Origin of the sequence: Hathewaya limosa (assembly GCF_030815255.1) — a bacterium.
Classification (GTDB): Bacteria; Bacillota; Clostridia; order Clostridiales; family Clostridiaceae; genus Hathewaya; species Hathewaya limosa.
Genome location: NZ_JAUSWN010000024.1, coordinates 1 through 48028, shown reverse-complemented (window position 1 = coordinate 48028; position 48028 = coordinate 1). Strand labels below are relative to the sequence as shown.

Annotated in this window: 42 protein-coding genes, 1 tRNA gene and 1 riboswitch; of the genes, 5 read left to right on the top strand and 38 right to left on the bottom strand. The window is 28.2% G+C overall.

Going from position 1 to position 48028, the window contains the following annotated elements; translation table 11 throughout:
• Positions 1-18: 18 nt before the first annotated feature.
• The 3 genes from QOZ93_RS12005 to QOZ93_RS11995 form a co-directional block, all read right to left on the bottom strand.
• Positions 19-94: transfer RNA gene (locus QOZ93_RS12005), tRNA-Pro, on the bottom strand.
• Positions 95-442: 348 nt separating this feature from the next.
• A complete protein-coding gene (locus QOZ93_RS12000; protein ID WP_307356736.1) occupies positions 443-916 on the bottom strand; it encodes a YfcE family phosphodiesterase in 474 nt (157 codons plus the stop codon).
• 53 nt (positions 917-969) lie between these two features.
• Positions 970-1563 (bottom strand): XTP/dITP diphosphatase, encoded by a 594-nt coding sequence (locus QOZ93_RS11995; protein WP_111941028.1) that lies wholly within the window; start codon positions 1561-1563, stop codon positions 970-972.
• 212 nt (positions 1564-1775) lie between these two features.
• Here QOZ93_RS11995 and QOZ93_RS11990 point away from each other — a divergent pair, with 212 nt between their 5' ends.
• Positions 1776-3185 carry a hypothetical protein gene (locus QOZ93_RS11990; protein WP_111941026.1) on the top strand — a complete coding sequence of 470 codons (1410 nt, stop codon included), beginning with the start codon at positions 1776-1778 and terminating at the stop codon, positions 3183-3185.
• A gap of 87 nt (positions 3186-3272) precedes the next feature.
• Here QOZ93_RS11990 and QOZ93_RS11985 read toward each other — a convergent pair whose 3' ends face one another.
• The 29 genes from QOZ93_RS11985 to splB all read right to left on the bottom strand — a co-directional run bounded on the left by QOZ93_RS11985 (position 3273) and on the right by splB (position 37018).
• A complete protein-coding gene (locus tag QOZ93_RS11985) occupies positions 3273-5090 on the bottom strand; it encodes an ABC transporter substrate-binding protein (protein WP_307356735.1) in 1818 nt (605 codons plus the stop codon).
• 99 nt (positions 5091-5189) lie between these two features.
• Entirely contained in the window at positions 5190-6617 is a 1428-nt protein-coding gene (gene gatB / locus QOZ93_RS11980; RefSeq protein WP_307356734.1) for an Asp-tRNA(Asn)/Glu-tRNA(Gln) amidotransferase subunit GatB, read from the bottom strand.
• A gap of 64 nt (positions 6618-6681) precedes the next feature.
• The gene (gene gatA, locus QOZ93_RS11975) at positions 6682-8112 is read right to left on the bottom strand and encodes an Asp-tRNA(Asn)/Glu-tRNA(Gln) amidotransferase subunit GatA (protein WP_307356733.1); all 1431 of its coding nucleotides are present in this window, start codon (positions 8110-8112) and stop codon (positions 6682-6684) included.
• A gap of 110 nt (positions 8113-8222) precedes the next feature.
• Positions 8223-9452, bottom strand: a complete 1230-nt coding sequence (locus QOZ93_RS11970; RefSeq protein ID WP_307356731.1) for an amidase domain-containing protein — start codon at positions 9450-9452, stop codon at positions 8223-8225.
• 22 nt (positions 9453-9474) lie between these two features.
• Positions 9475-9762 carry an Asp-tRNA(Asn)/Glu-tRNA(Gln) amidotransferase subunit GatC gene (gatC, locus tag QOZ93_RS11965; protein WP_162630335.1) on the bottom strand — a complete coding sequence of 96 codons (288 nt, stop codon included), beginning with the start codon at positions 9760-9762 and terminating at the stop codon, positions 9475-9477.
• A gap of 162 nt (positions 9763-9924) precedes the next feature.
• Positions 9925-11925 carry an NAD-dependent DNA ligase LigA gene (gene ligA, locus QOZ93_RS11960; protein WP_307356729.1) on the bottom strand — a complete coding sequence of 667 codons (2001 nt, stop codon included), beginning with the start codon at positions 11923-11925 and terminating at the stop codon, positions 9925-9927.
• 26 nt (positions 11926-11951) lie between these two features.
• Positions 11952-14183 carry a DNA helicase PcrA gene (gene pcrA, locus QOZ93_RS11955; protein WP_307356728.1) on the bottom strand — a complete coding sequence of 744 codons (2232 nt, stop codon included), beginning with the start codon at positions 14181-14183 and terminating at the stop codon, positions 11952-11954.
• Positions 14184-14337: 154 nt separating this feature from the next.
• Positions 14338-14634 carry a YerC/YecD family TrpR-related protein gene (locus tag QOZ93_RS11950; RefSeq protein WP_307356727.1) on the bottom strand — a complete coding sequence of 99 codons (297 nt, stop codon included), beginning with the start codon at positions 14632-14634 and terminating at the stop codon, positions 14338-14340.
• Positions 14635-14835: 201 nt separating this feature from the next.
• Positions 14836-15066: a preprotein translocase subunit SecG gene (secG, locus tag QOZ93_RS11945; RefSeq protein WP_111941008.1), complete on the bottom strand. Its 231-nt coding sequence runs from the start codon at positions 15064-15066 to the stop codon at positions 14836-14838.
• Positions 15067-15288: 222 nt separating this feature from the next.
• Entirely contained in the window at positions 15289-16368 is a 1080-nt protein-coding gene (locus QOZ93_RS11940; RefSeq protein ID WP_307356725.1) for a hypothetical protein, read from the bottom strand.
• Positions 16369-16376: 8 nt separating this feature from the next.
• Positions 16377-16910 (bottom strand): hypothetical protein, encoded by a 534-nt coding sequence (locus tag QOZ93_RS11935; protein WP_307356724.1) that lies wholly within the window; start codon positions 16908-16910, stop codon positions 16377-16379.
• 436 nt (positions 16911-17346) lie between these two features.
• Entirely contained in the window at positions 17347-18645 is a 1299-nt protein-coding gene (gene eno / locus QOZ93_RS11930; protein ID WP_307356722.1) for a phosphopyruvate hydratase, read from the bottom strand.
• Positions 18646-18732: 87 nt separating this feature from the next.
• Complete coding sequence (gene gpmI / locus QOZ93_RS11925) at positions 18733-20268, bottom strand: 2,3-bisphosphoglycerate-independent phosphoglycerate mutase (protein WP_307356721.1); 1536 nt, start codon at positions 20266-20268, stop codon at positions 18733-18735.
• 24 nt (positions 20269-20292) lie between these two features.
• Positions 20293-21045: a triose-phosphate isomerase gene (tpiA, locus tag QOZ93_RS11920; RefSeq protein ID WP_307356720.1), complete on the bottom strand. Its 753-nt coding sequence runs from the start codon at positions 21043-21045 to the stop codon at positions 20293-20295.
• A 149-nt stretch (positions 21046-21194) separates the two neighbouring features.
• On the bottom strand, positions 21195-22391 hold the full coding sequence (locus QOZ93_RS11915; protein ID WP_307356718.1) for a phosphoglycerate kinase: 1197 nt from the start codon (positions 22389-22391) through the stop codon (positions 21195-21197).
• 204 nt (positions 22392-22595) lie between these two features.
• On the bottom strand, positions 22596-23603 hold the full coding sequence (gene gap / locus QOZ93_RS11910) for a type I glyceraldehyde-3-phosphate dehydrogenase (RefSeq protein ID WP_307356716.1): 1008 nt from the start codon (positions 23601-23603) through the stop codon (positions 22596-22598).
• A 29-nt stretch (positions 23604-23632) separates the two neighbouring features.
• The gene (locus QOZ93_RS11905) at positions 23633-24682 is read right to left on the bottom strand and encodes a sugar-binding transcriptional regulator (protein WP_111944341.1); all 1050 of its coding nucleotides are present in this window, start codon (positions 24680-24682) and stop codon (positions 23633-23635) included.
• Between the two features lie 270 nt (positions 24683-24952).
• Positions 24953-25783 carry a hypothetical protein gene (locus QOZ93_RS11900; RefSeq protein WP_307356714.1) on the bottom strand — a complete coding sequence of 277 codons (831 nt, stop codon included), beginning with the start codon at positions 25781-25783 and terminating at the stop codon, positions 24953-24955.
• 177 nt (positions 25784-25960) lie between these two features.
• Positions 25961-27118, bottom strand: coding sequence for a glycine/sarcosine/betaine reductase complex component C subunit alpha (gene grdD, locus QOZ93_RS11895; protein WP_307356712.1), 1158 nt, complete (start codon positions 27116-27118; stop codon positions 25961-25963).
• Positions 27119-27148: 30 nt separating this feature from the next.
• Positions 27149-28690 carry a glycine/sarcosine/betaine reductase complex component C subunit beta gene (gene grdC / locus QOZ93_RS11890; RefSeq protein ID WP_307356711.1) on the bottom strand — a complete coding sequence of 514 codons (1542 nt, stop codon included), beginning with the start codon at positions 28688-28690 and terminating at the stop codon, positions 27149-27151.
• 187 nt (positions 28691-28877) lie between these two features.
• Positions 28878-30182, bottom strand: a complete 1305-nt coding sequence (grdB, locus tag QOZ93_RS11885; RefSeq protein WP_479691386.1) for a glycine reductase complex selenoprotein B — start codon at positions 30180-30182, stop codon at positions 28878-28880.
• Between the two features lie 91 nt (positions 30183-30273).
• Positions 30274-30744, bottom strand: a complete 471-nt coding sequence (gene grdA / locus QOZ93_RS11880; protein ID WP_111940982.1) for a glycine/sarcosine/betaine reductase complex selenoprotein A — start codon at positions 30742-30744, stop codon at positions 30274-30276.
• Between the two features lie 109 nt (positions 30745-30853).
• Complete coding sequence (locus tag QOZ93_RS11875) at positions 30854-32140, bottom strand: glycine/sarcosine/betaine reductase component B subunit (protein ID WP_307356709.1); 1287 nt, start codon at positions 32138-32140, stop codon at positions 30854-30856.
• 124 nt (positions 32141-32264) lie between these two features.
• Positions 32265-32594: a thioredoxin TrxA gene (trxA, locus tag QOZ93_RS11870; RefSeq protein WP_111940978.1), complete on the bottom strand. Its 330-nt coding sequence runs from the start codon at positions 32592-32594 to the stop codon at positions 32265-32267.
• Between the two features lie 120 nt (positions 32595-32714).
• On the bottom strand, positions 32715-33638 hold the full coding sequence (trxB, locus tag QOZ93_RS11865) for a thioredoxin-disulfide reductase (RefSeq protein WP_111940976.1): 924 nt from the start codon (positions 33636-33638) through the stop codon (positions 32715-32717).
• A gap of 13 nt (positions 33639-33651) precedes the next feature.
• Positions 33652-34029, bottom strand: coding sequence for a GrdX family protein (locus tag QOZ93_RS11860; protein ID WP_307356707.1), 378 nt, complete (start codon positions 34027-34029; stop codon positions 33652-33654).
• Between the two features lie 128 nt (positions 34030-34157).
• A riboswitch (glycine riboswitch) is annotated at positions 34158-34324 on the bottom strand.
• A gap of 244 nt (positions 34325-34568) precedes the next feature.
• Positions 34569-35408 (bottom strand): DegV family protein, encoded by an 840-nt coding sequence (locus tag QOZ93_RS11855; protein ID WP_111940972.1) that lies wholly within the window; start codon positions 35406-35408, stop codon positions 34569-34571.
• A gap of 11 nt (positions 35409-35419) precedes the next feature.
• Entirely contained in the window at positions 35420-35887 is a 468-nt protein-coding gene (gene trmL, locus QOZ93_RS11850) for a tRNA (uridine(34)/cytosine(34)/5-carboxymethylaminomethyluridine(34)-2'-O)-methyltransferase TrmL (RefSeq protein WP_307356704.1), read from the bottom strand.
• Between the two features lie 123 nt (positions 35888-36010).
• Positions 36011-37018 carry a spore photoproduct lyase gene (gene splB, locus QOZ93_RS11845; protein ID WP_307356702.1) on the bottom strand — a complete coding sequence of 336 codons (1008 nt, stop codon included), beginning with the start codon at positions 37016-37018 and terminating at the stop codon, positions 36011-36013.
• Between the two features lie 303 nt (positions 37019-37321).
• On the opposite strand from splB, the gene gap (QOZ93_RS11840) reads away from it, so the two are divergent.
• Positions 37322-38329 carry a type I glyceraldehyde-3-phosphate dehydrogenase gene (gap, locus tag QOZ93_RS11840; protein WP_111940966.1) on the top strand — a complete coding sequence of 336 codons (1008 nt, stop codon included), beginning with the start codon at positions 37322-37324 and terminating at the stop codon, positions 38327-38329.
• Positions 38330-38395: 66 nt separating this feature from the next.
• Here the strand turns inward: gap (QOZ93_RS11840) and QOZ93_RS11835 are convergent, their stop codons facing one another.
• On the bottom strand, positions 38396-39958 hold the full coding sequence (locus QOZ93_RS11835; RefSeq protein ID WP_307356700.1) for a VanW family protein: 1563 nt from the start codon (positions 39956-39958) through the stop codon (positions 38396-38398).
• A 162-nt stretch (positions 39959-40120) separates the two neighbouring features.
• Between QOZ93_RS11835 and QOZ93_RS11830 the strand changes: the two genes are divergently transcribed.
• A complete protein-coding gene (locus QOZ93_RS11830) occupies positions 40121-41158 on the top strand; it encodes a M42 family metallopeptidase (protein ID WP_111940962.1) in 1038 nt (345 codons plus the stop codon).
• Positions 41159-41206: 48 nt separating this feature from the next.
• On the opposite strand, the gene sleB is transcribed toward QOZ93_RS11830, so the two are convergent.
• Together sleB and QOZ93_RS11820 are read right to left on the bottom strand one after the other, a co-directional pair.
• Complete coding sequence (gene sleB / locus QOZ93_RS11825; RefSeq protein ID WP_307356738.1) at positions 41207-41860, bottom strand: spore cortex-lytic enzyme; 654 nt, start codon at positions 41858-41860, stop codon at positions 41207-41209.
• A 215-nt stretch (positions 41861-42075) separates the two neighbouring features.
• On the bottom strand, positions 42076-42561 hold the full coding sequence (locus QOZ93_RS11820; protein WP_111940960.1) for a PRC-barrel domain-containing protein: 486 nt from the start codon (positions 42559-42561) through the stop codon (positions 42076-42078).
• 404 nt (positions 42562-42965) lie between these two features.
• Between QOZ93_RS11820 and QOZ93_RS11815 the strand changes: the two genes are divergently transcribed.
• Positions 42966-44957: a YgiQ family radical SAM protein gene (locus tag QOZ93_RS11815; RefSeq protein ID WP_307356698.1), complete on the top strand. Its 1992-nt coding sequence runs from the start codon at positions 42966-42968 to the stop codon at positions 44955-44957.
• Positions 44958-45001: 44 nt separating this feature from the next.
• Here QOZ93_RS11815 and QOZ93_RS11810 read toward each other — a convergent pair whose 3' ends face one another.
• The 3 genes from QOZ93_RS11810 to QOZ93_RS11800 form a co-directional block, all read right to left on the bottom strand.
• The gene (locus QOZ93_RS11810) at positions 45002-45643 is read right to left on the bottom strand and encodes a hypothetical protein (protein WP_111940956.1); all 642 of its coding nucleotides are present in this window, start codon (positions 45641-45643) and stop codon (positions 45002-45004) included.
• 78 nt (positions 45644-45721) lie between these two features.
• Positions 45722-46606 carry a YegS/Rv2252/BmrU family lipid kinase gene (locus QOZ93_RS11805; RefSeq protein WP_307356695.1) on the bottom strand — a complete coding sequence of 295 codons (885 nt, stop codon included), beginning with the start codon at positions 46604-46606 and terminating at the stop codon, positions 45722-45724.
• Between the two features lie 156 nt (positions 46607-46762).
• Positions 46763-47191, bottom strand: a complete 429-nt coding sequence (locus QOZ93_RS11800) for a CBS domain-containing protein (protein WP_307356693.1) — start codon at positions 47189-47191, stop codon at positions 46763-46765.
• Positions 47192-47415: 224 nt separating this feature from the next.
• On the opposite strand from QOZ93_RS11800, the gene pssA reads away from it, so the two are divergent.
• Complete coding sequence (pssA, locus tag QOZ93_RS11795) at positions 47416-47928, top strand: CDP-diacylglycerol--serine O-phosphatidyltransferase (RefSeq protein WP_111944338.1); 513 nt, start codon at positions 47416-47418, stop codon at positions 47926-47928.
• The last annotated feature ends 100 nt before the right edge of the window (positions 47929-48028 follow it).

Sequence of the window (48028 nt, the reverse complement as noted above, 5' to 3'; positions counted from 1 at the left end):
TATTTTTATTTTTTTATATGGTCGGGGTGACAGGGATTGAACCTGCGACCTCATGGTCCCAAACCACGCGCGCTCCCATCTGCGCTACACCCCGAAGCTATTATACATTTTAAATGATTTCCAGAAAATTTGCAAGTATTTTCTTCATTTATTTTAAACACTTTTAAAGAAATTTTCAAGTATTTTTTTCTTGATTTATTTCTTAATTTGTTTTGTCGCTCTTGTTTGTTTTCCCGACGACAAGGATTATTCTACACTATATAGTTAAATTCGTCAATACTTTTTTTTATTTTTTTTCCTGTTTTTTTAAAGTTAGTTTTTTCATTAAATATGATTGATTTTAAATTTTTTGAATAAACGCCCTTGACCCCTATTTTAGTTTAGTCGTTTTTAGGGCATTTATATCAGTTATTAGGAACTTTGGGGATATCTTATATAAAATTTAGTATAAATCAACTATAGATGGAACTATTTTTGACTCGTTAATCTCTATTAATCCTAAAGTATTGTTCATTGTCCTTGATAAAGATATACTCCCGGGATTTATAAACCATATTTCATCTTCATAATCTATGCACGGTACGTGTGTATGTCCATATAATACTACATTTGCGCCTATTTCTTGTGCTTTATATTTTAAATTGATTAAGTTATTTTTTACCCCATACTTATGACCATGAGTTATAAAAAAGTTGATTCCCTGTATCTCAATTATATCCTCACTTAATTCTTCACATCCAAAATCACAATTCCCCTTAATATTCACTATTTCTCCAGCAAAATTTTCTTTATAAAAATCTACATCATCTATGTTATCACCTAAATGAAATAAAAAATCCGCTTTTTTTATTTTTTTTATAGACGCCGTCATAGCTTCTTTATCTCTATGACTATCGCTTATAACTGCAATCAACATATTCTCTTTTCCTCCATTTTATTAAAGCCTATTTTATGTAATTATCTTAAATTTTAGAGTCTACTTTTAAGTTCTCTCTCTAATTTCTTTAAAGCGATTCCCCTATGGCTAATAGAATTTTTTTCTTCACTGGTAACTTCTGCAAAACTCTTTTTAAATCTTTCCACATAAAATAATGGATCATATCCGAACCCACTATTTCCATGTTCTTCTTTTAATATATAACCTTCAACCTCACCTTGAACCTTTATAACCTCTTCATCATTTAATATTAGTGTCATAGCACAAACAAATTTAGCAATTCTTTGTTCCTTTGGTACACCTTCCAATTTCTTTAAAAGTTTATCTTTATTTTTTTTATCATCATGTTCTCCTGCATATCTTGCAGAATAAACCCCGGGCTCTCCATTTAAATAATCTACCATTAATCCTGAATCATCCGCAAGTACATATGCATCTTTAACCATATCATGAATAGCCTTTGCTTTTATATATGCATTTTCCATAAATGTATTTCCTGTCTCTTCAACATCAACATCTATTCCTTCTTCTTTTAATGATCTTACTTCAAATTTAAAATCTCTTAGAATTGTTTTAATTTCTTTAACTTTGTTTTGATTGTTAGTAGCTAAGATTAACTTTTTCATATCATTTCTCCCTTATCATATATACAAATTTAAATATATTTTTGTTTTTATACAGCTTTTTATATTATTGTAGCATTAATTATCTTATATTTTAATAAATTAAGGCATAATTATTTTTTATATAAATTTCACATTAAAACTTATAAAATAAGCAACTTTTTTGTATATGAATCATATTATCTTTATAAGGATTATTTTAGGTGGTGATATATTTGAAATTTATAGGACCCTTTTTAAGAATTAATTCATTAAAAGAACAAGATATAAGTAATCAGCTGTTTCATTTAAGCAAAGAATCCTTAAGGCATATTGTTCTTGAATCTAGATGTGGAATTCCAGTTTCTCCACATGCATTAAGTAAACATATATCAAAAATTGATATAAACCAAATAAAAAGCTTCTCTCCCTTATTATGCATATATAAAAAAGGTAGTGCAAAATTGACCTTAGAGAACAATACCTTAACTTGGAATACAAATAAATTTAAAAAAGAAATATGTATATCTGCAAATGCCTTAATGACATTAAGCTTACTTGAACTTTCTAATTATTATAAGGACTTTAAAGATATAGATAAGAAAAAATTTAATTTAAGTGATATTTATCTTGCTTTAAGTAAATGTCAATTAGAATTTTATGCTTCTTATCTTAGAAACTTAGAGGGAGTCTTTATTAACAAAATTCATTCTTCAGACTTACTTAGTGATGAACTAAAATTTGAGGAAAAGAATTGCAAATTTAAATTTTCTGATCAGGCTTTATTAATGTGTGCTTATTATCAATATTCTACATTTTTTATGGAAGAAAATGATGATATAAAAGACAATTATGCTAAAGAATATAAAAAATTTGCTTTAGATATACTAAATATGTTTTTAAATTTTAGAGAAAATATCTATGAAGTTTCTTTCACAGAAAAACTCAAAATTTGTGCTGCCTTAAACTTGTTTTATTTTTACTCTAAAAATGAAGATAGTAAATTTTTATTATTGGATACCTACGACTTAATTTTAGATGAATATAATCAGAATATAGTTGACTTAAAGAAAAACAAGGTATTGTGTGATAGTCTTTTACTTATAAATTCTCAATTTATCTATAAGAACTTAAATTTCTTAAAGGCTAAAGAAATTAGTGACACTTTATATACTAAATTAATTTCTATGTATGATGAAAATTTAGGTCTTTATCAAAAAGACTTAGATTCAAAATCTGTAGAATACGATTGTTCTGAACTGGTATGTTATCTATATTCACTTCTAATGTATTCTTCACTTTTTGATAATAACGAGGATATAGATATATTAGAAAACTTATTTAAAAATAGTATAATAAATTCTGGTTTAGTTTTAAGTTGGCCTGAGGTTCCACCTTTAAATGATGCAGAAAGATATAAAAATTTCTCTAAAAAATCTGATGATTTATTAGATGATCAAAATTTTAGAATGCCAACTATACCAACGCCAGAAAGTAATGAATTAGCTTCTATATTTGTAAAAAAGATTTCTTACAATAGAAAGAAATCAGAATTTAAACAAAGCAAATCCAGCTTTGATAGTACTAAGAATATGCTTATATTCTTTATGTGTATTTTCTATAATAACAACTTATTAAAAATGTAGCTTAAAATAATAAGGCTTTAGTATACTGCTTAGTCTAACACCCTTATCTTGCAATACACTAAAGCCTTAAAATCTTTTAAATAATTTCTATATCTTATCTTTATATGCTTTATTAAATCTTATATTGCCACTTTTAGTAACATAAATACCATGAACATATTCTCTTTTACATAGGACAGTATTAAAATTAAAAATAGGTATTACAGGCACATCAGAAGATAGTGTTTTTTCTGCCTTTTCTATATTTGAATATTTAAGATTTAAATCGTTTTCTGTTTTAGCACTATTAACCTCCTGGTCAAAACTTGGATTTTTATATCCACTAACCTCACTAGCAAAATTTCCTATTTGCCATTGATTTAAAAAACAAATGGGATTATCTATGCTTCCTTGAAAATTAACTAAGGCTACACTATAATTTCCATCTTTGATTGCATTTAAAAATTCATTTTCATTATATTCTTTAGTTTCCACATTTAATCCTAACGATTTTTCTAATTCTTCTTTTATGTTTTTTCCTAATAATCTATCAAAGGTTTTTCCTTCATAAATTAAAGTAATATTATTTTTATCTATATTTCCTATAACCGAACCATTTTTATTTGATTTTATATCTTTTTTCTCTTCTTTTAAAGTTATATTATTAAAATTAACTTTTTTTAGATATTGTTTAGCCTCAATTAAGTTTGGATTAAAAGAAAAATAATTTCTGTCACCTAATTCTCCGCCTTTTCCGTTAGAAGTTGAACTAGGTATTATACTATTAGAAGTTTCCGTAGTTTTATTATCCAATAAATCTCTTACTATCTTATTAGATAATGTACTTTTTATAGCTTTTCTGAAGTTTAAATCTCTCCCTATATTATTAGGTGCTACATTAAAAATTAAATCTAATGTTCTAAAAGATCCGTATGTCTTTATAAAGTTTTGTTGTGAAAGCCTACCCACTTCATTCCTTGGAGGATTTACCATAAGATCTATATTAGATAAAATCTTTTTATAATCTTGTTTTTTTACACTAGTATTTCCTCTAATATTTTTTTCTTCTTTTCCTTTAACTTTCTTTATAAAATTAAAAATCTTATGTTTATTGTCTTTTTCATTTAGTTCTTCATAATTAAGCTTACTTAAATAACTCTCAAATTGTACCAGTGCATCCTCAGATTCATTAATAGTTACAAAAGCTATTTTTTTACTTTTCACAGAATTTTTATCCCAATAATGCGAGTTACCTTTTATTGTTATTTGCTTATTATCCTTTACATCATAAATTTCAAATGGACCTGAGTAATTTACCTTATTAAAATTCGTTTTATAATTATCAGTATAAAAATTTTTTTCTCTTAAAGTTAGTAGTGGTTGAGATAAAATATTTAAAAAATAGGAACAAGGATAATTTAATCTTATTTCGAGAATATTATTCTCTTTTGCTTTTATTGCAACATTATCAAAGTTACTTTTGCCTTTCATATATTCCTCAACACCATAAATACATTTTAGCTCTTTTATAAAATAGTTATCTTTTCCTTCTTTTAATATCCATTTGAAGAATTCCTGAAAATCCATAGCTGTTATATTTTCACCATTACTCCATTTAGCATCTTTTCTTATTTTAAAGTCATATTGTATCCTATCATTACTAATAAGCCAGTCTTCTGCTATAGCTGGCTCTATACTTCCTTCTTCTTCTTTAACTAATCCTTCAAAAACCGCAAACAATAGGTCTTTTTCTCTTATTTTATTATTATGTACCATAGTTAAATCTTTGGGCATTTGTTCTAAATTATATATAAGATTATCTCTATCACCATGATTTATTCCATCTTTTTTCTCTATACATGCTGTTAAATTACTAAGAAAAAAACATACCATGATTAGCATTACAATAGATTTCTTTTTATTCACAGTATTCCCCTCTCTTTTAAAAAAGCTAATATATCTCTTTAATTTCTTTAATAATTATTGCCAAAGCAATATATATTTAATCAAAAGCGAGGGTTAATTTTATTTGCGATTTAACTCTTTTTCCATTAATTCTTTTACTAACTTAGGATTTGCTTTTCCTCTAGACCTTTTCATAACTTGACCCACAAACCATGGAAATAAATTAATCTTTCCATTTTTATACGATTGTATATTATCATTATTTTGTTCTAATACTTCCCTTATTAATTCTAAAATTTCATCTTTATTGTTATTCTGAGTTAATCCCTTTTCTTCTATTATATCCAGTGGATTCTTATTTTCTTTTAAAATAATATTAAATACTTTTTTGCCTATATTATTAGAAATTTTTCCATCAAAAATTAGATTAATTAATTCTGCCAAATACTCTTCTTTCATATTCAATTCTCTTATACTTAGATTATTTTCTTTTAAATATGCAAAAACATCCCCTATAAAGAAGTTATAAAGACCTTTATAATATTTACAATTTCTAGCTGCTTTTTCAAAATAACTAGAGTTATTAGAATCACTAATTAAAATTTCTATTTCTTCTTTTGATAACCCATATTCTTTTTTATACCTTTTTAACTTATCTTCTGGAAGTTCTGGCATATTACTTTTTATATTTTCAATCCACTGATCTGAAATTTTAATTGTAGCTAAATCACCTTCTGGAAAATATCTATAATCTTTTCCTTCTTCTTTTTCTCTCATTGTAAAAGTCTTCTCTTTAGAATCATCCCATCCCCTAGTTTCTCTTAAAACTTCTCTATTAGATTCTAAAAGATTACCTTGTCTCTCATATTCATATATAATAGCTTTTTCTACAGATTTGAAAGAGTTTATATTTTTAATCTCAGCTCTGACACCTAAATTTTTATCTTCCGGTTTTTTTAATGAGATATTTAAATCACATCTAAAAGAACCTTCTTCCATTTTACAGTCCGATACACCTAAAGAACTTACTATATCTTTTAAAGATTTTAAGAATAAAATGACTTCTTCTGATGAATTCATATGAGGTTTTGATACTATTTCTAAAAGTGGAACTCCTGCTCTATTAAAATCAATAAAAGTACCGTCTTGTTTATGAATTAATTTTCCTGCATCATCTTCCATATGAATTCTTTCAATTCCAATTCTTTTTTTCTTATTATTAATTTCTATATCAATGTAACCATTCCTACAAATCGGATACACATCCTGTGTTATTTGATAACTCTTAGGTGAATCAACATAAAAATAATTTTTTCTATCCATTCTACAAGTTTTATTTATCTTACAATTTAGAGCTAATCCAGTTTTAATACCTAAGCTAACTACTTCTTTATTTAAAACTGGAAGAGCGCCTGGCATACCAAGACATGTAGGACAAACATGTGTATTAGGTTCTGCTCCAAAAGCAGTACTACAAGAACAAAATATTTTACTTTTTGTGTTTAATTCAACATGTACCTCTACACCCATTACCTTTTCAAAGTTCATTTTTTCCTCCTTAATATTCACTACTTTCCACATTTTAATATTATTTTTTAACCTACTTTCTAGTTCACTTACTCATACTTTCAAAAGAATAAGCAATTTTAAATAATATCTCTTCATTAAAACACATTGTCATTACTTGGAGTCCTAAAGGCATATTTTCTTTTATTCCACAAGGTATGGATATAGCTGGAGCTCCAACTAAGTTAGCTATCACTGTTAATTTATCTTGATTATACATATCAACTGAATTTCTATATTGACCAAGTTTAAACGCTATATCTAAAGTAGTTGGAGTTATAAAAGCATTATATCTTTTAAATATATCTTCAAATTCTTTTCTAATTTTGGATCTAATTTTTAAGGCTCTTCTATAATATTCCTCATGTTGTTCTTTAGCCAATATAAATGTACCTAATAAAATTCTTTTTTTAACCTCTGAATTAAAATTTTCACTTCTAACTTTTCTATATAATTCTTCTGTACTATTATAAGTTCCCTCCATTTTTCCATATCTAATCCCATCAAATCTTCCTAAATTAGAAGACACCTCTGCAGAACTTAGTACATAGTATGTCTCTAAAACATACTCTAAAGCGCTCACATCTATGTAATCTATTTCAGCTCCACATTCTTTTAAAACACTTAAACTTTCTTTAAAATTTCTCTCTACTTCCTCATGTAAACCCCAATTAAAAATCTTTTTAGGCACTGCTATCTTTATTTCCTTTAAATCTTTATTAAATAACTTTTTATTATAATCCTTTTTATTCTCCACTGTAGTTGCATCCTTTATGTCTTTTCCTTTTAAAACATCATACATAATCATACTGTCTTTTACATCACTACTTAAAATACCTACTGTATCCAAAGTTGATGCAAAACTTATCACTCCATATCTAGAAATAGTGCCATAAGTTGGTTTAAAACCTACAAGTCCACAAAAGGCAGCTGGTTCACGTACGGATCCACCTGTATCTGTACCTATTGCAATAGGCACTTCTTTACTAGAAACGGCTGCTGCTGAACCACTTGAGGATCCACCTGGTACTCTTAATAAATCTTTTGGATTTCTTGTATTTTTAAAATAACTATTTTCTCCAGAAGATCCTATTGCAAACTCATCCATATTAGTTTTACCAAATATTATTCCATTTTCATCTTTTATTTTATTAACTAACGTAGCTTCATATGGTGATATGAAATCTTCTAACATCCTTGATGCACAGGTTGTTTTCATATCTAAAACATTTATATTATCCTTTATACCAATAGGTATACCTTTTAACTTTCCTATATTTTTTCCGTTTTCTAGTTCTTTATCTAGATATTCAGCCTTATTTAAAATTTCATCTTCATTTACAGTTAAAAATGCCTGAACTTTAGGCTCTATTTTTCTATAATTGTCTAAAAAAGCTTCGTTAACTTCTCTTACTTTAACTTGCTTTTTTTCTACAAGTTCTATAAGTTCATGAACTTTATAGTCTATTATGTTCATCAATAATACCTCCCCTATTTATTTTATTCATAAATATACATTTTTCTTTATATATATTGTTTATAAATTTTTCATTTAATTTTCACTACTCTATCTTTAATTAATATATTTTATATATAACACCCTTTAATTTTAATAACAGTTTTTTCAAAGTCCTCATTAGGCCATTCTTCTATTAGACTTTCATTAAATCTATCATCAGTATGTGATGATATCAAAATGTCTATCAACTGATCCTGTTTATAAATATTATTAACAACTATGGTGCTATGCTCATCTTCTATTTGGACAATATCTCCACGTTCTACTACTTTTAAATCATGACCAACCTCTGCTCTTAATCCTTTTCCAATTGTATTTAACTGCGCATATTTTCTAAACTCCATAACAGAAGTCCAAGAAGATGATCTGCCAATCCTTTCACTTGTACTATTATGTTCACTACTAAAATATTTCCATATATATGGTTTTTCCAAATCCATACTTATTCCCCCTGCATGAACACACTGAGAAGTAAAATTAGTACAATCTCCTCCTAAACCATGAAAATTTAAATACTTAGGATTAGTTTTATTCCACCATTTCCGTGCATATTCATAGGCTGCATTTCTATCATATTCTTTCCATTGATATTCTTGCCTAAGTTTAGACCCAATTTCACTTTTTTTAGTATGATCTTCTTTTAGTAAAACATTGTTATCACTTAAAAAATTTTTTCTATATAATTGGGCTTTTTCAAGTATTTCTTTTTTAACCTTATTTAAACTTAAAGTTAATTTTTCTAGATTTTCTTTAAATTTCTCATTATTAACTTCCATATGATTTTTACTTTCATTTAAGCATCTATTTTCGTTATAAAATAGACCACTCGCTTTTTCATAATTTTTATTTCTATGATCTTTAACTTCCTCTTGAAATAACTTTTTTATATGACTAATAAATCTATCTTTGTCATCATGTTCTATAATTTTATATTCCCTGCCTACCTTAGCTAATACAAAATTATGCTCTATACTTCCCATAGTATATAGAGGATATCCTCTATATTTATATTTAAAATTTTCTTTTACCATTAAGTTATAGGTATCTTCTATTTTTAAAAGATTGGTTATATGCAATTTAAACTTATAATTAGTTAAGCTATTATTTGCTCCTATCTGTTTTCTATAATCTACTAAAGTGTTAATTATGAATTCATTAATTTTACATGATTCCATTGCCTCATTTGTATCTATAAAAAAATCTTCATAAGTTTTACAATTTAATTTAGCTAGTGATTCATATCTTCTATGAAAATAACCTTCTAAGTTACTTAAAAGCATAGAAATATTCTCATTCATTTTATCACCTCAGTAATATTTTTTATTTTATTACTTTTGGAACCACAAAAAATTCTCCACTTTTATTTTTAGTATTTTTTAGTACACATTCTTTGTCCATTTCACTGCAAACTATATCTTCCCTAAGATTATTCTCCATATAATACGGATTAACTATTTCCTCCTCATTTTCTATATCAACTTTTTTTATTTTATCTATAAAGTCTACAAATTCATTTAATTCACCTATTACCCCTTGAATCTCATCATTATCAATATAAAGTTTGCACAATCCACACAAATAGTCCACAGTATTTTTAGAAATTTTCAAAATATTCATCCTTTCTGTTGATTATTATATTATTATGTTTATAACATTTAATTTGTTCTATCAATATATTTATACTTTAAATTTTAAATCCATTTTCTCAAACAAAGCCTTTTAAAAAATATAACTTGCAAAAATACAACAGCATCTTTGCAAGTTATTATACTACTTATTTATAGAATTTTTAAACTCCTCTTCGGAAATTATTTTTATTCCCAAAGATAGTGCCTTATCATATTTAGAACCCGGCTCTTTACCTACTAATACATAATCGGTTTTTTTACTTACACTTCCTGAAACTTTTGCACCTAATGATTCTAATTTTTCTTTTATCTCACTTCTTGAAAAAGATTCTAAACTTCCGGTTACAACTACAGTTTTACCTGTATAAGAACTTTCCTCATTTTCTTCTTCTTCATATGTTGGATTTACTCCAAGATTTAAAAGTTCTTTTATACTATTTTGAATTTTTTCGTCTTCAAAAAAATCTACAACACATTTAGCAACTATATCTCCTACATCTGGAATACAAACTAATTCTTCAAAACTTGCTTTTTGAATTGATTCTAATGTTTTAAATGTCTTAACTATATCTTTTGCTGTTTTCTTTCCCACATTTGGAATTCCTAATGCATATAGGAACGATGCTAAATTACATTGCTTACTACCTTCTATTGCATTTAATAAATTAGTAGCTTTCTTCTCTCCAAATCGTTCTAAGTTTAATAGTTCTTCTTTCTTTAATTTATATAATTCTGGTATAGATTTTATATTTAACTGTTCAAATAATTGCTCTGCAGTTTTTTCACTAAATCCTTCTATATTCATTCCTTCTCGACTTGCAAAATGTACTATACTCTTAACCATCTGTGGCTTACATGATAATGTATTTTCACAATAATAATGTGCCCCATCTAATCTTATTTCACTTCCACAACTTGGACATTTAGATGGTATTTTTATTTCTTCCAAGTTTTCATTATCTTCTACTACACCTAGTATTTCTGGGATAACATCATTAGAACGTCTAATTAAGACTGTTGATCCTATTTTAACACCTTTTCTTGATATATCCTCCATATTATTCAATGTAGCTCTTTTAACTGTAACTCCTCCAATTTCCACAGGCTCAAGTAATGCCGTTGGAGTTACTCTTCCGCTTCTTCCAACATTCCATTCTACATCTAGCAATTTAGTTTCAGCCTCTTCTGCCTTAAACTTATATGCAATAGCCCATTTAGGAAATTTTATAGTATATCCTAAAACTTCTCTTGTTTTTATATCATCAATAGCTATAACTATACCATCTATATCATAATTTAAATCTTCTCTAATATTTTTAATGTATTCAATTTCTTTTTCTATGTCTTCAATTGTCCTACATTCTCTTATATAATTATCTACTGGGAATCCTTGTTTTTTTGCAAAATCCAACATTTCCATATAAGTTTTAAAATTATGTCCATCTGCATATCCTATATCATAAAAGAAAGCTGATAAATTTCTTTTTCTAGTTTCAGCTACATTTAGATTTCTTAAAGCCCCTGCCGCACCATTTCGTAGATTTTTTAAAGGTACATCTGCTATTTTATTATATTTTTCAAATGCTTCCTTTGTCATAACAGCCTCACCATGAATTTCAAAAACAAATTCACTGTTTATTTTAAGAGGTACCGTATCTATAGTTTTTGCCTGTTCAGTTACATTTTCACCTATAATTCCTGTTCCTCTTGTAACTGCAGATACCATAATTCCTTCCGTATTATAAGTACAATTTATAGTAAGTCCATCAAATTTCTTAGTAACTATATATAATGGTTCTGGAAGTTTATCCTCATGTTCTGCATTATATTCTCTAATAGCTTTTAAATTTCTATTATGCCATTCTTTTAATCCTTCAATAGTTTGTGATTTATCTAAACTCCAAAGTGGTGCTAAATGTGTATGTTTTTCAAATTTAGATAGAACTTTATCTCCTATCCTTTGAGTTGGAGAATAAGGCAAAGTCTCCTTTGTCTCCTTCTCAAGTTCCACAAGTTTATCATATAATTTATCATATTCAGCATCAGATACTGATGGATTATCTAAAACATAGTATTCTTTTGCATACTGATTTAATTTATCTACTAAGTTTTTCATTTCTTCTATTTTATTATTTAAATCCATAGGTAAATTATCCCTCCATATTTATATTATAAAAGTTTTAACGGAGCTATATCTAAACTTAACTTCTTTATACCCATATTATCAAAAGCAATTGTAAGTAATGTTCCTGTACTTCCTTTTGATACCGCTACAATTGTTCCTTCACCAAAGGTTGGATGTTCAACTTTTCTACCTGCTATAGCCTCATTAGTATTAATAGTGGAATTACCTACCTTACTTGTATCCTTATTAATAAATGTTGAGTTATTAAATGGACTATGTGGATTAGTTGAAGTATATCCTCTAGAAGTACCTCTATTTTTTAATACATTTATACTTCTATTTTTTTCTCCACCAACCTTTTCTCTTAAATCCATTGGAACCTCATCTATAAAATCAGAAGGACTATAACATACTGTTCTACCAAACACCATACGATTTTCTGCTGAGGTCATATAAAGCTTTTCTTGTGCTCTCGTAATAGCAACATAACATAATCTTCTAGCCTCTTCCATTTCAGTAAAACTATTTAAACACATATCACTTGGGAAAATTCCATTTTCCATACCAACCATAAATACAACTGGGAATTCTAGTCCTTTTGAACTATGTATAGTCATCATTACTACAGTATCAGCTTCATCATCATAATTATCTACATCAGATACTAAAGTTACTTTTTCAAGAAAAGCAGATAAACTCTTATCCTCTGAATTTCTTTCAAAATCTACAGCCTCTGATACTAATTCTTTTAAATTCTCTATTCTGCTTTTATCTTCTATATCTTTAGAAGTTTGAAGTTCTTTTAAATATCCTGTTTTATCTAAAATTTCTTTTATAAGTTCAGATACTGTAAGATTTTCTTTGCTTAAAATAAATTCATTTATTAAACTAGTAAATTTGCTAATACAAGTTATATTTCTAGCTGTAAGTCCTGGTATAAATCCTGCATCTAAAAGACAACTAAATAAACATTCTCCTGTCATATTAGAAAAATCTATAACTTTACCTACAGTAGTTTCTCCTATACTTCTCTTTGGCACGTTTATTATTCTTTGTAAACTTACATCATCTAATGGATTATTTATAAGTTTTAAATATGCCATAATATCTTTTATTTCTTTTCTGTCATAGAATTTTAATCCACCTAATATTCTATATGGAATGGCATTCTTTCTTAAGGCTTCTTCAAATGTACGAGATTGAGAATTCATTCTGTATAAAATAGCAAAATCTTTATATTGCATATTTTCACTATTTCTTAATTCTTTAACTTGTTTAGCTACAAAATCAGCTTCATCTCTATCTGTGTAAGCTCTATAAACTTTTATTTTTTCTCCTTCTTCTTTTGTACTTTTGAGTACCTTAATCTTTCTTTGAGCATTATTTTTTATAACTTGATTTGCCGCATTTAAAATAGTGCTCTTTGAACGATAATTTTTTTCAAGTTTTACAACCTTAGCACCTGGAAAATCTTTTTCAAAGCCTAATATATTTTTTATATTAGCCCCTCTCCATTCATAAATACATTGGTCATCATCACCAACTACACATATATTATTATGTGCCTTAGCAAGTAACTTAATTAATTCATATTGTGACTCATTTGTATCTTGATACTCATCAACCATAATATATTTAAACTTTCTTTGGTAAAACTCTAATGTCTCAGGAACATTTTTAAAAAGTTTTACAGTATTAAAAATTAAATCATCAAAATCTAAAGCATTGTTACCTTTTAACTTATTTTGATATAAAACATAAACATCAGCAATTTTATTTTTTCTAAAATCACTCTCATTTTGAATTTTATAATCTTTTGCTGATATTAAATCATTTTTACATTGAGAAATTTTGCCTATGATTTCTCTGTCTGTAATATCCTTATCATTTATATTTAATTCTTTCATACATTGTTTTATTAACGTTTTTTGATCATAGGAATCATATATAGTAAAATTTTTGTTATATCCGATTTTATCTATCTCTCTTCTTAAAATTCTAACACATGTAGAGTGAAACGTAGAAATCCACATACTATTAGCAGCCTCTCCTACTAACTTTTCAACTCTTTCTCTCATTTCCCCAGCTGCCTTATTTGTAAAAGTAATAGCCAAAATTTCATATGGCTTAATATCTAAATCTTCTATCATATGTGCCATTCTATATGTTAAAACCCTTGTTTTTCCAGAACCTGCTCCCGCTAGAATTAATAGTGGTCCTTCTATAGTAGTAGCTGATTCATACTGTTCTTCATTTAAAAGGTTTTTTAAATCCATCTAATCACTCCTCATTTCACCTAGATTCGTTTAAATGCATATTAGTATTATACCATAATTAATTATTTTATAATCTTTTCGCCTAAGAATTATGAACTAAAGTTCGCATTTTTTTAGTATAAAAAAACAGTAGTTCAGGTTAGAACTGCTGCTTTTATTTATGTTCAATTCTCTCAAAAATAAGTTTATACCCATCACTACCGTAGCTTAAAGCTCTATTTACTCTACTTATAGTAGCGGTGCTTGCCCCTGTTTCTTCTGCTATATCCACATAAGTTTTCTTTTCAATTAACATCTTGGCTACTTGTAACCTTTGTTTTAATGCATTTATTTCATTTATAGTACATATATCTTCAAAGAATTTATAACATTCCTCTATATTTTCTAAACTTAAAATTGCCTTAAAAAGATAATCCATTTCATCACTTTTTAGTTTCGAACTAATTTTCATCTATAATCACTCCCAAGTTTAGTACTTATATTACTTTATGAACTACTTTAAATTATACTATACTCATTTACAGTGTAAAAGTAAATAATAAAAAATTAAGAGAAAGACATTCAAATTCCATAGTCCCTCTCTTATGACATTATATATTACTGTTAAACATATATATTTATTAAAAACATATGTTTATTTAATTCTATCGTATTATTTGATAACATTTAATCCAATAATAATTAATGCAAAAAGTAAAGCACTAACCTGAGTTATCCTTACTAATGTAGTTTCGTAAGTTCTAACTTTGTTTTTAGCAAAGTAGTTTTCATTTCCCCCTGAAATAATACTAGATATACCTTCACTTTTACTTGGTTGAAGCATTACTGCAACAGTTAATACAATAGATACTATTATTAAGGCTATAGTTAAAAACATTTTCATAACAACACCTCCTCACAACGTTAATTTACTTACATTAACTACTGATTATTTTATCACATTAATATTACTCTTACAATTTTATTATATCCATACAAAAATAAAACTAAAATATTATAATGCAATTTTTCTTTTCAATAATTTAATATTTTTATTAATTCCTATTTATATTTTTTACTATTAAAAAATAGCCATAGTATATTATTAAACTATGACTATTTTTAATTACATTTCTCTACAACAGTACATTATTCCTACACCAGTTATTAGGTTTAAAATAGCAATATATATATATGCTTTTGTAGATAACTCCACATTTAAATAATTAAAATCTGCAAATTCTTTTCTTTGAAAATTTCTTTTAATCATTGGATTAATATCTTCTATCACTTTTGTAAAATCACTTTTTAAATTAGCTTTAAGCATATAATTTCTTACATCAATTTTAAGTTTTTCAGATTTTTCGCTATCGGCCCAAGAAAAAGGATATGCCCATGTAACTTTTTCCCCTCTACTTCCAAAGCAAATTATAAAATCATTTTTATTACCACATTTCCAATAATCTTGTAATGCAAATCCGTAATCACTACTCTTATCTCCTAAATTAACAAATATTAAATTTATCTGTTTTTTATTAGAATTATTATTTAATTCAGAGTTAACCTTATTTAATGTTTCCATCACTTTATCTTTATTAGGTATTGATCCAATAAATCTATCTATTTCAATTAAGTTTTTCATTTCATTTGGATACTTAGGTAAATCTCTATATTTATCTAAATCAATATCTTTATGATTATATATAGAATATGAAGCTTGTACCTTATTTTCATAAGTATGTATGGACACAGTTTCTTTACCTATAGGATAAAATTTTAATAATTCTTCTTTAGTATTAGGAAATTTATCACTAAAACTAACTTTCCCATCTAAATCTTCATATACAGTAATCCATCCATTATCTGTTGTCTGTATTTTATTAATTGCCTTATGATGTTCTGTATATGCTGGTATAATTTTAATTTTTGTAATTGTATTTCCTTTACTATCAGTTGTTGTGTACGTTTCTTCTCTTTGTGGATGAAATTCATCCCATTCTTCCTTATGTTCTACATCTTCTATATTTCCCGACCAAACTTCCGTATCTATTATTTGATCATCTAAATCTATTAAATATACTATTCCTGTAATAAAAAATCCTATTATAAAAAATATTAATGTTAACTTAAACATATTTTTTTTATTAAAATAAAAACAAAATAAAAAAACAATGGTTCCTATTATAATAGTAGGTAAAAACATCATATAATCACCTACTTTAACTTAATTTCATCATCTTTTTTAGTATCAAAGGCTTTTTGTGTTCTATCACTTGTAATTATAAATTGATTGGTATCTTTAACTCTGTAATTTAGCAAAGTGGCAGTAATAAATTTTTTTCTTACATAAGTATTATATTCCCTAATAATATCACTCATTTGTTTTTGATTATTATTAAATGCATTTCTGCCAGATATTATCTCATTTTGTAAGTTAACAAAAACTGACTGATCTAATTGTGGGTTTTGCTCTTGAACCATTTTGAATAATAACTTCGAATCATTGTATCTTCCTGTAATTAAATCCTTATATACTTCTTTCATTTTTTCAGCCTGTAAATCAGTAACCTGTGTAGCTTCTTTAAACTTTTTCCACATGTTATCATATGAACTTTTATTACTTGAATATTGAGCATTTATTCTTTCCTCTAATGCAACCATTTTATTTCTATGCGATAATATGTTACCACCTACAAATAAAATCATTATAATACTTATAGTTATGAATATCATTAATGCTTTTTTCATGTATACTTACCTCCTAATATTGTTTAATTTTATTATTGAATAGTTGATTAAAAATTTTCTTATTTAACTTTAATAATTGCTTGAAAGATTACTATCTTGATTTTTAAATAGTATGTTTACTAGATTTAAATCTTATTTCACATTAATTTAAAATTGCAAATATTTTTCGATCTATTCATAACATTAGTAAAATAAAAACTTTCCCTTAATATGTTCTTAATACTTTAAATTTTGTTCAATCAAATCACTTACTTATATTCGTTATTTTCTATATATTCTTTAATAAAATACATTCTAAATATTTATAATCTTTGTACCATGTTCTTCTTTTATAAAATTGTAATAAAAAAACTTCCCTAAATTAAAACTATAAGTTTTTTAGGGAAGTTTCTTTTTTCATTGCATTAAAATATATTATTTTAGCATATTTAAATGACTACTTTATATTATAGAAGGCATTCATTCCTCTATATTCAGCCATATCGCCTAGTTCTTCTTCTATTCTTAATAATTGATTATATTTTGCTACTCTTTCAGATCTTGCTGGAGCTCCTGTTTTAATTTGTCCTGCATTAACAGCAACAACTAAATCAGCTATAGTTGTATCTTCTGTTTCACCTGATCTATGAGAAATAACTGCTGTATATCCAGCTCTTTCTGCCATTTCTATTGCATTTAAAGTTTCAGTTAACGTACCAATCTGATTTAATTTTATTAAAATAGAATTAGCAGTTTTTGTTTCTATTCCTTTAGATAATCTCTTAGTATTTGTTACAAATAAATCATCACCAACTAATTGGATTTTTGATCCTAACTTATCAGTCATGATCTTCCATCCTTCCCAATCTTCCTCTGCCATACCATCTTCAATTGAGATAATTGGATATTTTTCAACTAAATCAACATAGAAATCTACCATTTGTGCTGGATTTAAAGTTTTTCCTTCACCTGTCAATTCATACATTTTTGTTTCTTCGTTGAAGAATTCAGATGATGCTGGATCTAAAGCTATAAATATTTCTTTTCCTGGTTTGTATCCTGCTTTTTCTATAGCTTCTATAATAACAGATATTGCTTCTTCATTTGATTGTAAGTTTGGAGCAAATCCACCTTCGTCACCTACACCAGTAGACATTCCTTTTGATTTTAATAAGGCTTTTAATGCATGATAAACCTCAGCACACATTCTTAATGCATCACTAAAGTTTTCAGCTCCAACTGGCATAATCATAAATTCTTGTAAATCTACATTATTATCAGCATGCTTACCACCATTCATTATGTTCATCATTGGAACTGGTAGTACTTTTCCGTTAACTCCACCAACATATTGGTATAGACTTAATCCTAATGCTTCAACTGCAGCTCTTGCACAAGCCAAAGAAACTCCTAAAGTAGCATTTGCTCCTAGTTTTCCTTTGTTTTCAGTACCATCTAATTCTATCATAGTTTTATCTATTGAAACTTGATCTAAAACATTCATACCAACTAGTTCTTCTGCAATAATATTATTTACATTATTAACAGCATTTAAAACACTCTTACCATTATAATAAGATTTATCTCCATCTCTTAATTCAACAGCTTCAAACATTCCTGTTGATGCACCTGATGGAACTGCAGCTCTTCCTACTGTACCATCTTCTAAATAAACTTCTACCTCAATTGTTGGAAATGCTCTTGAATCTAAAACTTGTCTTGCATGAATATCAATAATTTCAATGTATTTTTTCATAACTTTTCCCTCCAAAATATATGTTTATATATTATAAAAATTTTTCTTTTATGATTTAAACTAAAAATAATATTCTACTTAACAAAATTATTTAATTAAACACTCACCATTCATTTCTTTAGGTTGCTCAATATTCATAACCTTTAAAATAGTAGGTGCTATATCCGCTAACTTCCCATTTTTAGCTAATTTGCCATTTTTACCTTCTTTAGATACCCAAATAAATGGTACCTTATTAGTTGTATGAGATGTCATAGGTTTTCCTGTAGAAAAATCTATCATCTGTTCACTGTTACCGTGATCTGCTGTAATAAATACAGTTCCTTCTTTATCCAATACACTTTTAATAACTTTTCCTAGGCAATTATCTACAGTTTCTATGGCTTTTATTGCAGCATTAACAACTCCTGTATGTCCTACCATATCTGGATTAGCATAATTTAAAATAATAAGATCATACTTATCCTCTTTAAGTGCATCTAAAAGCTTATTTGTAACTTCATTAGCACTCATCTCAGGCTGTAAATCATAAGTTGCTACTTTAGGGGAATTAATAAGGATTCTATCTTCATCCTTATTAGGTTCTTCAACTCCACCATTAAAGAAAAATGTAACATGAGCATATTTTTCTGTTTCGGCGATTCTAAGTTGTTTTTTTCCCATTTTACTTACATATTCACCAAGGGTATTTTCATATTTCTCTGGTGGATAAACTACTGTCACATTTTCAATAGTTTTATCATATTGAGTCATACATACAAAATTTAAATTTAATGTTTCTCTACTAAATCCATTAAATTCTTTATCATTTAATGCTCTAGTTAATTGTCTTGCTCTGTCTGGTCTAAAGTTATAAAAGATAACTGTATCTCCATTTTTTATTTTAGTAATAGGAGTTTCATCCTTTACAATAACTGTTGGAAGAACAAATTCATCACCTTTATTTAGATGATACGAATTTTCTACTGCTTCTATTGCAGATGTAGCTTTTTCTCCTTCACCTAAAACCATTGCTCTATATGCAAGTTCTTCTCTTTCCCATCTTTTATCTCTATCCATGGCATAATATCTACCTTCTACGGTAGCAATCTCTCCTACACCTAATTGATCCATGTAAGATTCTATTTCTTTAATATACTTTTCTGCAGATCTTGGTGGCACATCTCTACCATCCAAAATTGCATGCACATAAACTTTTTTAGCATTCATATCTTTTGTAAGTTTCAAAAGTGCCTTTAAATGCTCTATATGAGAATGTACTCCACCATCTGATAAAAGACCTAAAAGATGAATTGATGAATTTTTTTCTATGGATTTTTGTATTGCTTCTATTAAAACTTTTTTGTTGAAAAATTCACCATTTTCTATATCCTTGCTTATACCTGTTAAAGCTTGGTACATTATTCTTCCTGCACCTATATTTAAATGTCCAACTTCTGAATTACCCATTTGTCCTTTTGGTAATCCTACACTTAAACCACTAGCTTCTAAGGCTGTATGGGCATAATTATTATAATAGTAATCAAAATTTGGCTTTTTTGAAAGTCTTACTGCATTCCCATCTTCATAATCTGAAAGACCAAAACCATCTAAAATCATTAACATAACAGGTTTTTTTGCCATCTTATTTCCTCCTGCTTATATGGATTAGGCATTGTATTTTACTATCTTAGAAAAATCTTCTGCTTTAAGACTAGCTCCACCAACTAATCCTCCATCTATATCTGATTTATTCATTTGTTCATTTATAGTAGAAGGTTTTACAGAACCTCCATATAATATTCTAACTTTTTCTGAAACTTCAACACCATATAAATTTTTAACAACATCTCTTATAAATTTAATTGTATTATTAGCTTCATCTGCTGTAGCAGTTTTACCAGTTCCTATAGCCCAAATAGGCTCATATGCTATAACCATATTTTCTACATCTTCAGCTTTTAATCCATGTAAATCTAACTTTATTTGTTTCCCTATAACTTCCATTGTAATGTTTGATTCCTTTTCTTCCAAGGTTTCTCCAACACAAAGTATAGGAATAATTTTATGCTCAAATGCAGCTTTCAACTTCTTATTTACTGTAAAATCTGTCTCATTAAAATATTGTCTTCTTTCACTGTGTCCTATAATTACATATTGAACCCCAATCTCATTTAACATACTTGGTGAAATTTCACCTGTAAAAGCACCCTTTTCTTCAAAATGCATGTTTTGGGCTCCAACTTTAATATTAGTACCTTTTACTTCCTCTATTACTCTTCCTAGGCTTAAAAAACTTGGACAAACTATAACTTCTGCATCGGCACCCTCTACAAGTTGTTTTAATCCTTTAACAAGTGATACCGCTTCCTCTATAGTATTATGCATTTTCCAATTTCCAGCTATAATAGGCTTTCTCATAATTAATACACCTCTTTAATCTAGTAAGTTATTTTATTTATGTCTACTCTCTTCAATAATGCGTAAATTAACATTATTATATCATTTAAAGCAGCAAAAGATAAGCTACATAGAAATTAAATAATATAGCTTATCTTTTCAACTATTAATTATTTTTCACTTAAAACTGTAATTCCTGGAAGTTCTTTACCCTCTAAAAATTGTAATGAAGCTCCTCCTCCAGTTGAAATATGAGTCATCTTATCTCCAAAACCTAGATTATTAACTGCAGCTGCACTATCGCCTCCACCTATGATAGTTGTTGCATTAGTTTCGCTTAAAGCTTTAGCCATAGCAATTGTACCTTTAGCGAATTTTTCAAATTCAAAAACACCTAGTGGTCCGTTCCATATAATCGTTTTAGCACTTTTTACTGCGTCTCCAAAAAGTTCCCTAGTTTTTGGTCCTATATCTAGTCCCATACAATCATCAGCTATATTTCTATCCTGTGTAATTATAGGTTCTGCATCTGCTGAAAACTCTTTAGCTGTAACAAAATCTATTGGTAATAATAGTTTAACCCCTTTTTCTTCAGCTTTTTTAATCATATCTAAAGCATATGACATCTTATCTTCTTCCAATAATGAAGTTCCTATACTATATCCTTGAGCTTTTAAGAATGTATATGCCATACCTCCACCTATAATTAGAGTATCAACTTTATCTAAAAGGTTGTTTATAACATTTATCTTATCTGAGACTTTAGCACCACCTAAAATAGCCACAAAAGGTCTTTCTGGATTTTCTATAGCATCTCCTAAGAATTTTAATTCTTTTTCAATTAAATATCCACAAGCTGCTTCATCTATATATTTTGCAACACCTACTGTAGAACAATGTGCTCTATGTGCTGTTCCGAATGCATCATTAACAAATACTTCTGCCAAAGAAGCTAATTCTTTTGAAAAGTTCTCTTCATTTTTAGTTTCTTCTTTTCTATAACGAGTATTTTGTAATAAAACTATATCCCTATCTTGCATATTTTCTATAATTTTTTTTGCATTTTCTCCTACAACCTTATCATCATCTGCAAAAATAACTGTCTTATTTAATAATTCTGAAAGTCTTTTAGCCACAGGTGCTAATGTAAGTTCTGGTTTAGCTTCTCCCTTTGGTTTACCCAAATGAGAACATAAAATAACTTTTGCATTATTTTCAATCAAATACTTAATTGTTGGTAATGCCCCTAATAATCTATTTTCATCGGTAATCTTGCCATCTTTTAAAGGTACATTAAAATCACATCTAACTAAAACCTTTTTTCCTTTAACATTTATATCTTCCACAGTTTTTTTATTTAATTTCATAAGGTTTCCTCCTAAAATATTAATACATTATTAAACTTATTTTATGCCAAATATGTAAAATCTATTTGAAAAATTATGTTCTAATATTTACAAAAGTCTAGTTTTATAGAGAACTACAAAACTAGACTTTTTAATTCTATAATACACCTTTTTAATTAAATAACATACTCTAATAGTGTTCTCTTTGGATATATTATATCATAATTATAATCTATCTGCTATATATTTTGCTAAATCAGCTAATCTATTTGAGTAACCCCATTCATTGTCATACCAAGCAACAACCTTAACAAGATTCTTGCCAGATACCATAGTTGATAATCCGTCAACTATTGAAGATCTTTCATCTCCTCTATAATCTATTGAAACTAGTGGTTCATCTGAATATCCTAATATTCCTTTTAATTCACCTTCTGCTGCTTTCTTAAATGCCGCATTTATTTCCTCAGCTGTAGCTTCTTTAGAAATTTCACACACTAAATCTGTAATAGATACAGTTGGAGTTGGAACTCTAACTGCCATACCATTTAATTTTCCTTTAAGTTGTGGTAAAACTAATGCAACAGCCTTTGCAGCACCTGTAGTTGTTGGAATCATAGATTCAGCAGCAGCTCTAGCTCTTCTTAAATCCTTATGAGGAGCATCTAATATTTTTTGATCATTTGTATATGAGTGAATAGTTGTCATTAATCCACTTACTATTCCAAACTCTCTATCTAAAATTTTAGCAAATGGTGCTAAACAGTTTGTTGTACAAGATGCATTTGAAATAATATTGTGTTTTGCTGAATCATATTCTTCCTCATTAACACCTAAAACAACTGTAATATCTTCATTTTTAGCAGGTGCAGAAATTATAACTTTTTTAGCTCCACCTTCTATATGTGCTTTAGCTTTTTCAGCATCAGTAAATAATCCTGTACATTCTAATACTATATCTGCTCCTATTTTTCCCCATGGAAGGTTTTTAGGGTCTCTTTCTGCATAAATTCTAATTTCATTTCCATTAACAACTATTGAATCTTCTTTAGCTTCAACTGTTCCATCAAACTTTCCATATAAAGAATCATATTTTAAAAGATGAGCTAATGTAGCTGGGCTTGTTAAATCGTTAATTCCTACTACTTCTATATCATTGCTATAATTATTTAAAAGTGCTTTAAATACATTTCTACCTATTCTTCCAAATCCATTTATACCTATTTTGACCATGCTAAATTCCTCCTCAATAATTTAAATATCTATCTTAATTTATTATCTTCTTTTTTTTCAATTATATTTAATATTTTTTCAGCAGTTCCTTCATCAGTAACTAAAACTGCCTTTGTTTTATCTTTTAAACTACCTATAATAGCCTCTGCCTTATCTTTATTAGATGCAACTGCTATTAACGACTTCATTTTTTTTGTATCTTCATCAGTAATTCCTACTGTAGAATGTTTATAAATTATATTTCCATGAATATCATAATAATTTCCTAATGCCTCACCAACGGCACCCTTAGTTAAGATTTCTTCTATTGTATCTTGTGAAAGTTCTCTTTTTTTGCCCATTACATCTGCTCTGCCAATTCCATATATTAGAACATCTGAATTTTTAATTGAGTCAACGACTTCCTGAATACTTTTTTCCTCTAACATAGTTTTTAATGCATTGTCACTAAGATTATCTGGTACATGAAGTAATTTATAATTAGCAGAAATTTTTTCTGCCAATTTTGCAGCTAATGTATTTGCCTGAATTTCAACATCTCTTCCCATACCACCTCTTGCTGGTATTACTAATAAATCATTACACTTATTAGTCTTTGGCATACTATCTACCACTTCTTTAACTGTGTTTCCACCGGTTAAGGCAATAGTAAGTTTATCTGATAAAATATCTCTTAAATATAGTGCTGCAACTCTTCCTACTTCTTTTAAAATACTAGAATCTTTTTCATAATCTCCAGGAACAATATAAACATCCTTAATATTAAGATAAGATTTTATGTTTTTTTCTTTATCATTCAATCCTTTTACTTCATGAATAAAATCTTGAAGAGAATTTATAATCTCTTCTCCTTCTTTTGTTATATACATTCCTTCATTATATATATTAATAAGTTCTTGAGACTTTAAAAAGTTAACTTCATTTCTTATAGTTCTTTCCCCTAGTGCTAAGTTATTTGCAAGAACTCTTCTACCTACGGGTTGATTATATTTAATTGATCTTAAAATAGAATACCTTTTTTGTAAAAGCTCTAAAAGCTCTGGTACTATTTTTTTTTGTAATTTCAATATATCCATAATAAACACCTCTTTGGAACTTTTTAGTCCCATGCTATTATTTCTGTTCCCACTTATATTATACTTTATATTATAAATTTGTCCAACATTTTTTATTAATTTTAAGAATTTTTTTTATTAATTTTTTATTCTAAGTCAATATTTATAAAAATAGCTGTTTTTTACTAATAAATTGTATTTATTCATAATATATCTTATACCTTTAATAAAAAAAGATTATCTCATATTTAATATTATTAATAAGATAATCTTTTACTTTTATTATTTACTTATTTATTTTTTAAATACATGATTAAATTGCTTTTTACCAATTTCTAATTTATCTGATAACTCTTTTTTCATTCTCTTATTCTCTAATTGGTATACTAAATCATCTCCCATTTTAATAGTTTTCTGGATCATTTCTTTATTATCATAAAATTTATGATCAACAGTAAATTGCTCTAAACATTTTATGATATAAATTGCACCTACTTCATTTGAAGATAAGGTATTTAAAAATTCAATCAATTGATTTTCTAGTTCTTGCGCATATACCTTAACACACTCATTAGCTTCAACTTTTAAAAGATTACTTACCTTTTGTTTAGCATTTTCTATATTAGCGTAATCTCTATATTGTTTTGCCAATTCTATAGATTCATTAGCTTTCTTCATATTTGTTTGTTGAAAAACATCTAATACCGAAGACCACGTACTTATGTACGGAGTATTACCACCATAAGTTTTAAACTCATTTATATACTGTCTTGCTTTATTAATATTTTCTTGTGATATACTCTTAAACAATTCTCCTCTATAACAAATCAAACTATAAAATTGTTCGAATAAATATTGTTGTGCTGTATCTACTTGTTTAGAAAATTCTTCCCTATATGCTTTCATCCATCCTGGAGTCAACTTTGCTATATTTTCTCTAGCTTCATTAATTGAAACTTGATTTTTATATTTTTTAACATTGATTACTGAATCATAAGCATTTCTATAAACAACATTCCAATCTATTTCATCCGCTTTTACTGTTTCTATAGTTGATAAAGCACTTATAGTTGCCAAACTTCCTGCTAAAAATAGACTCAAAATTTTATTACTTTTTTTAAACATAAAAAACTTCCCCCTATTTTGATTGTTTTATGTATAAATTATATCATTAATTATTATATAGGATATATATAGAAAAAAGTAATTTATTTTTGTGTATAATTTAATATACATATTTTTATTTTTGAATAAATAAAAAAAAGACTGCCATACTTTATGGCAATCTTTTTATATAAGATATTACATGAATTCTGCTTTCTTTAATACTTCTGCAGCTTTTTCACCTTCATCATCTGCAACTAGGATTACAGGTCCTGTACATCCCATTCCACTTTCAGAATAAATTCCTTCTTTCCATAATGCTTTACAAGCATTTTCAAGCTCAAGAATATCTATTCCTGGAATAGCATAAGTTACAACTTTTTTAGGTGGCATTTTTATTTCTTCTTCAGCAGCTGGAGCTTTTTTCTTAGTTACTTTATCAATTGAAGCTTGTAATCCAGCTTTTTTAGCTTTTTTGAACTCATCTTTTGCAATACCTAAAACATTGTTTTTAGCACAGCTTGCACAATATCTTAAAGCCTCTGCAATTAGAGGAGCACCTGATGCTCTTGAAACTATGTTAACTAATTTATCATAGCTTGAACCAATTCCTGGACCATATCCAGCACCTACTGTTTCGTATCCCCCACCTGTTGTGAATGATGCAAACATTTTGACAAGTAAGTTTCCTGTTAATGAGTCACAAACCATAACATCTGGAGTACCTGCAAGTAGGTCATTACCTCTCATTACAGCCCCACCATCTGCTCTTAATGAATCTGCAAACTCAAATTCATATCCATTTTCTTTTACTTCTTTAAGAATTCTTTCAGTTTGTCTAACACCTTCAACATTTAAAAGACCTACTTTAGGATTCTTGATTCCAAGTGCTTTAGCTACTGCTATACCAGATATAGCATTCATAGTCATTCCTTCAACTCTATTAGTTGAAGTTGTACCAGTAGTTGTAGCTAAAATCATTTCTCTACCTTTACCTGGAGTTGTTACTTTACCTACTGTAGAAACACCGATTGGAAAGTCAAAGTGTTGAGTTACACAACCATCTATTGCTCCACTTTCAAGTAATTCTACCATTTTTTCATGTCCTTCTTCTGGAGTTGCAACTTCTACAACCTCGAAGTCAGCATCTACTTTGCTACCAATTAAAACTATATCAAAATCATTATATTTAGATTTAGCAAGTTCAGCAGCTTTAACCATCTCTTCTACACCATGTTCAGAACCTAAAATAGTTAAACCTATTCTTACTCTCTTGCCAAAACTTCCGCTTTTTATTCCTTCAGCTATGTCATTAAAAACACCAGCTATCATTTTCTTTGCAGCTTCTTGGCTCATGAATTCCACCTCTTCTCTATTTAAGGATTATTAATTTTCTTCTTTCATTAAGAATTGAGCAAAATCTTTCATTGCATCTGCAACCATTGATTTAACTTCTTCTTTATCTAATCCGTTGTTTTCTTCAACTACTCCACTATTTTTTTCTATAACCATAGAAATACCATCAAATAGGTTAGTCATTCTTCCTAGGAATAAACTTCCTTTACCAATTATCATGAAGTTATTTAATTCACCATTTTTGATTTTTTCTATTCCATGTCCTACGATAGGTACTCCTGATGGAATATGTCCTTGTGTTGGAGCAAATCCTGGATATCCATGAGATGTAATGAATCCTGGTAATTCTTTTCTATCTAATTGACCAGTCTTAACAGCTAATGCTCCTATCATTTTGTAGTTTTGAGTTGGAACATCTCCAGCTCCTGCTGGTTCAGTCATTTCTGGAATTTGTAATTCTGGAGCAAATTTATCTATATCAGTAATTTTTAAATCATTGTTTGTTAATGGATCTAAAACAAGTGCTTGTAGTACAGCTTGTGGAGCAGCACCGTGTCCAATTGTATGTCTTCCGATTATATCAGTTCTAATAACTGGACTTACACCATCATTTTCAGAAATTAATATAGCAAATCCACCTAAACAATCCTCTAATACTGGCATTTCTTTACCAACATGAGATTTACCATTCATACCTAATTTAGCAGTACATCCACCTGCAACAACAACTACATGTTTGTAAGTACCAGCTTTAACTAATGAAGCAGCATTTACTAATGAATGAGATGGTCCTGCACAGAATCCTCTCATATCTATTCCTGTTGCACCAGTTAAACCAACAACTTCACCAATAGCTTTAGCAAGGTTACCGCCACCTCTTTGGTTCATATCACCAATAGCTTCTTCTGAACATTCAACAATGTATCCAATTTCTTCAACTGGTACATCTAATCCATCAACTAAGTAAGCTAAAGATAAAACTGAAGTAGCTTTACCAGCTAAGTTTTCTAACATATATTCAGCAGATAAGTTTTCATCAACTTCATGTGCTCTTTTAACACAACCAACAAGCTTCTCACCTTGGTATAATCCTTCAGCACCTTTATTATTTACTAGCTCTTCTATAACTGATACTTCGTCACCATCTTCGATAGCAGCTGCTTTTTCAGCTAATAATTTGTGGCTAGCTAATTTTTCTTTAACTACTTTTGTGAATTCTTTTTCTAAGATTACTAATTCAAAAACGTCTACTATTTTCATTAATCCATAGAATTCATCTTCTGGCATAATTTCACCGAATTTACCAAATCTATTAGAATTTTCAGCATTTTTATCATACCATGGTTTTGGCATTGCTTGTAATTCTTCTGGAGTCATGTTACCAATGTAAACTTGGTTTGGAGCATATCCTACTGTTGATTCGTAACTTCTTAGATGTGAATTTAATCCTTTTAGATAATCAGAATTTGGATTTGTCTTTCTTTCAACTGTTTGTGTAGTACCGTTATGTATTACCATATTTGGAGTGTGTGCTAATACATAAGCAGCTTTTTTAATAACTGGAAAACTCATATTGTTAACCTCCTCATAGATAAAAAACTCATTTATTTTCAATTATATAAATTTTTTTATATATACAATCTACTTTACATAATATTACCTTCTATAGGCTTTTATGAAAATTATTATTAAATTGTATAAAGTACATTGTATAAATAATTAGGGAACACAAAGTTCCCTAATTATTCAATTATATAAATTAATCTTCAAATATAGTTTGTCCATCAACTTCAGTTTCTAAAGCCTTTAATGCTTTTTCAACTAAGTGAGCTCTTAACTTATATTCTTCTTCTTTTCCTAATGCTGGGTTTCCTAGTGGGTGAGGAATAGCTATTGTAGGAACTATTCTGTTAGCACCAACTGTCATAGAAACTGGAGTAATTGTACACATATGAACTACAGGTAAACCTGCTTTTTCAATTGCTTTAACTAATGTTGCACCGCAACGTGTACAAGTTCCTCATGTAGAAGTTAATATAACTGCATCTACACCATCAGCAATAAGTTCTTGAGCTGCAAATTCACCATATTTTTTAGATGAAGCAACTGCTGTACCATTACCAACTGTTGAATAGAAATATCTGTGTAATGAACCGATTTTTCCTTCTTTTTCAAAGTTTCTTAAAACATCAACTGGAATAACTCTGTCTGGATCTTCATTAGCATATACAGGGTCATGTCCACCGTGAGCTGTTTCAAAGTTTTCTGATGTTAAATCATTTATACCTTCAATGTCGTACTTACCAATTTTAGAAGCACTTGAAGATTCTATATGATCTGGGTTTCCCTTTGGAACGATACCACCAGATGTAACTATAGCTATTTTAGCTTTTGTTATATCCTTAATTGCAGGTTGTGGATCAACTCTATCAAAGTTTGGCATTGGGAATTCTGTTACAAATTCTTCACCTTTTAACTTTTTAACAAGCATATCAACTGCTCTCTTAGATCCTCTTTCTGTTGCAAAGAAGTTTTGTCTAATTCCTCTTGCATGATATCCTTCTTCAGCTGGAGTTCCTATAGTTTCGCCTTTGCTTAATTTTAATGCTAATTTAGCCATTGGGCCAACTGCTGATCTCATACCAGCTGCACTATTTTTAGTAGCTATGATATATACATCTTTTTTGTACATATCAGCCCCTGGGTTTTCTTCATACATACCAGTTAATACTGGAATGTGTAATTCTTCAGCAACAGCTTTACATATAGCACCACAAGCAACCCCGTATCTACCTGCGTTAAATGCTGGACCTGCTATAAATAGCTCTGCTCCTGATTCTTTAACCATTTTTAAAATTTCTGGAACTGCTTCTTCCATGTTTTCATTGAAATAAGAGTCACCACAAATAATAGTTTTAACTATTTCAGCTTCACCCTTAAATGCCTTATTTATTGCCATACCTGGCCCTACAAATCCGTCTCTTACTTCTGGCTTAATATCAGCCTTTTCTTCCCCACCTATGTTAGCGAAGAATTGATTTATATAGTGTACTACTTTAATCAAAGTAATTTCCCCCCTTCAACTGGAGTTACTATTAAAACCCTCAAGTTTTCTTATTTTTTAGGATTGATTATTTTAACTGCTTTTTTACAAATTATAGTGCAAATTTTGAGAACTCGTCTCTTACTGATTTAACTTCTTCAATGATTGAATCTACATCAAGAACCATTTCCATCATTCCACATTGTTCATCATAAACTGCTGCGTCACATTGATCTTTGATTTCTGGTTCTACTACATGATAAACACCTAATCCTAATTCAACACCAGCAAGTGGTCCTGCAAATGTTGGATCTCCTGCTGCAACTGTTTCTGCTGATAATCCTGAAGCTTCTGCTTCTGAACCACCGATAACAACTACTACATTTTCTGCTCCGTGTTTTTCAGTTAGATCTTTAACTCTTTGTTGGATCTCCAGATCCATAGCACCTGCAGCTGTTCACACGAAACACTCTGTTGATGCGAATAATACTTCTGCTCCTGCTGATTTCACACAAGCTTCGATAGCTGGTCCTGGTATACCGTCTCTATCACCGATTGCTATAACTTTTTTGTCTTTTAACATAATCGATCTTCCTTTCTTTTTTTTAATTTTCTATAAACCCTTAAAATTTTGAGTATTTCATTATATCTATATACCTATAACATTTTAAATGTTCAATTAATTTCAAGTATTAGTATCCTCTTGCTGTTAAATAGTTAAATCCAACTTCACTAGTTGCTCCAGTAATAACTTGAATTTCAGCTTCGATTGATCCATCTGGTCTTAAACTTTCATTGTTTGCACCAGCAATCATCTTAGCAGCTTCTGGATGTCCTATTACTTTTTCCATTGGTGGAAGTACGATAAATTGATTAGCATTACCGTTTGTTACAACAGCATCTCCTTTTGGAGTTGAGTCTGCTAATGATTGAGATTTACCATCTTGTCCAGCATATTCATCAGTTAATAATACTGTTTTAACACCTTTTTCAGTGATTTTGTTACAGTTCATAACTAAGTCTGCATCTGGGTTTCCGAATCCTTCTTCTGAAACTATAGCTGCATCTACTCCTAGGTATTCAACTAATTTAGCAACCCAGTTAGATGATCTTTCTTTATCTGCAAGGTATACGTTTTCGTTAGTTAAAATTACACCTATGAAGTTAATATCTTTTCCGTGTCTTTCATATAAATCTTCGATAATTGGATGGTTCATATGAACATATGATGGGTTTTTGTCACAAGCGGAAACACAGTTACCACTTACTATAGCACCATCAAATGCTTCTGTTGGGTACATTAATGTAGGAATTATCTTCTTAGCATCTACGCCGTATACATAAGTATCGTGAAGTAATCCTTGGCTTTGTAACATATAAACATATACTACCTTTGGTAATTCTGGGTATTGTTGTAATTGTTGTAACAATGGTAATGTTTCATATGTTTTAACTTCATCTGGCTCAACATCTTTACCAGCTTTTCCAAGATAAGTTGCAGCTTTGAAACCTATCATTCTGATTGCTTCTTCGTGACTGTGTTGATCGATTCCTTCTTTTGGTTCTGCTATGATAACTAAATTGTTAGTTTTTGAGAATGGAGTATATTTAGCTCCTTCTCCTGACATATCAATGATACCTTCTTGGAAACCAACAACTCTACCAGTTGTAACAACTGCAGCTCCCTTTAATACGTGAGTTCTTCCTGAACCAACTGTATCAACTTTGTTTATGAAGCCAGGGAATATTCCTCCCTTACCTTCAACCTTAACTCTTGGTTCTACAACGTCCTTAACTGGAATTATTCTAACATTTTCACCTGGTTTAGCAATTTCGAAATCGATACTAGCGATTCTGTCATCTCCACCAATTTCTTTTAATAATTCCTCTTTGTTAACATATAGTACTCCATTTTCAACTTTTGTTTCATTGCCGAATTGAAGATCTTTTATAAATATTTTACCTAATTCAAGACGCATAAGGTTCACCTCCCGGAAAATATTGAGTAAATACGTCTAATTTACAATTTATATTTCATATAGGGAGAGGATTACTCCCCCTACATTAATATCACAATTATAGAAATTCACTGTGAATTACGAATTATAGAGTTTCGTAATATGCTTTTATAAAGTTTTCAATGTCATCTAATGTAGCGATTTTATCTGGAGTAATTGTTTCAACAGCAACTCCATCTTTGTATATTTTCATTGTTGGTAGTCCTAAAACTTTTTGTTTTATTGCAAGTCTTCTTGCTCCTGATATATTAAAACTACAGAATTTAATTTTATCAACATATTTTTCTTCTAAACCATGTACTCCTGGCATTAATTGTTTACAAATTTCACATTTATCTCCCCAGAAATCTACAAATACAGGTTTGTCTGCTTTTTCAACTTCTTGTTCCCAGTTCTCTTTACTTAATTCTATCATTTTAATACCCTCCTATAAATTTTACACATCCTAAGAGTGTAGTATTATTTTATAAATAATTAATTTTATTTATAGTCTGAAAATTTTATTTAAAAAATTTTAATCATTTCTGATTTAAAATTATTTATGATCCTCTACATAATGTTCAGCTTGAGTTGCTGCTATAGCTCCATCAGCAGCTGCTGTTATAACTTGTCTTAAACTCTTTTCTCTAACGTCTCCAGCTGCAAATACACCTTCTATATTTGTATGCATGTCTGCATCTGTAATGATATCTCCTCTTTCAGTCATGTTAATTACGCCTTTAAATAAATCTGAATTTGGATTATATCCTACGAATACGAAACATCCGTCAACTTCTAAAGTACTTTGTTCACCAGTTACTTTATCTTTAAGTTTTAATCCACCTAAAATACCATCATCATCTATAGCTTCTTCAACTATTGCATTCCATATAACTTTGATTTTTGGATGATTTAAAACTTTTTCTTGAACTGCTTTGTTTGCTCTGAAAGCATCTCTTCTATGAATGATAGTAACATGTTCTGCAAACTTAGTTAAATATAAAGCTTCATCTAAAGCTGAATCTCCACCACCTACAACTGCAACATCTAAATCAGTGAAGAAATCTGCGTCACATGTTGCACAATAGGAAACTCCTTTACCTCTTAATTCAACTTCATTTTTGAAACCAGATAATCTTGGATTAGCTCCTGTTGCAATTATAACTGTTTTTCCTTGATATTCTGTATTTCTTCCTTTTAATACTTTTATATCGCCTTCTAAAGAAATTTCTACTATTTCATCTTTAACGATTTCTGTTCCGAATCTTTCAGCTTGAGTTTTCATTCTAGTTATTAATGATGCTGTCTTATCTTCTACTGAACCTGGATAATTTTCTAATTCTTCAGTAGTTGCTGCTTGTCCACCAAATTTAGCTCTTTCAATTAATAATGTGTTCATTCTAGCTCTTCCGCCATATAAGCCTGCTGCTAGTCCTGATGGGCCACCACCAATTATTATAGTATCATATATTTTTGACATGATTTTGCCTCCTTTAATTTAAAGCATGATTTATTAAATCATAATCTATAAGTTGAAAATCATTTAAAACGCTTTCAGTATATTTAGGAAGTGGTGATATGTTCAAAAACTTTTTCAATGTCATAATACTATTTTCTATTAATAGTACTGAATCCATATCAGTTCCTTTTACCCTTTTTACAGATAAACAAATTGTTCTGTAAGGTGTTTCATTAGGTTTTATACTACTCATCAATGGGTGTGTAAGTAATTTATGCCCAAGATGTATTTTATCTCTTACCATTGTATAAACCTTTTCTACTGGACCCTCTATAAATATAACCTCGTATTGTGAAGAAAAATTCTTTTTACTTAATGGATTATTAGTTATAATAAATAATTGTTCTACCACTTTTTCCTCCATAAAACACTTTATAAAATTATATACAAAAAGACAGAATTAAAAGCTTGTTAGCCTTTAACTCTGTCTTGGTACCTGAGAGAATTACTCCGTCGGTGCTTTTTCGCTTTCCAGAGTCCTGTCCATTCCCGATACTTTTGCCTGAGAATTTCATATCTTATCGGCTAGATAAAATACTTGTTCCTTCGGCTATTTTAAGTGCATTAAGTGCATACTGTTTAACAATTATTTAGGTCATTTCTGATTAGCAATAAACAGTCTTAAAATCATCTCTCGAAAACTTCATCCAGAAACATTTTTTTATATTTTTTTAATGTATTTATTGTTTGTTTCACTTGATGATTTAATTATACAATATAATAAAACAAATTTCTATAAATTTTCTAAATTTATTTATTTATTTTATCAATAGTATTATTTGAAATTCCTATAATAGTTAAAATTATCACACAATTGCTTGCTTTCAGCCGTTTTTACATTTTTTTCATTTTACTTTTTATTCCTTTTATTTGTATATATATAGCATTTAATTAATATTTTTCTATAAAAAATATTCCAGAAGCAGATGTACCAGCATGAACTCCTACAGTACACCCTACTTCTGCTTCTATGTAATCTGTTTTCATCTTATCGTAAGAATTCTTAAATAAATTTTTTAATTCCTCATCACCAGATGTTAGTAATACAGTATATTCATCTTCTTTTATTCCCTTTTGTTCAATGTAACTCATAGCATTTTTCACTGCTTTTTTAGTTCCTCTAACCTTTTCTCTAACCTTCATTTCTCCATCACTAACTTCTAATATTAATTTTATGCCAAGAAGGTTACCAACTATTCCTGCTGCTTTAGATAATCTTCCACCCTTTACTAAATTATCTAAAGATCCAAATACTAAGGAACTCTTTACATGTGGAATTGTTTGTTTTATGGAATTCTCTATGTCTTTTAACTCTATTCCTTGATCTCTTAACTTACAAGCCTTCAACACTAATAATCCTAATCCACTAGTTACATTCAAACTATCTATAACTACTATATCCTCTGTTTCTAGCATTTCTTTTGCCATAAAAGCCGCTTGACAAGTTCCACTCATTTTTGATGACAAATGTATAGATATAATTTTATACCCTTCATCTAAGTACTTTTTATAACATTCCATAAATCTTTGTGGATTAATTCCTGCTGTTTTAGGAAACTCATCTGAATACTCCATCATTTGTGCTAACTTAGTGAAATTTATGTCAACACCATCTACATAGTCTTTTCCTTCAAAATCAATTATTAAAGGCAGAACTTCAACCCCATTAGCCTCTAAAACACTTTTAGGTATATCTGCCGTACTATCTGTTATAACTTTTATTTTATTCACATTAATTCCTCCTATTTCATATTAGGAAAATTAATCTGTCTTAAAGCTTCATATGCTATTACGGCAACTGTATTTGATAAATTTAAAGATCTAGTCGTTGTATTTATCATAGGTACCCTAATACAAGTTTCCTTATTATTTTCCCTTATATAATCTGGTAATCCCGAAGATTCTCTTCCAAAAACTAAAAAATCTCCTTCTTTAAATTTAGCCTCTGAATATGGTTTACTACCTTTTGTTGTACAAAAATAAAAAGTACTATCTTTATATTTTTCACGTAAAGCCTCGTAAGATTCATGAATTTCCAAATCTAATTGACTCCAATAATCTAAACCTGCTCTTTTTACACTTTTACCATCTATATCGAAACCCAAAGGTTTTATTAAGTGTAATTTACTATTTGTAAGTACACAAGTTCTTCCTATATTACCTGTATTTTGAGGAATTTCTGGTTGAAATAATACTATATTAAGATTCACTGTTTTTCCCCCTCTTACTCTCCTAAATTATTTTATTATAATACTTGTATATTATACCACAACATCTATTGTATATTATATAATAAAATTTTACTTAAATTAACCTTAATTTTTTAATAATTTTTAAATAATGTAAATTAAATTATTATGATCAAAATATTGATTTAATTGACTTGTGAAGAATGTTTTTATATCATTCATAATTGCATTTTCATACACAAATTTTCCATAACCAAATTGACCATATTTAAATTTTCGTTCTTCTTCATTCATTGGAAGTTTGGTTTGAGGAAATACATCTAAAATATTAGTTTTAGCCCTACTTGTAAATCTATGACTAATAATTTCAAATGTAATATTTTTCCCTTTAAACTCTGTTCCTACACGCTCTATTAAATCACCATATTCTTTTTTCCAATTGTCATATATAAAAACTGGTGCAATAAGAAATCCTATTTTATATCCATCATCAAAAAGTTTTTTAGCTGCAGCTATACGTTTTTCTAATAGAGGTGTTTTATGTTCAAATTTTTTAATAATATAATTTGTGTTTATACTAAATCTAACTTCTGTTTTGTTATTGTGTTTAATTCCAATTAATCCTTCTATATCATCATATTTGCTTACAAATCTGAATTTCATGTTATTTGATTTTGAAAAAAATTCTATGCTTTTTCTTAATGCATGCGTATATGGTTCTACAGGTATTGGATCTGATGTAGCAGCGCCTTCAAATATAGTATTCTCTGGTAACCTATCATCTGCATATTGTTTTGCTCTATTTAATATTTCATCTATATTAACATTAATTTTTATATACGGTCTTTTACCTAATTGAGTATTTAAATAACAATATTCACACATGCCCATACACCCTGTAACTAACGGTAATTGATAATGTGCTGAAGGTTTACAACTTTGAAATTTTAAATCTTTTCTTATACCTACTACTAAAGTATTCTTCCCTTTACTATACATTTCTAAAGGTGTTTTTCCTCCTATACCGGTAATTCTATTACTACTATTTATAACAACTTCTATATTGTTTTCTTTAAAATATTTTAGAAGCGTATTTCCTAACTCATATTCTAAAGCCTTTTTTTCTATTATTACTTTTTCAGGTATAAACATAGTTCCTCCCTATACTTTTTAAATAATAAATATTTCATTTTTATTATTTTACCCTAAAAAAATATATATAATAGAAAAAATAGAAAATTACGAAAAACCTAAAATTTAAAAGCTATTTTAAGCTAATTCATTTTTATTAAGAGTATCCTAATATTATATATGAGTTACACTATTGACAAATAGTATAGTTTTTTAATATATATAATATATACAATACGTTAATTGTTGTACATCATATAACTTTAAATACATATTTTTTAATATATCATATTATAAATCAATATCATGGGAGGCTTATTTTAAATGAAAATAGGAATTAACGGCTTTGGAAGAATCGGAAGATGTGTTCTTAGAATAATTATGGAGAACAACTACAAGGACTTAGAAGTTGTAGCTATTAACGCTAGAGCTAATTCAGAAACTTTAAGTCATTTATTTAAATATGATTCTTGTTTTGGAAGATATAGAGGAGATGTTCAATATAAAGATGATGAACTTATAATAGATGGACATGTTATAAAAATCTTTAGAAACAGTACACCTAAAGAAATTCCTTGGAATGAAGTTGATGTAGATATAGTAATAGAATCTACAGGTAAATTTAAAAAACAAGAAGAATTAATGGGACATGTAGAAAAGGGTGTTAAAAAAGTTGTTTTAACTGCTCCTGGTAAAAATGTAGATGCTACAATAGTTTTAGGAGTTAATGAAGATACCTTAGATTTGGACAAGCATACTATAATTTCTAATGCTTCTTGTACTACTAACTGCTTAGCACCTGTAGCAAAAGTTTTAAATGATGCATTTGGCATAGAAAAAGGCTTCATAACAACTGTTCATTCATATACAAATGATCAAAATATACTTGATAAAACTCATAAAGATTTAAGAAGAGCTAGAGCAGCTGCCGAATCTATTATTCCTACTACAACTGGTGCAGCCAAAGCTGTTGGTATTGTAATTCCAGAACTTAAAGGTAAGTTAAATGGATATGCACTAAGAGTTCCAACCCCTACAGTTTCTATTACAGATTTAGTTTGTGAAGTTTCTAAAAAAACTACTGCTGAAGAAATAAATGCAGTTCTAAAGAAAGCTTCTAAAGAAACTATGAAAGGTATTTTAGGCTATTCAGAAGAGCCATTAGTTTCCGTTGATTATACTGGTGATCCTCATTCATCTATAGTAGATGCTTTATCAACTATGGTTATTGGAGAAAATATGATTAAAGTAGCAGCATGGTATGATAATGAATGGGGATATGCTACTAGAGTAGTTGACCTTGTTCAATATATAATAAATAAAATTAAGTAATATTATCAACTTATTATTTATAATTTAATTCTATAAAGTTTCAAATAAAAAACCTTAATCATATGATTAAGGTTTTTTTACATCATTATTATTTTGTACATTCTTATTTGGTTCTACATCTTTATTATGTTCGTTTTTCTTATCATCATTATTATTTGGTTTTTTATTAGTATTATTATCTATTTTTTGATCAACTTTACCATTATTTTTTTCATTACTATTTTTTATATCTTTATTGGTAGTTGAATTGTCTTTAGCATCATCTTTTTTTACTTCTGGTTTCTTAGTTCCTTTTTTAAGTATACCATTAACTGGTGCTATATTAGCTTTATATAAAACCTCTTTTTTTACAAATTTACCATTTTCATAAATTTCCCTATAAACAGTTGCTGAATGACCTGTATATGGAGATTTAACATATGTCTCTTGACCTTCTGGTAAACTAGAATCCTCTATTATACTAACTGTTGGTTCAACTGTTTTTTTATCAGCTGAGTAAATTTTATAGCTATACTTATTTAATTCATTATTTGAGTATACATTAAATGAAACACTTGAATTTGAAGCATATCCTTCTATATATATAGGATATTTTAAAGTATTTTTAAATTTATAGTCTGGTCCTCCCCAACTTACTGTAGCATCTTGTCCTATATCAACATAAGAAGATGCAATAGTATGACTATATCTTTCTGTTGGATCTATATTAGCTCTTACTATGGCATTATATAGAGTACTAGAAACCTGACAAATTCCTCCCCCAAAATCATCTACATATTCATTATTTACAATAACATGAGCTTTCTGATATCCTCTTGCTTCTGTTCTTTGACCTACAGTATCATTAAAACTAAAAGTTTCTCCAGGCATAAGTACAGTACCATTTATACTATTTGTTGCAAGTTGAATATTAGTTACTCTTCCCTGTGAAGAATTAAATGAAGTAGTATAAGAACTTATTTTTGCATCTATTTTACTTAATTCTTGTTTTGTTATCTTAGGTTTTGTTTCCTCAATAGGTGCATTTATTTTTATTACTTCTTTATCTATCCTACCATTTATTTGTGATAATATTTCTTTTTTTAACTTATCTTCCTGTAGTTTATATCCATTAGATTCTTGTGTAAATTCAAAACTATTACCTACATTTTTTAATTTAGAATTTATAGGTTTCCTATCTACATCCCTTTTTATTTTCTGTATAACATTGTTAATAACATCGACTTTATAATCAAATTTTATCTTTATGTTACATGGTGTTTTCATATAAATAGATTTGAATTTTTCAATTGCACTAACATCTTTTCCAAAGCTCATAGCTTGATCTACAATTTCTTTTAAATTGTATTTTGGCTCTAAATCACTATAGCCTATAGAATACTCTTTATCTTTAGCTACAATTATAATTTTTTTCTTAAGTATTCTGTGTTCATACCTATCTTTTAATATTTTTAATGCCTCTTCTTTAGATTTACCTGCTAATTTTGTATCATCTACCACTACACCTGGATAAATATTATTTGACCATTTATTAACAGTAACTGATATGTATATACCTAATGCCCCAATTAAAAATATAATTCCTACAATAGTACTTATAATAATAGCATTAGTTTTGTTTTTTTTCATTTTTTTAACTCCCTTCTGCCCACATCTCTATTATACTATAAAAATTTTTCTATTCATATATTCTTACCTACTTTTTTAGTTTGATTTAGTAGGAGTATATGTTAAAATATTAATATATTAAATTTTATTTCCAATTAAATTTTTATTTTACGGGGTGATTTTATGTCATATGATTTAAACATATTAAAAAAATACTTACATGATATTTTAACAATACCTAGTCCATCCGGTTATACTGAAGAAGTTATGGATTATGTAAAAAAAGAATTAGACGCTTTAAAAGTGCCATATATATCCACTAACAAAGGTGCTTTAATTGCAACTTTAAAGGGTAAAGATGAAACTTATGCAAAAACTTTCTCAGCTCATGTAGATACCCTTGGTGCTATAGTAAAAGGTATTAAATCAACTGGTGCCTTACAGTTAACTTCTGTAGGTGGATATATGGGGAATTCTATAGAAGGTGAAAATTGTATTATTCATACTATGGATAATACAAGATATAGTGGAACTATCCAAACTATAAAACCTTCTACTCATATAAGTGGAAATGAAGCCGATGAATTAAAAAGATCTTTAGACAACATGGAAGTAATCATAGATGAAAAAGTTTTTTCTAAGGAAGATGTTCAAAAACTTGGTATAGATGTTGGAGACTTCATATCCTTTGATTCTAGAACTAGATTCACTGAAAGTGGCTTCGTAAAATCAAGACACTTAGATGACAAGGCAAGCGTAAGCATACTTTTATATACTATGAGATATTTAGTAGAAAATAATATAACTTTACCTCATACTTTAAATTTCTTTATAAGTAACTATGAAGAAGTTGGACATGGTGCTTCAGCTGCTATCCCTGAACATACTAAGGAATTTATAGCTGTTGATATGGGTTGTCCAGGACTTGATCAAAATTCTACTGAATACGATGTCTGCATATGTGCCAAAGATTCATCTGGTCCTTATGATTTTGAACTTAGAAAAAGATTAGTTGAACTTTGCAGAAAAGAAAATATTCCATATAAGGTAGATACTTATCCTCATTATGGTTCTGATGCATCTTCTGCATTAAGATCTGGTAATGATATAAAGGCTGGATTAATTGGAGCTGGTATATTTGCTTCACATGGTTATGAAAGAACTCATATGGATTCAATTTTAGCTACTTTAGATTTAGTAGTAAAATATTCTCAACTATAGTTATTACATTTCCTATTAGTAAATAAAAAAGTCCTATAAAGGACTTTTTTATTTACAAAATCTATGTTTACCAATTATTTTTATTAAAGGACGAGACCAAATCCATTTATTTGTTGTCTTCTCAGGATTAAAGTAATATATAGCTCCACCCGAAGGATCCCATCCGTTCAAAGCATCTCTTGCTGCATTTATGGAACTTTGTTCTACTTGTGCATCTATTTGACCATCTACTGTAGCTGTAAATGCTCCTGGTTGATATATAACACCTGCTATAGTTGAAGGAAATTGTGGATCTCTAGTTCTATTTAAAATTACGGCTCCAACAGCCACTTGACCTTCATAAGGCTCTCCTCTAGCTTCTCCATTTATAGCCCTAGCCAACAGTGTTACTTCTGAGTTAGTAGCATTATATACTCTATAATTCCCACTAGTATTACTTGTTTCATTTATCCCCAACGCTGCCAATGTTCTGCTTCCCACTACACCATCTATGCTTAATCCATTTTTTTGTTGAAAATACTTTACAGCTTCATAGGTTTTGTACCCATATATTCCATCCGCCTCCCCACTATAATAACCCCAACTTTTTAATTTACTTTGAATTTCCTTTACCGTATCAGAGGTAGATCCATAACTATAGGGTACAGCTGCAGTTTGTTTTGTATGTATATTTTGCATAAATACAATTCCAAAAACAGACATAACTATAAAAATCATAATTAAAAACAAAGACATATTTAATCTGCTATTATTATTTTCCAAAATTTAAACCTCCCAACACAAATTCCTTTAAGAATATTTTGTGTTAAAAGCATAAAAAAATTCATTTTTTTTAAATAAATATATAAAAACACAAGATTTAATAAATAAATCTTGTGTTCCATATTGTATAATGTTATTTATTTTTTATTAAAATTCTACTGTACACTAAATTGGTTTATTCTATCAAACTCAATTTCAGATGTATTAAACTTTTTTAATATTTTTTTCAAAATAGAATTATTATTTTCTCTTTTATTATATATTAAAGTTGAAATTACTATTTCACCACAGTATTTTTCTAATTTTAAGTTTCTTATCTTAATAACCTCTCCAGTTTGAGGTTTCATAATTACTTTGTTAAAAAGTCTATCTTTAAGAAGGTATGAATAATTAATAAGTATCATTTCTCTTTGCTCAATACCTAAAATATAAATATCATTACCATCCTTATAAACTTCTAAATCTTTAAATTCACAATTAAAGATGTGCATATCTTTTTTTATCTTATATCCTATGACTCTAGATTTCTTTCCTTCATCACTAATATAAAAGTCTAAAAGAATTCCTATAAACTCTCCATCTTTATTATAAACTCTTTTTCTAAAAAGATCCTTAAAAGAAAATTTAGTAAGCTTTTGCATAACAATTCCTCCTAATGATATAGAGGAAAAACTTACTAAGCTTAATATTGTTTTTAATGCTTAAATTTAAATTGCTAAATAACGCTTTACCTCTATATCTCCATATTTAATTGTAATAAAATTTGTTTACAACTAGGCCCTGCGTCCATTTAAACAATTCACCTCTTTTAATTTTATTTTTTACTACATTATCTTATAATTATATGTTAAAGTCTTAATCTTTTCAAGCATTATAAAACTTTTTGTTTACTTTTCCATTTACGTATACTTTTTAATTAAATCTCTCTATAGCTATCTATAATATGAAAGTTACTGTATTTTTACACTTTATATTTAAATTGCCCTGTGTTAATATATTTACTATGTATAATTTTAAGTAATACTATATAGCGAGGGAAATAAATATGAATTTAAATAAGGAATTCTTGCCAATCTCAAAAGAAGATATGGCTAAAAGAGGTATAAAACAATTAGACTTCATTATAATAACTGGTGATGCTTATGTTGACCATCCCTCCTTTGGTACTGCCATAATAGGTAGACTTTTAGAAAAGGAAGGCTTTTCTGTTGGTATAATAGCTCAACCAGACTGGCATAGTGTTGATGATTTTAAAAAATTAGGCAAACCCAAACATGCATTTTTAATAAATTCAGGTAATATAGATTCTATGGTTAATCATTATACTTCAGCTAAAAAAAGACGTCATGATGATCTTTATTCTCCAGGAGGTAAGTCTGGCTATAGACCTGATAGGGCTGTAATCGTATACTCTAATAGAGCAAAAGAGGCTTATAAAGATGTTCCTATTATTTTAGGAGGAATAGAGGCTAGTTTAAGAAGATTTGCTCATTATGATTATTGGAGTGATAAAATTAGAAGAAGTGTTCTATTAGATTCAAAAGCTGACCTACTTATTTATGGTATGGGTGAAAAACCCATTAAAGAAATAGCTAATCTTGTTCATTATGGAATGGATGTTAAAGAAATTAAATCTATACGAGGAACTGTTTATCAGGGATCTTCTTTGGATAATTTAGATAATTACATAGAAGTTCCTTCCTTCGAAGAAGTTATAGAAAGTAAAGAGGCCTATGGTGAAAGTTTTAAACTTCAAGCTGAAGAGCAAGATGCAGTCCGCGGAAAAATTATAGTACAAAAACATGGTAATTCATATATAATACAAAATCCTCCTTCTTATCCCTTAACTGTTGAAGAGATGGATGAGAGTTATAATTTACCTTATGTGAGAACTTATCATCCTATATATGAAAAAGATGGTGGAATTCCGGCAATAAAAGAAGTTAGTTTTTCCATAACTAGTCATAGGGGTTGTTTTGGTTCCTGTTCATTTTGTGCATTAACTTTTCATCAAGGAAGGGTAATACAAAAACGTTCTGAACATTCCATAATAGAAGAAGCTAAACTCCTAACTCATATGCCTGATTTTAAAGGTTATATTCATGATATAGGAGGGCCTACAGCAAACTTTAGAAATAAAGCTTGTAACGTTCAAGGGAAAGTTGGTGTTTGTAAACATAGACAATGTCTTTTCCCTTCTCCTTGTAAAAACTTAATTATAGATCATTCAGAGTATTTAAATCTTCTTAGAAAAGTAAGAAAACTTCCAAACATAAAAAAGGTATTTATTCGTTCTGGAATAAGATATGATTATTTGACATATGATAAAAATCCAAAATTTTTAGAAGAACTTTGTAAATATCATGTAAGTGGTCAATTAAAAGTCGCTCCTGAACATGTTAGTGATCAAGTATTAAATCAAATGGGTAAACCTACTAGAAAGGTTTATGATGAATTCTGCAAGAAGTATTCTAAGATGAATGAAAGATTAGGATTAAAACAATATTTAGTTCCTTATTTAATGTCAAGTCATCCTGGAAGTACTTTAAAAGAAGCTATTAAACTTTCTCTTTACATCAAAGATATGGGATATAATCCTGAACAAGTTCAAGATTTTTATCCTACTCCAGGCAGTTTATCTACGACTATTTATTATACTGGATTCAATCCTTTCACTAAAGAAAAAGTTTATGTTCCTAAGAAACAAGAAGAAAAAAATATGCAGAGAGCTTTACTCCAATTTAGAGATTCTAAAAATTATGATTTAGTAAAAAAAGCTTTAATATTAGCTCACAGAGAAGATCTAATAGGTAATGGTAGAGATTGTATAATACCTGAAACAAAGCCAAGAAATTCAAAACATATCAATAATTCTTCTCATCATCAAAAAAATAATTCGGCTAATAAAAGAACTACTACAAGAAATAAAGCTGACGAAAATCATAATTTACACCTTAAAAATAATAACAGTAAAGAAACTTTACACAATCAAAAAAACAGAAAAAAATCTTCTAGAAAATCAACTAGAAGAAAATAAAAGAAGGTCTTGTCCATTACTTTTTATGGCAAGACCTTTAATTTTTAATTTTTTTTAAAAGTAATAATACTATAATTCATAGTAACAATCCACATTAGTTGTGTTATTGTATTCATAATAATACTTAAATTGTCTTTCTGTAATATTAAACTTATTATACCTAATGTTGTAGTGAAAAGTACTAATACTCCTCCTAATTTATCCTTGAATCTATTACTAATTATGTATATGCCTAAAAATAACATAATAGCATTAAAAATAAATTCAAAAATCATAAAATAATATTTATTTTCAAACATCATAAAATAGCCATAACTTCCACACAATATAATATCTATAGAATTAACAAATATATACATAGCATAAGCTATACATCCTATCAATAAAATGTATTTTATATAATTAAATTTTAACTTATTACTTCTTAAAAAAATAAAAGTACTTATTAATGATCCCATGAAAAACCCTATATAATTTAAATAATATATATGTTTAAATAAATATAAATATTGAATTTTAGGTACTAAAAACATATATAATCTCATTAAAAAACTAATAAATATAAATGAAAAACTTAAAGAATACCAAAATTTCAATTTAGATGATGTAAATTTTTTATTTTTTAATATGCCTAAATATATTCCTAGAAATATACATATCAATTCAATTAAATATATATATGTCATCTTTATCCTTCCCCTTTTAATTATTCCTACTTAATTTTACTAAAACATTAGGGGATTTATTACTAATAATCATATAATTTATCTGGTATATCCCAAAACTGTTAATCCATCTTTTAAGCATTGTATTTCAATAGGAAAATCTGGACCTTTTTCTCCATCTATATCTGTTACTATATTCTCATCACTATAAATTTTTACATTTTTAGTTTTGTAATAGGTCACCCCTTTTACATTTTCTAGATGTTCTCCTTTTAATATCTTTATAAAAATATTAATTATATTAGCCATCTTTACTCCTTCAAAAATAATTACATCTAGCAATCCATCATCTACATCTGAATTATACGCTAAATTAAAATTCCCTGCTGTTCTTCCATTAAATATCAAAACTAAATACATATAATCATCAAATAGAAAATCTTCACTTTCTATTCTCACCTTTAATTTTCTTAAATTAGGAACTTGCTCTAAACCTTTAATATAATACGCTAACTTTCCAATAGTATTTTTTAAGTTTACATCTGTTTTTTGTGATATATCCGTAAACAAACCAGTACTAGCCACATTTACAAAATACTTATCATTTATTTTACCTAAATCAACTTTTTTAGGTTGACTATTTAAAATTTGCTCACAAGCTTTTGAAACATTTGTAGGCATTCCTATAAACTTTGCAAAATCATTCGCTGTTCCACTAGGTAAAATAGCTATTGGTATGTCTATGTTTTTTCTCTTCATTACATTAACCACTGTATCTACAGTACCATCTCCGCCAGCCACTAATATATATCTATAATCACTATCTATATTATTAAATGCATCTTCTAGATTTGTTTCACGAGATATTCTAAATGGAACTACTGTATATCCATACTTTTGATGTATCCTAATAACATTATCTAATTGTCCCACTATATGATTTTCACCCGAAAATGGATTGTATATAAATTTTATTTTTTTCATATCCCTATCTCCCAATATTTCCATATAATTTCACCTATCATTATACCGTTCATATCTATTAAAGACAACTATACTTAATACTTATTTATTATAAGCTTTTATTGTTAATGTAAATCCACAAGATTTATACCTTTCTTGTGGATTTACATACATATATTAAAACTCTTGCGAACTTGGTTCTGATACTTCTGTTAATACATCTCCTGCCTCACTACTTAATTTAGGATCTACAGCTAAATCTCCTAATGAAACCATACCTACTAAATTTTCTTTATCTACTATAGGTAATCTTCTAATTTGTCTTTCACTCATAATTCTTCCAGCTTCATCTATACCCATTTGAGAACTTGCACAAACAGGATTTGAAGTCATAATTTCTCTGACTTTTTGATTTTTAAAATTTTGTCCATCAGCTACACTTCTAATAGCTATATCCCTATCAGTTATTATTCCTATTACTTTTTCCCCATCACATACTGGAACTGAACCAATATTATAATTTCTCATCATCTCTGCTGCATGTTCTACAGAATCATTGGCGTTCAAACTAACGACTTCTCTTGACATTATATCTTTAATTTTCATGATAAAACACCTCCAATAATATTTTTACCATTGTGCCATATAATATTTGTGGATTTTTTTTCATAATCTGTTGCATACTATCTATAGAAAATCAAAGTTTTTAATGAACTTTAGTCAATTATTATTTAATTAATTTAAAAAGATGTTATAATAACTTACATAGTACTTATAATATAAAATTGTAATAATATTTTTTAGGAGTGGTATTAATGTCTAAAATGCAAATGCCAAAAAGTTTTTTACCAAATTTGTTTACTTTTATTAATTTGTCTTTAGGAATATTTTCTCTTTTAATGTCCTTTAGCAAAAACTATTTAATTGCCTCGATTTTAATTTTATGTGCTGGACTAATAGATAGATATGATGGGAAAGTTGCTAGATTTTTTGGTTGTTCTAGTGAAATAGGAAAAGAATTAGATTCTCTTGCAGACTTAGTTTCTTTTGGAGTTGCTCCAAGTATGTTATTATGTTTATTATATAATTTTACATCTTTAGGATTTATAGGTTATATAATAGTAATAATTTTTCCTATTGCAGGTGCATATAGATTGGCTAAATTTAACATCATGGATTTTAAAAATGTATATACTGGAATTCCAATAACTATAGCTGGAGCTATAGCAGCTCTTTATGCACTTCTTACTTATAGGACACCAACTAATATGTTAATAACTATTATAGTACTATTATCTCTCGCATATTTAATGGTAAGTAACTTTAAATTTAAAAAATTCTAAAATATAAGGGGCTGTCGCATTAGCATAAAAATTTATACTAACGCGGCAGCGTTTTTTTGTGTTTTATAGAAAATTTAATGATAGTTCACCGCCTATAAGC

Coding starts and splice junctions, on each gene's coding strand:
- QOZ93_RS11835 (WP_307356700.1), bottom strand. CDS start 39,958: ATGAAAAAAAACAAAACTAATGCTATTATTATAAGTACTATTGTAGGA.
- QOZ93_RS11900 (WP_307356714.1), bottom strand. CDS start 25,783: ATGTTTAAAAAAAGTAATAAAATTTTGAGTCTATTTTTAGCAGGAAGT.
- QOZ93_RS11935 (WP_307356724.1), bottom strand. CDS start 16,910: ATGAAAAAAGCATTAATGATATTCATAACTATAAGTATTATAATGATT.
- sleB (WP_307356738.1), bottom strand. CDS start 41,860: ATGTCTGTTTTTGGAATTGTATTTATGCAAAATATACATACAAAACAA.
- trxB (WP_111940976.1), bottom strand. CDS start 33,638: ATGTCAAAAATATATGATACTATAATAATTGGTGGTGGCCCATCAGGA.
- QOZ93_RS11830 (WP_111940962.1), top strand. CDS start 40,121: ATGTCATATGATTTAAACATATTAAAAAAATACTTACATGATATTTTA.
- gatB (WP_307356734.1), bottom strand. CDS start 6,617: ATGAACTTTGAAAAGGTAATGGGTGTAGAGGTACATGTTGAATTAAAC.
- QOZ93_RS11815 (WP_307356698.1), top strand. CDS start 42,966: ATGAATTTAAATAAGGAATTCTTGCCAATCTCAAAAGAAGATATGGCT.
- QOZ93_RS11915 (WP_307356718.1), bottom strand. CDS start 22,391: ATGAAATTAAATAAAAAAACTGTGGAAGATATAAATGTTAAAGGAAAA.
- QOZ93_RS11950 (WP_307356727.1), bottom strand. CDS start 14,634: ATGAAAATTAGTTCGAAACTAAAAAGTGATGAAATGGATTATCTTTTT.
- grdD (WP_307356712.1), bottom strand. CDS start 27,118: ATGAGCCAAGAAGCTGCAAAGAAAATGATAGCTGGTGTTTTTAATGAC.
- eno (WP_307356722.1), bottom strand. CDS start 18,645: ATGAAAAAATACATTGAAATTATTGATATTCATGCAAGACAAGTTTTA.
- QOZ93_RS11940 (WP_307356725.1), bottom strand. CDS start 16,368: ATGATGTTTTTACCTACTATTATAATAGGAACCATTGTTTTTTTATTT.
- pcrA (WP_307356728.1), bottom strand. CDS start 14,183: ATGGATTTAAAAAACCTTTTAAATGAAGAACAGTATGAATCAGCTACT.
- QOZ93_RS11810 (WP_111940956.1), bottom strand. CDS start 45,643: ATGACATATATATATTTAATTGAATTGATATGTATATTTCTAGGAATA.
- ligA (WP_307356729.1), bottom strand. CDS start 11,925: ATGGATTTAAATAATAAAATAGAAGAAATGAAAAACTTAGTAGATAAA.
- gap (WP_307356716.1), bottom strand. CDS start 23,603: ATGGTCAAAATAGGTATAAATGGATTTGGAAGAATAGGTAGAAATGTA.
- QOZ93_RS12000 (WP_307356736.1), bottom strand. CDS start 916: ATGTTGATTGCAGTTATAAGCGATAGTCATAGAGATAAAGAAGCTATG.
- pssA (WP_111944338.1), top strand. CDS start 47,416: ATGCCAAAAAGTTTTTTACCAAATTTGTTTACTTTTATTAATTTGTCT.
- tpiA (WP_307356720.1), bottom strand. CDS start 21,045: ATGAGAAAGCCTATTATAGCTGGAAATTGGAAAATGCATAATACTATA.
- QOZ93_RS11970 (WP_307356731.1), bottom strand. CDS start 9,452: ATGAATGAGAATATTTCTATGCTTTTAAGTAACTTAGAAGGTTATTTT.
- gap (WP_111940966.1), top strand. CDS start 37,322: ATGAAAATAGGAATTAACGGCTTTGGAAGAATCGGAAGATGTGTTCTT.
- gpmI (WP_307356721.1), bottom strand. CDS start 20,268: ATGGCAAAAAAACCTGTTATGTTAATGATTTTAGATGGTTTTGGTCTT.
- trxA (WP_111940978.1), bottom strand. CDS start 32,594: ATGATAGAATTAAGTAAAGAGAACTGGGAACAAGAAGTTGAAAAAGCA.
- QOZ93_RS11875 (WP_307356709.1), bottom strand. CDS start 32,140: ATGCGTCTTGAATTAGGTAAAATATTTATAAAAGATCTTCAATTCGGC.
- QOZ93_RS11800 (WP_307356693.1), bottom strand. CDS start 47,191: ATGAAAATTAAAGATATAATGTCAAGAGAAGTCGTTAGTTTGAACGCC.
- QOZ93_RS11805 (WP_307356695.1), bottom strand. CDS start 46,606: ATGAAAAAAATAAAATTTATATACAATCCATTTTCGGGTGAAAATCAT.
- secG (WP_111941008.1), bottom strand. CDS start 15,066: ATGAAAATGTTTTTAACTATAGCCTTAATAATAGTATCTATTGTATTA.
- gatA (WP_307356733.1), bottom strand. CDS start 8,112: ATGAACATAATAGACTATAAAGTTCATGAACTTATAGAACTTGTAGAA.
- splB (WP_307356702.1), bottom strand. CDS start 37,018: ATGTTTATACCTGAAAAAGTAATAATAGAAAAAAAGGCTTTAGAATAT.
- QOZ93_RS11995 (WP_111941028.1), bottom strand. CDS start 1,563: ATGAAAAAGTTAATCTTAGCTACTAACAATCAAAACAAAGTTAAAGAA.
- grdC (WP_307356711.1), bottom strand. CDS start 28,690: ATGAGTTTTCCAGTTATTAAAAAAGCTGCTTATGTATTAGCACACACT.
- QOZ93_RS11820 (WP_111940960.1), bottom strand. CDS start 42,561: ATGCAAAAGCTTACTAAATTTTCTTTTAAGGATCTTTTTAGAAAAAGA.